The sequence below is a fragment of the Lelliottia wanjuensis genome, assembly GCF_030238365.1.
GTDB lineage: Bacteria > Pseudomonadota > Gammaproteobacteria > Enterobacterales > Enterobacteriaceae > Enterobacter > Enterobacter wanjuensis.
On record NZ_JASSOT010000001.1, the window covers coordinates 1 to 56,336 of the forward strand.

The window sequence follows — 56,336 nt, forward strand, 5'->3', positions numbered from 1 at the left end:
GGCCATCATCTTTAATGGAATAACGCTTGCGTACTACGACCGAAAAACCGAGAGTGTGGTCCGGATAGACTAGAAAGTGTTACCTATGTTCCCGGTCTGATCTGTCACCTATGTATCCGGTCATACAGCAGCGCCACCCGGCAAAACAAACCAGGGGTCAGGCAAATATCGTCATCAGATACGCGATAAATAACGCCAGATGCGCCGAGCCATTCAGCACGTTGGTGCGTCCGGTTGAGAACGAAATCTGACACAGCAGCAGCGACGCGACCATCACAATCATCTCTGGCGCACCCAGCGCAAAGTGCAGGTCATTCCCGGTCATAAAGGCGATCAGCGTCACGACCGGAACGGTCAATGATATCGTCGCCAGAACCGAACCGAAGAACAGGTTCATCGCGCGCTGCACCTGGTTATTCAGCACCGCTTTCAGCGCCCCTAAGCCTTCCGGAGAGAGGATCAGCAACGCTACCAGGAAGCCGGTGAAGGCCACAGGTGCGTTCAGCTCTGTCAGCAAGGTCTCCAGCGGATTGGCGTTCATCTTGGTGACGGCGATAACCGCAATCAGATGCACGATCAGCCAAACCGTGTGCCACATGCTGCTGTGCGCCGACGGCTTGCCGTGGTGCGGGTCATCGTCATCGCCGTCGTCTTCATGCTCGTACACGAACAGGCTCTGGTGCGTTTTGGTCTGAATCAGCAGGAACACGCCATACATCGCGGCGGAAATCAGGGCAACCAGCAGCGCCTGACCGGTGGTGAAGTTGGCGCCCGGCAGTGCCATAGGGAAGACAAGCACAATAATTGCCAGCGGAAAGAGGGCGATCAGATACTGTTTAATACCAAACAGGTTCATATATTGGGTGGCGAATTTGCCCCCGCCCAATAACAGCGAGAAGCCCACCAGACCGCCGGTGACAATCATGATGATCGAGTACAGCGTATCGCGCATCAGCGTCGGTGCCGCGTCGCCGGTCGCCATCAGTGCGGAAATCAGGCTGACTTCGAGAATAACAACGGAAAGACTTAAAATCAGAGAGCCATAGGGTTCACCCAGGCGGTGAGCCAGAACATCGGCGTGGCGTACGACGCTAAATGCGCTGGATAAAATACCAATAAGAGCAAGAATGTTAATTCCAACGACCACTGGCAGTGACTGACTACTTCCCCAGAAGAGCAGCACAGCCAGTGCCACAAGCGGGAAAATAAGCGACGTCTCCTTGTGGCGGGTCTTAACCGCCTCATGCGTTGTTGTCATGTGATACTCCGTCAATGCAGGTGTTTGTAATTATAGAATGAAAATGCAGGCCATTAAACTAACAGAAAACAGATAATTTCCAGTGATGTTTTACTTAATTTTACGTCACGGTGGCGATTTTTCTCAAAGTGCCTGTAAAAGCGTTTTTAATCTAAATACATACTAAATAACAGTAGATTAAGTTAATTCATTTCACACAATTGTCATTTTGACTGGCGGTGATAACTCTCGTCGACCACACTTACCTTTTTGGCTAAAAAGAGGTGAGTGATGCCCTACAAATCAAAAAGCGACCTGCCTGACAGCGTCCAGCACGTTCTGCCATCACATGCGCAGGAGATCTACAAAGAAGCGTTTAACAGCGCCTGGGAACAATATAAGGATAAAGAGGATCGTCGCGATGACGCCAGCCGCGAAGAGACGGCCCATCGCGTCGCCTGGGCGGCGGTAAAACATGATTATGAAAAAGGAGAGGACGATAAATGGCATAAAAAGAAATAGTCGCCTTATGATTAGCCGCCTCTGTTTTGACTTTTCCGGCTGTTGAACTTTCGTTGTATTGCAACTGGCCTGTGAATTGCTTATCGTTTGTTGACTGCTGTCAAAATGAGCAGAAAACGAAAATGCCGGGAAGGCGAACAAGATGTCGCAAGGAAGCATGCAGTGGCGGAGGTGGAAAGTGTTAACGCGTGATTTCTTAATGAAGGCAGATTGTAAGACGGCATTTGGTACTATTGAGGAATCGCTTCTCTGGTCGGCTGAACAACGTGCAGCGTCGCTCGCCGCGACAATTGCCTGTCGTCCGGATGAAGGCCCGGTATGGATATTTGGTTATGGTTCGCTGATGTGGAATCCCGCGCTGGAGTATGTGGAATCCGCAACGGGTACGCTCCCTGGCTGGCATCGCGCATTCTGTTTGCGCCTGACCGCCGGACGCGGCAGCGCCTGTCAGCCTGGCCGAATGCTTGCACTGAAAGAGGGCGGGCGCACCACTGGTGTTGCTTATCGTCTACCGGACGAGACCCTCGAAGAAGAGCTCTCGCTGCTGTGGAAGCGCGAGATGATTACCGGCTGCTATATGCCGAGCTGGTGCAAGCTGGAACTCGACGACGGTCGCACCGTTAATGCGCTGGTGTTTATCATGGACCCGCGCCATCCCCTGTATGAATCTGACACCCGAACGCAGGTCATCGCTCCGCTGATTGCCGCGGCCAGCGGGCCGCTGGGGACTAACGCTCAGTATCTGTTCTCCCTCGATCAGGAGCTGTCGCGTTTAGGAATGCAGGATGATTGCCTGAATGAGCTGGTGGCCCGAGTGAAAGCATTAATTGAAGGGGATTCCCGCGAAGCGTCTTTACGTCCGGGTTTTGCCTGATAAAAAAAGCCGGGTGGCGGCTGCGCCTTACCCGGCCTACAAAAGCGGATTTCAGGCCGCAACGTAGCTGACCGAATGCTCCAGCGACTGGCTGTGGCTATCGATCAACACATCCCAGGTGCCGGTGTAAGGCACGGTTAACCACGCATTGTCTTTATTCTGCACGCTGAGAATATCCGCCTGCGACGACTTCTGCGCTTTCGCGCTCATCAGATGAATATGGCAGCGCTCAGAGCAGCGCACGACGACCGTATCCCCGCCAAACAGTTTCAAACTTGTTTTTACCAGTGCCATTTTTTACCCCGTTGTCCCGAAAAACGCGCTCCCTGCGGTTAATCCTGAGCGTGATGTTGTTCACAATTCACTCATGGCATAACACCAAAGGGGAAGGGTGGGGATGCTGATTTTGATCAAAAAATGGCATAACGTTTAAACAAAAATGACAAAATGCCTGAAAGGGTTCAGCTGGCGCGTATTTGACCAGGCCAATACGCGCCACACTAAAATTATATGCGGAAATGACCTGCGGTTTCAGCAAGGTCGCCCGCCTGGCTCTGCAGGGCGCTCGCCGCGGCGGCGGATTCCACCACCAGTTCGGCGTTCTGCTGCACCATCCGGTCGAGATGGGTCACGGCGTGGTTTATCTCGTGGATGCCTTTCATCTGCTCGCTGGTGGCGATGGTGATTTCACGCATAATTCCCGACACGCTGCCGATGGTCGAGCGGATCTCGTCCATGCTTTCCCCGGCCAGATGCACGTAGCGCGAACCGGTCGCCACGCTGTGGGCGGTCGAGTCGATCAGCGTTTTGATCTCTTTCGCCGCCTGCGCGCTGCGGCTCGCCAGACTACGCACTTCCCCGGCCACCACCGCAAATCCGCGACCCTGTTCGCCCGCACGGGCCGCTTCCACCGCCGCGTTCAGCGCCAGGATGTTGGTCTGGAAGGCAATCCCGTCGATCACGCTGGTGATATCACCGATTTTGGCCGAGGCCACTTCGATAGACTGCATGGTGGTGATGGCCTGAGAGACCACTTCGCCGCCGCGCGAGGCCGCCGCTGAGGCTTTGCTCGCCTGGTCGTTGGCTTCCGCCGCCGATTCGGTGGACTGGGTGACGGATGCGGTTATCTGCTCCACCGCGCTGGCGGTTTCGCGCAGGCTGGAGGCCGCCTGCTCGGTACGGCCCGACAGATCCTGGTTGCCTGCGGCAATTTCGCGTGCCGCATTTTTCACCGAAGAGCTCGCGTCGCGCAGCTGCACCATTACCGTGGAGAGTTTGTCGCTGAAGGCGTTAAAGGCCTGGGCGATTTCCGCCACTTCGTCCTGGCCGTTGTCCGGCAGACGCTGGGAAAGGTCGTTGGTGCCGTTGGCAATCGCGTGCATCGCGTCGCGGATATTTGACAGGCGTTTCAGCAGACGGGCGATCACGAAGTGGACAATCGCGCCGCTGAGCAGAACCAGGATCACCAGCGACAGGGCGGAGGCTTTCAGCAGGGCGCGCATCCCGGAGGTGGCATCGTTACTGTCGAGGGCCACAACCAACAGCCAGTGCGTTCCCGCCACCGGTGTGGCGATGAAGGTTTTTTCCAGACCGCCCAGCGTGCCGTCGATTTCCTGGCCCTGTTTCAGAGCATTGATATCGACGCCGCCGATCGCCTCATTGAAGGGTTTCAGGGTCAGGGCCGGATCGTTGGCGGCGATTACCGTCCCGTCGCTGTCGATCAGCAAACCGCTGCTGGCAGGCGTCGGATGAATGCCGCGCACGTTTGCCACCACGCTGTCCATCGCCACATCCCCGGCCACGACCGCTTTCAGCGTGCCGTTCTCTTTTACCGGCACGGCGAAGGTCACCACCAGTTTACCGGTGCCTGCATCGACATAGGGCGCGGTAACGACCGGCGCATCGGCGCTGACCACCTGCTGATACCACGGACGTACGGTCGGATCGTAATCCGCCGGAACGCCTGCCGGATCGGAGAATTTCGCCGTTTTGCTGGCATACCCGACGTAGACGTTAGTGAAACCACCCGCCTGCGCCAGCTGTTTAAACACCGGAACCGGGTCGTCATTCAGCGCCACGGACTGCGCGGAGCTGATCACGGTCAGCTTGCTGTTGACCCAGTCGGCGATGGCGAGGTTATGGCTGGCGCTGGTGCTGGCAAGAATATCGCGCTGCGACTGCTGGTTATCCTTGCGTGTGACCTGGAAATTAATGACGGTATTAAGAAGAAGAGCGACGACCAGACAGCCTGTCGTCGCGGCGATGATACGGGCACGAATTGACTTTAACATTCACTGTGTACCTGCTGAGTTGACTTAAGTAGCCTATCGGCAACCCGGCGAGGAACTTGATGGTGCAACCGCGTCCATAAGTAAAAAATATGTAAGCGAGTTTATTATTAAAAAGTTAATACTTTATCGGCGGACAGGGTCCACTGCGCCAGTTCCACCAGAGTACCGATCTCCACGCCCTCAATCAGCGGCAGGGCGGTGATACCGCGCCCGTCGGTGCAGGTTTTACACAGTTTCACCGGGACGTTCTGAGCGGTGAGGATCTCCAGCATCTGCTGAATGTTATAGCCCTCGGCGGGTTTTTGCCCTTTCAGCCCGGCAGTGACGGCATCCGACATCAAAAAGAGACGCAGATCCAGCTCGCCCTCCTGATCGCGCAGGGCAATGGCCAGGCGCAGGCTGTTAAACAGGGATTCACTTCCGTAGGCCGCACCGTTCGCGACAATCACAATTTTTTGCATGTTCACTCCTGTAAATAGCAAGGCACGGATAATGCCGGTGGCCTATGCTACCGCGCTCCCGGGGGAAAAGACAAAGCGGCTTCGGGTTATTCCTGAAATTGCCCTTAAGGCTGCAAAAACTTCCAGAACGCGTTAAGGTTAGCACTGTAATTACCTGCGATCTGGATCACAGTTACGACATTCATGATGGCTTCACCACACATTCGCTCGCTGCTTTTCCTCCTCCTTATCCCGGCCGGAGCCGTTTTGGCTGCCTCGGGTGCTTTTGAACAGCAGGCTAAAAACCCTTTTGATAACAATGGCGATGGTCTGCCGGATCTCGGCTTAGCCAAACCGACAGGCGAAAGCGAAAAGCATCTGGCGGAGATGGCGAAAGCCTTCGGTGAAGCGAGCATGACCGATAATGGCCTGACGACCGGGGAGCAGGCGCGTCAGTTTGCCTTTGGCAAGGTGCGCGATGCCGTCAGTGGGGAAGTGAATCAGCAGATCGAGTCCTGGCTGTCGCCCTGGGGTAACGCCAGCGTCGATCTGCTGGTGGACGACAACGGTAAATTTAACGGCAGCAGCGGGCGGTGGTTTATCCCCTGGCAGGACAACAACCGCTATCTGAGCTGGAGCCAGGTGGGTCTGACGCAGCAAAGCGACGGACTGGTGAGTAACGCAGGCGTCGGTCAACGCTGGGTCGCCGGGAAATGGCTGCTGGGCTACAACACCTTCTACGACAACCTGCTGGATGAGAATCTACAGCGGGCCGGGCTGGGCGCCGAAGCCTGGGGCGAGAACCTGCGCCTGTCGGCTAACTACTATCAGCCGTTCGCCAACTGGCGCGAGAGCTCCGACGTGCAGGAGCAGCGGATGGCGCGCGGGTACGATGTCACCGCCAAAGCCTGGCTGCCGTACTTCCATCATCTCAATACCAGCGTCAGCTTTGAGCAGTATTTCGGTGAGAACGTCGATCTGTTCCATAGCGGCACGGGGTATCGTAACCCGATGGCGGTCAATCTTGGGCTGGACTATACGCCGGTGCCGCTCCTGACCTTCTCGGCGGCGCATAAGCAGGGCGAGAGCGGCGTCAGCCAGAATAACCTCGGCATGAAACTCAACTACCGCTTCGGCGTCCCGCTGAAAAAACAGCTCTCGGCGGATGAAGTCGCGGCCACCCGTTCCCTGCGCGGGAGTCGCTATGACTCGCCGGACCGCACCAGTCTGCCGGTGATGGAGTTTCGCCAGCGTAAGACGCTGTCAGTTTATCTCGCTACGCCGCCGTGGGATTTGCATCCGGGTGACACGGTCAATCTGAAACTGCAGATCCGCAGTACTCACGGAATACGCGCGCTGCACTGGCAGGGCGATACGCAGGCGTTAAGTCTGACGTCGCCGCCGCGGGCGAACAGCAGTGATGGCTGGAGTGTGATCCTCCCGGCCTGGGATGCAAACGAAGGGGCGACGAACCGCTGGCGTCTGTCGGTGGTGGTCGAAGATGAAGACGGGCAGCGTGTCTCTTCCAATGAGATCACGCTCTCTCTGTCGCCACCGCTGATGGCAGTGCCGGATGACGATCCAAGATGGAAACTGCTGCCGGACGAGTGAAACTAGAAAATGCGCTCCTGATGGACCCACACAGCCGCTTCGACGCGGGATTTGAGCTTCATTTTCTTGAGCATATGTTTGACGTGAACTTTGACCGTGCTTTCGGTGATATCCAGACGGCGGGCGATCATTTTGTTCGGCAGACCCTGGGCAATCAGCTTCAGGATGTCGCGCTCGCGCGGAGTCAACTGAGTCACATCGCGATCTGACGTGGCGCGGTTGGCGCGCAGACTGGCGGCGAGTACCGGCGTTAAGGCTTCGCTCAGGACCATTTCACCGGCGGCGGCCTGTTGCAGGGCTTTCAGCAGATCTTCCGGTTCCATATCTTTGAGCAAATACCCGTCTGCGCCGCGTTTCAGGGCGGTCACCACGTCTTCTTCATGGTTAGACACGCTAAACACCACGATGCGCCCGGAGAGGGATTTCTCGCGCAGCTTATCCAGAGTTTCCAGGCCGTTCATGCCCGGCATATTGAGATCGAGCAGGATCAAATCAGGATCGAGTGACTCGGCAAGTTCAATACCCTGTTCGCCGTTGCTGGCCTCGCCGACAACGGTAATGTCTGCCGCCATGCTGACAAGTTGTCTTACGCCGGTGCGCAGCATCGGATGATCGTCGATTAACAGGATGGTTGCCGGTTCCTGATTAGTCATGGTTTTCTCCTTGAGAAGTGATGAGAGGCTTTTCGGGGATAAAGGTCACTACGACTTCAGTGCCGCCAGACTCTCCCCGGCGAACCTGGCAATCCCCACGCAGACTTTGCGCGCGGTCTCGCATAATAATTAAACCATAGTGGTTGGTACGTTCAGCGTTTTCCGGCACGCCGCAGCCGTTATCCTGGACCGTGAGACGCACCTGATTATCGTGATGCGTCACGCCCACCGTGACTGCCGTTGCGTCGGCGTGCTTGAGCGCATTGCTCAGGGCTTCGCGGGCAATTTGCAGCAGGTGAATCGCCTGATGGGAGGGGACAAAACGCGGCGGGAGCTGGTAGTCCAGCTTCACCGGGAACCCCAGTCGGGCGCTAAATTCGTGGCAGCTTGATTCTAATGCCGGGCGTAAACCCGGCTCGGTGAGCTGCAGGCGGAAGGTGGTCAGCAGTTCGCGCAGCTGCACCCAGGAGGTGTTGAGCTCGTTGCGGATCTGACTCAACAGCTGTTTGCTGGTGGCGGGCAGGGCGTCGTCCTGCATCTGCAGACAGCTAACCTGCATTTTGATACAGGAGAGCGACTGGGCGATCGAGTCATGCAGTTCGCGGGCGATGGTGGCGCGCTCTTCCATAACGATCAGCTGCTGCTGTTTTTCCTGATGGCGGTCCAGCGCCAGGGTCGCGGTGAGCTGCTCCACCAGGGTGTCGACCAACTGCTGCTGATCGTGGCTCAGGTGGCGACCGGTCGGCAGGGTTGCCAGCAAAATCCCGTACTGGGTGTGGCTGTCCGTGAGACGCCATTTCAGGGTTGTACCGCTGCTGGCGAGTGTGGGCAGCCCGCGCGGACACAGGTGACAGCCTTTATCGTCGCAGGTCATGTCGGACTGGCAGGTGAACTCCTGATGGTTCTCTTCGTCTTCGACGTCGTAGACGCGCAGTTCAATATCGTGCAGCAGGGTCAGATTTTGCAGGCCGTTCAGCACCGGCGACAGGCGTTCGCAGAGCGGAACCTGAGAGTGCAGACGGCGGTTGGCCTGCCATAAGAAGGAGAGAATTTCGTTCTTTTGCTCAAGACCGGCGGTTTTTTCCTGTACCCGTTTTTCCAGTACCGCGTAGCTTTCGGCCAGCTCGCCGGACATATCATTCAGAGCCTGGCCGAGCATTGCCATTTCGTTGCGGCCGCTGATGTGCGCCCGCTGGGTAAAATCACGCTGAGTGACGGCGCGGGCCACGGCCAGCAGCTGCTTCCAGGGATGCAGCAGGCGCGCGCGCAGCCAGACGATGGTGAACACCAGCAGCAGGGCCATAAACACTGCCATTGCGCCGTGGACCATCACCACGCGCTCAATGCGCATTTCGGTGGAGGAGTCGAAAGAGGAGACCAGGGTATCAATGCGGGCGACAAAACTGGCGACATCACCGGCAACGGTGTCGGGGCTGTGCGCCTGCTGCAGGCCCGGTTTAAGCTGACTGTGCCAGTAGCCCTGCAGGGCGTTAAGCTGTTGGGTTTGTCCATCGCGCTGGGCAGCAATTTCCAGTTCGGGGCTGAATGCGGTACGCTCCATCTCATCCAGCAAGGCCTGGTCTTTCGACGTCAACGGAACGGCAGCCAGCAGGCGATAACTCTGCATACGCAGGGAACCTGCCTCGTTAATGGCATGAGCGCTACCCTGTACGCCCTGCACCAGCCAGCCAGAGATCGCCATACCGGTCACACCAATGGCGGTGGACAGCAACACGATGAGGGCCAACTGATTAACCAGCGTCAGCGGAGAGAAGAGTCGTTTTAACATGGGCTTGCCGGGCTCCTGATTTTGCCTGCCTCCAGGAATGGCGCTATTTTCCTGCATACCCTGGAGTATACCCATACCAACAAAGGATTACTCCTAAATTGCCGCGGGAGTAATGGGCAGGGGGAGGCGAGAAGTGCAAAACGTCAGCCCCGTTAAAAAACCACACCTTTTTTGCCGAATTTTACCTAAAGCATCTACTCACTTAGGGTCATGGCGTTTTTTTGAGCGTCAAACCGTCAACTTTTCCTTTGATTTATATCAACTTACCGCTCGCTTAAAACCCTAATGTTTGCAGCATCAATATTGATAATCAGAGGTGTCTATGAGTCACTCATCCGCCCCGGAAAGGGCAACCGGTGCTGTTATAACAGAATGGCATCCGGAAGATCCTGAGTTCTGGAAACAGCGTGGCCAGCGTGTTGCAAGTCGTAATCTGTGGATTTCTGTTCCGTGTTTGTTGTTAGCATTCTGCGTGTGGATGCTGTTTAGTGCTGTGGCGGTTAACCTGCCGAAAGTCGGCTTTACCTTTACTACCGATCAGCTGTTTATGCTGACTGCGCTTCCGGCACTTTCCGGCGCGCTGCTGCGTGTTCCTTACGCCTTTATGGTTCCGCTGTTTGGCGGTCGTCGCTGGACGGCATTCAGCACCGGCATCATGATCATCCCATGCGTCTGGCTGGGCTTTGCGGTGCAGGACACCTCAACGCCGTTCAGCGTGTTCGTGATTATTGCACTGCTGTGCGGCTTTGCCGGGGCAAACTTTGCTTCCAGCATGGCGAACATCAGCTTCTTCTTCCCGAAAGCCAAACAGGGCGGCGCGCTGGGTATCAACGGCGGCTTGGGCAATATGGGCGTGAGCGTGATGCAGTTGATCGCGCCGCTGGCGATCTCCATGTCTATCTTCGCCGTCTTCGGCGGAACGGGCGTGGAACAGGCGGACGGTTCTAAACTGTTCCTCGAAAACGCCTCCTGGATCTGGGTACCGTTCCTGGTGGTATTCACCCTGGCAGCCTGGTTCTTCATGAACGATCTGTCGGCGTCTAAAGCCTCCCTGAGCGAGCAGCTGCCGGTTCTGAAACGCGCGCACCTGTGGATCATGGCCCTGCTGTATCTGGCAACTTTCGGCTCGTTTATCGGCTTCTCCGCCGGTTTCGCGATGCTGTCGAAAACCCAGTTCCCGGACGTGCAGATCCTGCATTTTGCTTTCTTCGGTCCGTTTATCGGCGCCCTGGCACGCTCTACCGGCGGGATGATTTCCGACCGTCTGGGCGGAACCCGCGTGACGCTGGTGAACTTTGTGCTGATGGCGTTCTTCTGCGCACTGCTGTTCCTGACCCTGCCGACCAACGGTGTGGGCGGTAACTTCACCGCGTTCTTCGCCGTGTTCATGGGCCTGTTCCTGACGGCCGGTCTGGGTAGTGCTTCTACCTTCCAGATGATCTCGGTGATCTTCCGTAAGCTGACCACCGATCGTGTGAAAGCGCAGGGCGGCAGCGAAGAGCAGGCGATGCGTGAAGCGGCGACAGATACCGCGGCAGCGCTGGGCTTTATCTCTGCCATCGGTGCTATCGGCGGCTTCTTTATTCCGAAATCTTTTGGTATCTCCCTCGAGCTGACCGGCTCTCCGGCGGGTGCCATGAAAGTATTCCTCGTCTTCTATATCGCCTGCGTGTTTATCACCTGGCTGGTATACGGCCGTAATACTAAGAAAAACAAGTAAGTTTGATTATCCGTTCGCGCGGCCACTGTGCCGCGCATTTTTTTATCTCGCAATTAGTTACAACATACTTATTACTGGCTCAGGATGTGCCCGCGGGTAACGCTGTGATCGCCATCGCTTTGCAGCAGCTTCTACCCCTTAATACCTAAGATGTTAAAAACAGCCGCCCCCTATCTGGGATAACTATAAAATACATATAAAAAACAGATAGTTAAAAAATAATTTTTTCTACCGCTTTGGTGGTATTTGCTCTAATACCCCACGCAACAGAGCCCGCCCGCCTTGATCGTTATCAATTCCGACCATCTTTCATAGCGTTACCTTCGCTGCAAATCAGCAATGTCGATTTAGAGAGCCACAGGCTCCACACAGGAGATACCCGATGAGCAAATTTTTGGACCGGTTTCGCTACTTCAAGCAGAAGGGCGAAACCTTTGCCGATGGGCACGGTCAGGTTCTGGAAACCAACCGGGACTGGGAAGATGGATACCGTCAGCGTTGGCAGCACGATAAAGTCGTTCGTTCTACACACGGTGTAAACTGCACCGGTTCCTGCAGCTGGAAGATCTTCGTCAAGAATGGTCTGGTCACCTGGGAAATGCAGCAGACCGACTATCCGCGTACTCGCCCGGATATGCCGAACCACGAACCGCGCGGCTGTCCGCGTGGCGCGAGCTACTCCTGGTATCTGTACAGCGCCAACCGCCTGAAATACCCGCTGATGCGCAAACGCCTGATGAAAATGTGGCGCGAAGCGAAGGTGCAGCACAGCGATCCGGTTGATGCCTGGGCCTCCATTATTGAAGACGCAGATAAAGCGAAAAGCTTCAAGCAGGCGCGTGGACGCGGCGGGTTTGTCCGTTCATCCTGGCAGGAAGTGAATGAGCTGATTGCGGCGTCTAACGTCTATACCGTCAAAACCTACGGCCCGGATCGCGTGGCAGGCTTCTCGCCGATCCCGGCGATGTCGATGGTCTCCTACGCATCCGGCGCGCGCTACCTGTCCCTCATCGGCGGCACCTGTCTGAGCTTCTACGACTGGTACTGTGACTTACCGCCAGCGTCTCCGCAGACCTGGGGCGAGCAGACCGACGTGCCTGAATCCGCTGACTGGTACAACTCCAGCTATATCATCGCCTGGGGCTCTAACGTACCGCAGACCCGTACCCCGGACGCTCACTTCTTCACCGAAGTGCGTTATAAAGGCACCAAAACCGTTGCCGTGACCCCGGACTACGCCGAAATCGCCAAGCTGTGCGATCTGTGGCTGGCGCCGAAGCAGGGTACCGATGCCGCGATGGCGCTGGCGATGGGCCACGTCATGCTGCGCGAATTCCACCTGGATAAACCAAGCCAGTACTTCACCGACTACGTGCGTCGCTACACCGACATGCCAATGCTGGTGATGCTCGAAGAGCGCGACGGCTACTACGCTGCCGGTCGTATGCTGCGTGCGGCGGATCTGGTGGATGCGCTGGGCCAGGAAAACAACCCGGAATGGAAAACCGTCGCCTGCACTAACGACGGCGATATGGTCGCGCCGAACGGCTCCATCGGTTTCCGCTGGGGCGAAAAAGGCAAGTGGAACCTCGAGCAACGCGACGGCACCACTGGCGAAGAGGCCGAGCTGCGTCTCAGCATGCTGGGCAGCCAGGATGAGATCGCAGAAGTTGGTTTCCCGTACTTCGGCGGCGAAGGTTCTGAACACTTCAAGAAAGTGGAGCTGGAAAATATCCTGCTGCACAAACTGCCGGTAAAACGTCTGCAACTGGCCGACGGCTCGACCGCGCTGGTGACCACCGTTTACGATCTGACGATGGCCAACTACGGTCTGGAACGTGGTCTGAACGACGAAAACTGCGCGACCAGCTACGACGACATCAAAGCGTACACCCCGGCGTGGGCAGAGCAGGTGACCGGCGTGCCACGTGCGCAAATCACCCGTATCGCCCGTGAATTTGCCGAGAACGCTGACAAAACCCACGGTCGTTCGATGATCATCGTCGGCGCGGGTCTGAACCACTGGTATCACCTCGATATGAACTATCGTGGTCTTATCAACATGCTGGTGTTCTGCGGCTGTATCGGCCAGAGCGGCGGCGGTTGGGCGCACTATGTGGGCCAGGAAAAACTGCGTCCGCAGACCGGCTGGCAGCCGCTGGCGTTTGGCCTCGACTGGCAGCGTCCGGCGCGTCACATGAACAGCACCTCCTATTTCTACAACCACTCCAGCCAGTGGCGCTATGAAACCGTCACCGCGCAGGAACTGCTCTCGCCAATGGCGGATAAATCCCGCTACACCGGACATCTGATCGACTTCAACGTGCGTGCAGAGCGCATGGGCTGGCTGCCGTCCGCGCCACAGCTGGGTACCAACCCGCTGCGCATCGCGGAAGCGGCGAAACAAGCGGGTATGTCACCGGTCGATTACACCGTGAAATCCCTGAAGGATGGCTCGATTCGCTTTGCGGCGGAAAATCCTGAAAACGGCAAAAACCACCCGCGTAACCTGTTCATCTGGCGTTCGAACCTGCTCGGCTCGTCCGGTAAAGGCCACGAATACATGCTTAAGTACCTGCTGGGTACTGACCACGGTATTCAGGGCAAAGACCTGGGCAAACAGGGCGGCGTGAAGCCAGAAGAAGTCGAGTGGAAAGATAACGGTCTCGACGGGAAACTGGATCTGGTCGTCACCCTGGACTTCCGTCTCTCCAGCACCTGTCTGTACTCCGACATCGTGCTGCCGACGGCGACCTGGTACGAAAAAGACGACATGAATACTTCGGATATGCATCCGTTTATTCACCCGCTGTCTGCCGCCGTTGACCCGGCGTGGGATTCCAAAAGCGACTGGGAAATCTACAAAGGCATCGCCAAGAAATTCTCCGAAGTGTGCGTGGGCCATCTCGGCGTAGAAACCGACGTTGTGACCCTGCCAATCCAGCACGACTCCGCTGCTGAACTGGCGCAGCCGCTGGACGTGAAAGACTGGAAAAAAGGCGAATGCGACCTGATTCCTGGCGTCACTGCGCCACACATCATTCCGGTGGAACGCGATTACCCGGCGACTTACGAGCGCTTTACCTCTATCGGCCCATTGATGGAGAAAATCGGTAACGGCGGGAAAGGTATTGCCTGGAACACCCAGAGCGAAATGGATCTGCTGCGTAAGCTCAATTACACCAAAGCAGACGGCCCGGCCAAAGGCCAGCCGATGCTGAACACGGCGATTGATGCGGCAGAGATGATCCTCACCCTGGCGCCAGAAACCAACGGTCAGGTGGCCGTCAAAGCTTGGGCGGCGCTCAGCGAATTCACCGGTCGTGACCACACGCATCTGGCGCTGAACAAAGAAGACGAGAAAATTCGCTTCCGCGATATTCAGGCTCAGCCGCGCAAAATTATCTCCAGCCCGACCTGGTCTGGTCTGGAAGATGAACATGTGTCTTACAACGCGGGTTATACCAACGTTCACGAGCTGATCCCATGGCGCACCCTGACCGGTCGTCAGTCCCTGTATCAGGATCACCAGTGGATGCGTGATTTCGGGGAAAGCCTTCTGGTCTATCGTCCGCCAATCGACACCCGTTCGGTGAAAGAGGTGATGGGCGAGAAGTCTAACGGTAACCCGGAAAAAGCACTGAACTTCCTGACGCCGCACCAGAAGTGGGGGATTCACTCCACCTACAGCGACAACCTGCTGATGCTGACCTTAGGTCGCGGTGGGCCAATCGTCTGGATGAGCGAAGTGGACGCCAAAGATCTGGGGATCGTGGATAACGACTGGATCGAAGTGTTCAACAGCAACGGTGCTCTGACGGCCCGTGCGGTTGTCAGCCAGCGTGTGCCAGCCGGGATGACCATGATGTACCACGCCCAGGAGCGTATCGTGAACCTGCCAGGTTCCGAAGTCACTCAGCAGCGCGGCGGTATCCATAACTCGGTCACGCGTATTACGCCGAAACCGACTCATATGATCGGCGGCTATGCGCAACTGGCATACAGCTTTAACTACTACGGTACGGTCGGCTCTAACCGCGATGAGTTCGTGGTGGTGCGTAAGATGAAGAATATTAACTGGTTAGATGGTGAAGGTAATGACCAGGTACAGGAGAGCGTAAAATGAAAATTCGTTCACAAGTCGGCATGGTGCTGAATCTGGATAAGTGCATCGGCTGTCATACCTGCTCAGTCACCTGTAAAAATGTCTGGACCAGCCGCGAAGGCACGGAATACGCGTGGTTCAACAACGTCGAAACTAAACCAGGCACCGGCTTCCCGACCGACTGGGAAAACCAGGAAAAATGGAAGGGCGGCTGGATCCGCAAAATCAACGGCAAACTGGTGCCGCGCATGGGTAACAAAGCGCTGCTGCTGGGTAAAATCTTTGCTAACCCGCATCTGCCGGGCATCGACGATTACTACGAGCCGTTTGATTTTGACTACCAGAACCTGCACAACGCGCCGGAAGGGAAACATCAGCCGATTGCGCGTCCGCGCTCGCTGATCACTGGCCAGCGTATGGACAAAATCAGCAAAGGCCCGAACTGGGAAGACGATCTCGGCGGTGAGTTCGAAAAACTGTCGAAAGATCAGAACTTCGAAAACATGCAGAAGGCGATGTACGGCCAGTTCGAAAACACCTTCATGATGTACCTGCCGCGTCTGTGCGAACACTGCCTGAACCCGGCGTGTGTCGCGACCTGTCCGAGCGGAGCCATCTACAAGCGTGAAGAAGACGGCATCGTGCTGATCGACCAGGACAAGTGCCGCGGCTGGCGCATGTGCATCACCGGCTGCCCGTACAAAAAGATCTACTTCAACTGGAAGAGCGGCAAGTCCGAGAAGTGCATCTTCTGTTATCCGCGTATCGAAGCGGGGATGCCGACCGTCTGTTCCGAGAGCTGCGTAGGCCGTATTCGTTACCTCGGCGTGCTGCTGTATGACGCGGATGCGATTGAAACTGCGGCGAGCACTGAGAACGAGAAAGATCTCTATCAGCGTCAGCTGGACGTGTTCCTCGATCCGAACGATCCGAAAGTGATTGAGCAGGCGCTGAAAGACGGCATTCCGCAGAGCGTAATCGACTCCGCGCAGCAGTCGCCGGTCTACAAAATGGCGATGGACTGGAAGCTGGCTCTGCCACTGCACCCGGAATATCGCACGCTGCCGATGGTCTGGTATGTGCCACCGCTGTCTCCAATTCAGTCCGCCGCCGATGCGGGTGAGCTGAGCAGCAACGGGATCCTGCCGGACGTGGAAAGCCTGCGTATCCCGGTTCAGTACCTGGCAAACCTGCTGACCGCAGGGGATACCCAGCCGGTGCTGCTGGCCCTGAAACGTATGCTGGCGATGCGTCACTTCAAACGTGCAGAAACCGTAGACGGCGTAATCGACACCAGCGCGCTGGAAGAGGTCGGTCTGAGCGAAGCGCAGGCCCAGGAGATGTACCGTTACCTGGCGATTGCGAACTACGAAGATCGTTTCGTGGTACCAAGCAGCCACCGCGAACAGGCGCGTGACGCCTTCCCGGAGAAAAGCGGTTGTGGCTTTACCTTCGGCGACGGTTGCCACGGTTCAGACAGCAAATTCAACCTGTTCAACAGCCGTCGCATTGATGCGATGGATGTGACCAGCAAAACGGAGCCGCACCAATGATTGAACTCGTCATTGTTTCGCGTCTGCTCGAGTACCCTGATGCTGCTCTGTGGCAGCATCAGCAGGAGCTCTTTGATGCACTCGCGTCATCGGAAAATCTGGATAAAGAAGACGCGCAGGCGTTAGGCGTTTTCCTGCGTGATTTACTCACTCAGGATCAGCTGGATGCGCAGTCTGACTACAGCCAGCTGTTTGACCGCGGCCGTGCCACCTCGCTGCTGCTGTTCGAACACGTTCACGGTGAATCCCGCGATCGCGGTCAGGCGATGGTTGACCTGATGGCGCAGTACGAAGCGCACGGCTTGCAGCTCGACAGCCGCGAGCTGCCGGACCATCTGCCGCTGTATCTGGAATATCTGGCGCAGCTGCCGCGCGAAGAGGCGCTGGGCGGTCTGCAGGATATCGCCCCGATTCTGGCGTTGCTGAGTGCGCGTCTGAAACAGCGTGAAAGCCGCTATGCGGTGCTGTTCGAACTGCTGGTGAAACTGGCGAACGCGGCGGTAGATAGCGACAAAGTAGCGGAAAAAATCGCCGACGAAGCGCGCGATGATACCCCGCAGGCGCTGGATGCGGTCTGGGAAGAAGAGCAGGTGAAGTTCTTTGCTGACCAGAATTGCGGCGAGTCGGAAATCTCGGCTCACCAGCGTCGTTTTGCCGGAGCTGTCGCCCCGCAATATTTGAATATCTCTAACGGAGGACAGCAATAATGCACTTCCTGAATATGTTCTTCTTTGATATCTATCCGTACATTGCGGGTACCGTGTTCCTGGTAGGCAGTTGGCTGCGTTATGACTACGGGCAGTACACCTGGCGTGCGGGCTCCAGCCAGATGCTGGATCGCAAAGGGATGAACCTGGCGTCGAACCTGTTCCACATCGGGATTCTGGGTGTGATCGCCGGTCACGCCTTCGGGATGCTGACGCCGCACTGGATGTATGAAGCCTGGCTGCCGCTGGAAGTGAAGCAGAAGATGGCGATGTTTGGCGGCGGTGCCGCGGGCGTGATGTGCCTGGTGGGTGGTTTGCTGCTGCTCAAACGCCGTCTGTTCAGCCCGCGTATTCGTGCGACGACAACGGCGGCGGATATTCTGGTGATGGCGGTGCTGGTTATCCAGTGCGCGCTGGGTCTGGCGACGATTCCTTTCTCTGCCCAACATATGGACGGCAGCGAGATGATGAAACTGGTCGGCTGGGCGCAGTCCGTGGTGACGTTCCACGGCGGGGCGTCTGAGCATCTGGACGGCGTAGCCTTTATCTTCCGAATGCATCTGGTGCTGGGTATGACGCTGTTCGTGCTGTTCCCGTTCTCGCGCCTGGTGCATATCTGGAGCGTGCCGGTTGAGTATCTGACGCGTAAGTACCAGATTGTGCGCGCACGTCGCTGATCGATGGATGTGAATAAACAAGACCCTGCTTCGGCAGGGTTTTTTTTCGCCTTTTTGCCGGGTGGCGGCTTCGCCTTACCCGGCCTACGGGTTCGCGGATCGGTTTTGTAGCCCCGGTAAGCGCAGCGCCACCGGGGAAAAATAGGTGTGCGAAAGCCGATAAAAAAAAGGTTTTTTTGGGATTTAATTCAAGAAATGGTGGCGGGGGAAGGATTCGAACCTTCGAAGTCGATGACGGCAGATTTACAGTCTGCTCCCTTTGGCCGCTCGGGAACCCCGCCAGGGGTATGATGCTTGAGCGTTGAGATGGTGGTGGGGGAAGGATTCGAACCTTCGAAGTCGATGACGGCAGATTTACAGTCTGCTCCCTTTGGCCGCTCGGGAACCCCACCACGGGGTAATACTTTTACTGGCCTGCTTCCTGCTGGAAGCGGGGCGCATCATATCAAATGACGCGCCCCTGTAAAGCATTCCTTTGAGGAAAACGAATCGTTTGTCTGCTTTTTGCCCGTAAAGGTGCAAAGCTAATCAATTCATTTCACAAAGGATTAAAGAATAATCGTTCTGTTGCCGTAGACAAACACGCGCTGGGCCAGCACCTGATACAGCGCGCGGCTCAGTACGTTCTTCTCCACGTCACGACCGGCACGCATCATATCTTCTGCGGTATAGGTGTGATCGACGTGAATCACGTCCTGCATGATGATTGGGCCTTCATCCAGGTTATCGTTCACGTAGTGGGCGGTCGCACCGACAATCTTCACGCCGCGCTCGTACGCCTGATGGTACGGACGCGCGCCAATGAAGGCGGGCAGGAACGAGTGGTGAATGTTGATGATCTTATTCGGGAAGCGGGAGACAAACGACGGTGTCAGCACGCGCATGTACTTCGCTAGCACCACGTAGTCAGGATTGTGCGCTTCAATGGCCTGCGCCATCAGATCGTCGTGCTCTTCGCGGGTATGCCCCTCGTGGCTCACCAGTTCGAACGGAATATCAAAACGCTCGACCAGCGTACGCAGGGTATCGTGGTTGCCGATGACCGCGGCAATTTCAACGTCCAGGCCGCCGTAATTGGCTTTCATCAACAGATCGCCCAGACAGTGCGCTTCTTTAGTCACCAGAATCACCACGCGGCGGCGACCGGCAGGAGTCAGCTCGCGAATGGAGTTTTCGGGCAATGCGCCGTCGAGGTCAGCCAGCAGGGTGTTGTCGTTGAAAATGCCTTCCAGCTCGGTGCGCATAAAGAAACGGCCCGTGCGATGATCCACGAACTCGTTGTTCTGCACGATGTTCAGTTCATGCTTGTAGCAAATGTTGGTGATACGGGCGATCAGACCCTTCTGGTCAGGGCAAATGGTACGCAGTATTTTGCGTTGGAGTGATTGCATCGCGAGGAAATCCTGTTGAGTGTTTGCTTGTTATTTGTGGTCAGGCGTTATTGCCCGCAACACTTTTTAAATTTTTTACCTGAACCGCAGGGGCAGGGGTCATTACGACCAAACTGCGGACGAGTACCATCAATATAGTACCACTGTCCGCCCTCCAGTAAGAACCGGGAGCGTTCGATGATGGCACCCGGTTTGTTCTGCTCGGTAAAACGGGCGACAAAACTGACAAAACCTTCATTGGGGGTACTGCCGGGCGCAACCTCGTACTGCGTCAGGCCGAGCCACTGCGTATTGGCAAATCCGGCTTCAATCTCCTGACGAAAGTCAGCGGCATGGCAGGACGGATGCCAGGTTTTAATCAGGTAGTCTGCGTCTTTGATCACAAAAGCAGAATACCGGGATCGCATAAGGTGTGACGGATCTGGTGCAACCTGGTTGCCGGAAAGATATCGCTGGCAACATAGGCTATACTCCAGAGCGCTACCACAGGGACAGAGTTGAGACACCATTCTCTTCCTGAAATAAAAAAGTCATAGCGTATAAACGCCGGGTAGCACTATGTTAACTGAGCGGTAGCGATGACGCTACGTTGGTAATCCAGGGGAAGTTAAACAGGACTAATGAGAAAGGTAAAAATTGGTCTGGCGCTGGGATCAGGTGCAGCCCGGGGCTGGTCACACATTGGCGTGATTAACGCGTTAAAACGACTGGGTGTCGAAGTTGATCTTGTTGCAGGATGTTCTATTGGTTCGCTGGTAGGGGCCGCCTACGCGTGCGGTAAAATGCCGGAGCTCGAAACCTGGGTACGATCCTTTAGCTACTGGGACGTCCTGCGCCTGATGGATCTCTCCTGGCAACGCGGTGGGCTGCTGCGCGGTGAACGCGTGTTTAATCAGTTCCGCCAAATCATGCCCTCCGATGATTTCAATCTTTGCCAGATGCCGTTCGGCGCCGTGGCAACCAATCTCAGTACCGGCAGGGAAATCTGGTTCACCGAAGGTGATATCCACCTTGCCGTGCGCGCGTCCTGTAGTATGCCGGGTCTGATGGCACCGGTTCCCCACAATGGCTACTGGCTGGTGGATGGCGGCGTGGTCAATCCTGTCCCGATTTCGCTAACCCGCGCGATGGGGGCTGATATCGTGATTGCGGTGGATTTGCAGCATGACGCCCATCTGATGCAACAAGATTTAATGCCGGTGAATCTCCATAACGATGAGCCAGAAAGCGAAAAACTCGCCTGGCATGAACGCCTGCGCGAACGGTTAGGGCGTGCGGCGACGCGACGTTCGGTCACCGCGCCGACGGCGATGGAGATCATGACCACCTCTATTCAGGTGCTGGAGAATCGCCTGAAGCGAAATCGAATGGCGGGCGATCCTCCGGATATTCTTATACAGCCATTCTGTCCGCAAATATCAACGCTCGACTTCCATCGCGCTGAAGCGGCTATTGCCGCCGGCGCACTGGCGGTTGAGAAAAAAATGGACGAACTGTTACCTTTGGTGCGCGCGTCAGTGTGAGCACCCTTTTTGACGACTTCAGCAAAATCTGACAGGCGGTAGGTCCAATAGCATGCCACTATTGATTTATCGTCTGCCAGAGGAGAGACCATGACACAGCCATTGGCCGGAAAACAGATTCTGATAGTTGAAGACGAGCCCGTTTTCCGTTCGCTACTGGATTCGTGGTTAAGTTCGCTGGGAGCAACGACCCTGCTCGCCGTTGACGGTGTAGATGCCCTGGAACAGATGACGGCCATCACACCCGATCTGATGATCTGTGATATCGCAATGCCGCGTATGAACGGCCTAAAACTCATCGAGCATTTGCGTAACGAGGGGGACCAGACGCCGATTCTGGTGATCTCCGCGACGGAGAACATGGCCGATATCGCCAAAGCCCTGCGTCTAGGCGTTCAGGACGTCCTGTTAAAGCCGGTAAAAGATCTTAATCGCCTGCGTGAAACGGTGTTTGCCTGCCTTTACCCGAATATGTTTAATTCCCGCGTCGAGGAAGAGGAGCGCCTTTTCCAGGACTGGGATGCGCTGGTCAGTAATCCACACGCCGCCGCCAAGCTTTTACAGGAGCTTCAGCCGCCGGTTCAGCAAAATATATCCCATTGCAGAATTAACTACCGTCAACTGGTTGCCGCAGACCAGCCCGGCCTGGTGCTCGATATTGCGCCATTATCAGATGTTGATTTAGCGTTTTATTGTCTGGATGTGACGCGAGCAGGTGATAACGGCGTATTAGCAGCATTATTATTGCGGGCATTATTTAACGGTTTGTTACAGGAACAGCTTTCTCATCAGGGGCAGCGGCTTCCTGAATTGGGGGCACTGCTTAAACAAGTTAACCAGCTTTTCCGCCAGGCCAATTTACCGGGACAGTTTCCGCTGTTAGTGGGTTATTACCATAGTGAATTAAAAAACCTCATCCTGGTCTCTGCGGGTCTAAACGCCACGCTGAATACCGGGGAGCATCATATTCAGGTCAGTAACGGCGTTCCACTGGGGACGTTAGGTACGACTTATCTTAACCAAATAAGCCACCGCTGCACGTCATGGCAGTGTCAAATTTGGGGAGCCGGTGGGCGTTTGCGCTTAATGTTGTCCACGGAATAGGCAATTGAGTTTTATTCGTCAGATAGCTTTACCTTCGTTTTACCGGCAGTGCTACTATCACTGCCAGTTTGATACGTATTTATCCTAATTGATCGGTAACGCGCCCTTTTCAGACCCGGTTTGCAGAGTGAGGCTGATATACTCGACGCGTTATTCATTGCAAAAAAGTTCAAAACTTGAACAGTTCAGGAGATTTCAATGGCTGCCCTAAATTCGAAAGTCACAAAGGCCGTTATCCCGGTAGCGGGATTAGGAACCAGGATGCTACCGGCTACAAAGGCAATTCCGAAAGAAATGCTGCCTTTGGTTGATAAGCCATTAATCCAGTATGTCGTCAATGAATGTATTGCCGCGGGCATTACTGAAATTGTGCTGGTGACTCATTCGTCCAAAAACTCGATCGAAAACCATTTCGATACCAGTTTTGAACTTGAAGCCATGCTGGAAAAACGCGTTAAACGCCAGCTGCTGGAAGAGGTTCAGTCTATCTGCCCACCGCATGTCACCATCATGCAGGTGCGTCAGGGGCTGGCTAAGGGCCTCGGACACGCAGTGCTGTGCGCACATCCGGTCGTGGGCGACGAGCCTGTGGCGGTTATCCTGCCGGACGTGATTCTGGATGAGTTCGAATCAGACCTCTCTCAGGACAACCTCGCTGACATGATTCGTCGCTTCGACGAAACCGGCAGCAGCCAGATCATGGTTGAGCCTGTTGAAGACGTCACCGCGTACGGCGTGGTCGACTGCAAAGGCGTGGAGCTGAAACCAGGCGAAAGCGTGCCGATGGTTGGCGTGGTTGAGAAGCCGAAAGCTGACGTCGCCCCGTCTAACCTCGCGGTAGTGGGTCGTTATGTGCTGAGCGCAGAGATTTGGCCACTGCTGGCGAAAACCCCTCCAGGTGCGGGTGACGAAATCCAGCTGACCGATGGCATTGATATGCTGATCGAGAAAGAGACCGTTGAAGCCTACCACATGAAAGGCAAGAGCCATGACTGCGGTAATAAGCTCGGTTATATGCAGGCTTTCGTTGAATATGGTATTCGCCATAACTCACTGGGCGAAGAATTTAAAGCCTGGCTGAAAGAGACCATGGGTATTAAAAACTAATCTACCCATTCTGTGCGATGAACCGGTGTGAGTTATGCTCCACCGGTTTTTTTATGCCTGATGAACGGCAAAGTAAGGGATGTAAAGAAGTATACATTCGTGCATGTGGCTATATGACGGGGTGTAAGAAGATGTCTCGGGGCAAATTACAGGCATAAAAAAATCCCGTATAAACGGGATTTTTCTGAAGGCGAGGGGATTAATCCTTGATCAGGAAATCATCCAGCTGTTTGCCTTGCTCGTCCATGGCTTTCTTGATTACCGCTGGGGTGCGGCCCTGGCCAGTCCAGGTTTTAGTTTCGCCGTTCTCGTCTACGTAGCTATATTTAGCCGGGCGAGCAGCGCGTTTTGCTTTAGTACCGGTTTTAGCGGCAGCCATGCTGTTCAGTAATTCGTTTGGATCGATACCATCAGCAATCAGCATTTCACGATATTGCTGCAGTTTACGCGTGCGTTCTTCGATTTCAGCAGCAGCGGCGCTTTCTTCTTCACGACGTTCGTTTACAACAACTTCTAATTTTTCCAGCATTTCTTCCAGAGTTTCGAGGGTGCATTCTCTTGCTTGTGCACGAAGAGTACGGATGTTGTTCAGAATTTTAAGTGCTTCGCTCATTGTAGTAATCTCAAACTTATATTGGGGGTGGTTTGTTGTCCTAATAATAGAGTGATAATTTGAGATGTGCAATAGGTGAGAATGTAAGGAATTCAAAAAATACTTAATATCCAGCGCTATTATTAATGACGCTAACTTAAATTTGATTACCTGTCAGGCCGATTTGATATCCTCGCTAATCACATAAACTGAGTGCCCGCGTGTTTACTTTTGTGACAAATCTCTAACCGCTTATAGTTACCTCGGATAAATATCAACCTTTTGTATTACTCGTCGCCAGAGGCCAGGGCGCACGGATAGTTAATAAATACTGAATTTTAACGGTATTGATTCCACTATAAAAAATCAGGATTTGCTTAAGCTAAAGTCACCAGGATTTATAGCAGGGCAGTGAGTTTACTCTCTGTTTTAACGCGTTATTTTAGCGTGATGTCTGAAATCTGACTTTACCTCTTGCACCGACTCTGTGCGTGGTGTCGCTGAGTCCGGAGCAAAATATGGTACAATCAATCATCGGGAATATTACACATTGATTAGGGTTTAACGACCAATGGCACAACTTTATTTCTACTATTCCGCAATGAATGCAGGGAAGTCCACCGCGCTACTGCAGTCTGCTTATAATTACCAGGAAAGGGGCATGCGCTCCATGGTCTACACCGCCGAGATCGACGATCGCTTTGGTGCCGGAAAGGTCAGCTCACGTATCGGCCTGTCATCGCCTGCGACGCTGTTTAATACCCAGACAGACCCGTACGAAGAGATCCGCGCTGAACACGCTCAAAAGCCGGTACACTGCGTTCTGGTGGACGAAAGCCAGTTCCTCACGCGTGAGCAGGTGCATGCGCTGTCTGAAGTGGTCGATCAGCTGGATATTCCCGTGCTGTGCTATGGCCTGCGTACTGATTTCCGCGGCGAGCTGTTTATTGGCAGTCAGTATTTACTGGCATGGTCCGATAAGCTGGTGGAGCTGAAAACCATCTGTTTCTGCGGACGTAAAGCGAGCATGGTGCTGCGTCTTGATCAGGAGGGGAAACCCTACGCTGAGGGCGAGCAGGTGGTGATTGGCGGCAACGAGCGTTATATCTCCGTGTGCCGTAAACATTATAAAGAAGCGCTGGTGGTCGGGTCGTTGACGGCGTTACAGGAACAGTCCCGGCGCTAATTATCCTCAGATCATCAGACATAAAAAAACCCGCTACAAGAGCGGGTCTTTTATTTGGCTAGCAATTAAGCGTTTTTCTTCACTTTCTTGTCAGCTTTAACAACCGGTGTTTCAGCTTTCACTGCAACAGAGTTGTCTTCGTGGAACTCACGGCCGTAGTAAGTATCCAGCAGAATCTGTTTCAGCTCGGAGATCAGTGGGTAGCGCGGGTTCGCACCAGTACACTGGTCATCGAAGGCATCTTCAGACAGCTTGTCAACGTGTGCCAGGAAGTCAGCTTCCTGAACGCCCGCTTCACGGATTGACTTAGGAATGCCCAGTTCAGCTTTGATGCTGTCCAGCCATGCCAGCAGTTTCTCGATCTTCGCAGCGGTACGGTCACCGGCAGCGCTCAGACCCAGGTGGTCTGCGATTTCAGCGTAGCGACGACGAGCCATTGGGCGGTCGTACTGGCTGAATGCAGTCTGCTTGGTTGGGTTGTCATTCGCGTTATAGCGGATAACGTTGGAGATCAGCAGGGCGTTCGCCAGACCGTGAGGAATGTGGAACTGAGAGCCCAGCTTGTGCGCCATGGAGTGACACACACCGAGGAAGGCGTTAGCAAACGCGATACCTGCGATGGTGGCAGCATTGTGCACACGCTCACGAGCAACCGGGTTTTTAGAGCCTTCGTTGTAAGACGCTGGCAGGTTTTCTTTCAGCAGTTTCAGAGCCTGCAGAGCCTGACCGTCAGAGAACTCAGAAGCCAGTACGGAAACGTAAGCTTCCAGGGCGTGAGTCACTGCATCCAGACCACCGAACGCACAGAGTGATTTCGGCATATCCATCACCAGGTTGGCATCAACGATAGCCATATCTGGAGTCAGCGCGTAGTCAGCCAGTGGGTATTTCTGGCCAGTCGCGTCGTCGGTCACAACCGCAAACGGAGTCACTTCCGAACCGGTACCGGAAGTGGTGGTGACGGCGATCATTTTCGCTTTCACGCCCATTTTCGGGAACTTGTAGATACGTTTACGGATGTCCATAAAGCGCAGCGCCAGTTCTTCGAAGTGAGTTTCTGGATGTTCGTACATGACCCACATGATTTTCGCGGCATCCATTGGGGAACCGCCGCCCAGCGCGATGATCACGTCTGGTTTGAAGGAGTTCGCCAGCTCAGCACCTTTACGAACAACGCTCAGGGTTGGGTCAGCTTCAACTTCGAAGAACACTTCAGTTTCAACGCCAGCTGCTTTCAGAACAGAGGTGATCTGGTCTGCATAGCCGTTGTTGAACAGGAAACGGTCGGTCACGATGAGCGCACGTTTGTGGCCATCAGTAATCACTTCATCCAGCGCGATTGGCAGAGAGCCACGGCGGAAGTAGATAGATTTCGGAAGTTTATGCCACAACATGTTTTCAGCTCGCTTAGCAACGGTTTTCTTGTTGATCAGGTGCTTAGGACCAACGTTTTCAGAGATGGAGTTACCACCCCATGAACCACAACCCAGAGTCAGGGAAGGCGCGAGTTTGAAGTTGTACAGGTCACCGATACCACCCTGAGAAGCCGGGGTGTTGATCAGAATACGTGCGGTCTTCATTTTGTCGCCGAAGAATTTCACGCGTTCTGGCTGGTTGTCCTGATCGGTGTACAGGCAAGAGGTATGACCGATACCGCCCATTTCCACCAGTTTTTCTGCTTTGCTGACGGCGTCATCAAAGTCTTTCGCACGGTACATCGCCAGAGTAGGGGACAGTTTTTCGTGTGCGAATGGCTCGCTTTCGTCAACGACTTTCACTTCACCAATCAGGATCTTAGTGGTAGCCGGAACAGTGAAGCCTGCCAGTTCAGCAATTTTGTATGCTGGCTGACCAACGATGGCTGCGTTCAGTGCGCCATTTTTCAGGATGATGTCCTGAACGGCTTTCAGCTCTTTTCCCTGCAGCATGTAGCCGCCGTGGCTGGCGAAACGTTCGCGAACTGCGTCATACGCTGAGTCAACCACAACAACAGACTGCTCAGAAGCACAGATTACGCCGTTATCGAAGGTTTTAGACATCAGAACAGAAGCAACAGCACGCTTGATATCCGCGGTTTCGTCGATAACAACAGGGGTGTTACCTGCGCCAACGCCGATTGCTGGTTTACCAGAGCTGTATGCAGCTTTAACCATGCCTGGGCCACCGGTTGCCAGAATCATGTTGATATCCGGGTGGTGCATCAGTGCGTTAGACAGTTCAACAGACGGTTGGTCAATCCAGCCGATCAGATCTTTTGGTGCACCCGCGGCGATGGCTGCCTGCAGTACGATATCAGCGGCTTTGTTCGTCGCATCTTTAGCGCGTGGGTGTGGGGAGAAGATGATTGCGTTACGCGTCTTCAGGCTAATCAGAGATTTGAAGATAGCGGTTGAAGTTGGGTTCGTGGTTGGAACGATACCGCAAATGATGCCGATAGGTTCTGCGATGGTGATGGTACCGAAGGTGTGGTCTTCGTCCAGCACGCCACAGGTTTTCTCATCTTTATAGGCGTTGTAGATATACTCAGAAGCAAAGTGGTTTTTGATCACTTTATCTTCAACGATACCCATACCGGATTCGGCAACCGCCATTTTAGCGAGAGGGATTCGAGCATCTGCAGCAGCCAGAGCGGCGGCGCGGAAGATTTTATCAACCTGTTCTTGGGTGAAATTGGCATATTCACGCTGGGCTTTTTTCACGCGCTCGACGAGTGCGTTCAGTTCAGCGATATTAGTAACAGCCATAATGCTCTCCTGATAATGTTTAAACTCTTTTAGTAAACCAGCGCTCGATACGACAACATTATAGACGAGGTGCCAGTACTTGCTTAACACACAGTAAAACAAAGGTTTAGTGTTGTTTACTGTTAACGCTTTGCACTAACTTACTAAAAGAGCCTGACTTTAGCATCATCCCTTTTTGATTCTTTCACTCCCTCTTGGTGTCACCCAGATTACTCACTTCTGAGTACGAAAAACATGATCTACATCAATTTACACCGAAGCTGATACCTTTCAGCACGGGTATTTCGCACGTTTATGGCAAGTGTTAAATAATTACAAAAGTAATGGAACCGAAAGTCGCATTGATTATACATATACTTAACACATGAAAATCATAGCGTTTTGGCGCAGATTTCTGGTGAACTATGCTGATAAAAAGCGTATCTTCAGCGCGGTTTTTATCCATTTATTCTGTCGTCTGGGCCATGCTGATTTGCGGAGCTAACTGTGACCCCATTGCTCTTTGATTTTTCTACTTATTTTAAGTTTTTTATCGGTTTGTTCGCGCTGGTTAACCCGGTCGGGATCATTCCGGTCTTCATTAGTATGACCAGTTACCAGACGGCGGTTGCCAGAAACAAGACCAACCTGACGGCAAATATGTCAGTGGCCATCATTCTGCTGACCTCTCTTTTCCTCGGTGATTCGATTCTGCAGATCTTTGGCATCTCCATCGACTCCTTCCGTATCGCGGGCGGTATCCTGGTGGTGACTATTGCGATGTCGATGATCAGCGGGAAGCTCGGCGAGGATAAACAGAACAAGCAGGAGAAATCGGAAACCGCGGTGCGAGAGAGCATCGGCGTGGTTCCGCTGGCGTTGCCGTTGATGGCGGGGCCGGGGGCTATCAGTTCGACCATCGTCTGGGGCACGCGCTACCACAACTGGGTCCATCTGGTCGGTTTCTCGGTGGCGATCGCGCTGTTTGCCCTCTGCTGTTGGGGCGTGTTCCGCATTGCGCCGTGGCTGGTACGTTTGCTGGGTCAGACCGGGATTAACGTCATCACCCGTATTATGGGTCTGCTGCTGATGGCGCTCGGCATCGAATTTATTGTGACCGGGCTGAAAAGTATTTTCCCAGGGTTACTAAATTAATCATTTCATTTGAAAGAGCGGAGCCAGTGGCTCCGTTTTTTTTGCGTGAATATCAGCAAATCATATAAATAAAGTTGAAAACTTCACAAGACATAATAAATTCTGCTAATAAAACAGTTTTCTTACATTTCAGTAACTTAGTTTTTCACTGTCTGTTGACCTGCACACAAACCGCGCAAACACTCTGTTATTTTACTCACACGATACTCTGGGGCTTGCTGTGGGATAACTGAAATGATATTAGTAATTTCAACATTCCCTTAGACGAATGTGCTAAATAATAATCAATTGTTAAATTTTTGTGTAAAACTCAGTCGATGCAGGCATTGCTCACCAACTGACGAGAGAAAACTCTCTATCACATTGAATACTAGGTAGTTTCTCTACCTTTGATGTGTGGCAGGACGCCCCCCAGAAAAACGGGACTCCCCGTAAAAGAGAATTGCTTAACAAATTTGCAAAATGTATTGGCGCGAAATTAAGCCATTTGGTACTTTCCGGCCTTATATTTTGCCAACGAACTCTTCCAGATGAGAATGATTTTCAAAAAATAACGCTCATCTTAAAAAAACACCTCACGTCTCAGAACAGGGGAGGCGTGTTAAGAATCGACGCAAGGTGGCCAGACGAGCCACCAGTAATAAGTACAGTCGGTGATAGCAAGAAGTAAACGACCTGACAGCAGCTCAACTCCTGCGTTGTTCAGGACCCCTTAGGGGAAATAAACAGGCTGGCATTAAAACCAGTAATTATAATGAGTGGAGTATCAACACAATGTCCATCATCACAAAAAAAAGTCTGATCGCCGCAGGAATTTTCACTGCGCTGATCGCAGGTAATATGGCAATGGCTGCTGATGTACCTGCAGGTGTCACACTGTCAGAAAAGCAAACCATGATCCGCAACAACGGCGCTGAGCCGCAGTCTCTGGATCCGAACAAAATCGAAGGCGTTCCGGAAGCCAACATCAGCCGCGACCTGTTCGAAGGCCTGCTGATTACCTCCACAAAAGACGGTCACCCAATTCCTGGCGTGGCTGAATCCTGGGATAACAAAGACTTTAAAGTCTGGACATTCCACCTGCGTAAAGACGCAAAATGGTCCAACGGTGAACCTGTCACCGCACAAGATTTCGTATATAGCTGGCAGCGTCTGGTCGATCCAAACACCGCATCCCCGTACGCCAGCTATCCGCAGTACGGTCACATCCTGAACGTTGATGAAATCATCGACGGCAAAAAGAAACCTTCTGAGCTGGGCGTGAAAGCCGTTGACGACCACACCCTGGAAGTGACGCTGAGCGAACCTGTTCCGTATTTTTACAAACTGCTGGTAAACCCGGCCATGTCCCCGGTGAACAAAGCCGCTATCGAAAAATTCGGTGAGAAGTGGACTCAGCCTGCGAACATCGTGACTAACGGTGCCTATAAGCTGAAAGACTGGGTGGTTAACGAACGTATCGTGATGGAGCGTAATACCAACTACTGGGATAACGCCAAAACCGTCGTCGATCAGATTACCTACCTGCCGATCTCGTCTGAAGTGACCGACGTGAACCGCTACCGCAGCGGTGAGATCGACATGACCTATAACAACCTGCCGATCGAGCTGTTCCAGAAACTGAAAAAAGAGATCCCGACCGAAGTTCACGTCGACCCGTACCTGTGTACTTACTACTACGAAATCAACAACCAGAAAGCGCCATTCAATGACGCTCGCGTCCGTACCGCGCTGAAACTGGGTCTGGATCGCGACATCATCGTCAACAAAGTGAAAGCGCAGGGCGATCTGCCGGCGTTTGGCTACACCCCGCCATACACTGACGGTGCAAAACTGACCAAACCAGAGTGGTTCTCCTGGACTCAGGAAAAACGTAACGAAGAGGCGAAAAAACTGCTGGCTGAAGCTGGCTACACCGCGGATAAACCACTGACGTTTAACCTGCTGTACAACACCTCCGATCTGCACAAAAAACTGGCTATCGCCGCCTCCTCCATCTGGAAGAAAAACCTGGGTGTGGACGTGAAGCTGGTGAACCAGGAGTGGAAAACCTTCCTGGATACCCGTCATCAGGGCAACTATGACGTGGCACGTGCGGGCTGGTGTGCGGACTACAACGAACCGACTTCCTTCCTGAACACCATGCTGTCTGACAGCTCCATGAACACCGCGCACTATAAGAGCCCGGCCTTTGACGCGATCATGAAAGATACGCTGAAAGTGACCGACGAAGCGCAGCGCACCGCCCTGTACGACAAAGCGGAACAGCAGCTGGGTCAGGACTCTGCGATTGTACCGGTTTACTACTATGTGAACGCGCGTCTGGTGAAACCATGGGTTGGCGGTTATACCGGCAAAGACCCGATGGATAACATCTACACCAAAGATCTGTACATCATTAAGCATTAATGGCAAACCGTGGGGCAAAGCAATTTGCCCCACCGTGTCTTAATTCATCGCACAATATACACGGCATCGTTTGGGATTGACTGAACGAGCAAGTGTAAAAAGGCACACGCCAGAAGGTACGGGCAATGTTGAAATTTATCCTACGTCGCTGTCTTGAAGCGATACCGACGCTCTTTATTCTTATTACCATTTCATTCTTCATGATGCGACTCGCGCCGGGTAGTCCGTTTACCAGCGAGCGCGCACTGCCGCCAGAAGTCATGGCGAACATCGAAGCCAAATACCATTTAAACGATCCTATCTCCACGCAGTACTTCAATTATCTGAAGCAGCTGGCGCAGGGGGATTTTGGTCCATCGTTTAAATATAAAGACTATTCCGTCAACGACCTGGTGGCCTCAAGCTTCCCTGTTTCGGCGAAATTGGGCGCGGCGGCATTTATTCTTGCCGTTGTTCTCGGAGTCACCGCAGGCGTCATCGCCGCGCTGAAACAAAATACCCGATGGGACTACACGGTGATGGGGATCGCCATGACGGGGGTGGTTATCCCGAGCTTTGTCGTGGCGCCATTGCTGGTGATGATATTTGCCATCACGCTGAAGTGGCTGCCCGGAGGCGGCTGGAACGGCGGGGCGCTGAAATTCATGATTCTGCCGATGGTCGCGCTCTCCCTGGCCTATATCGCCAGCATCGCGCGTATCACCCGTGGCTCGATGATTGAAGTGCTTCACTCCAACTTCATCCGCACCGCGCGGGCGAAAGGTCTGCCGATGCATCGCATCGTGCTCCGTCATGCGTTAAAACCTGCGCTGCTGCCAGTGCTCTCCTATATGGGCCCGGCGTTCGTTGGGATCATCACGGGTTCCATGGTTATCGAAACCATTTACGGCCTGCCGGGTATCGGCCAGCTGTTCGTGAATGGTGCGCTGAACCGTGACTACTCGCTGGTGCTCAGCCTGACGATCCTGGTCGGTGCACTGACGATCCTCTTTAACGCCGTTGTCGATGTGCTGTATGCCGTTATCGACCCGAAAATTCGCTACTAGCGCCGGAGCACGCCATGATGTTGAGTAAGAAAAACAGCGAGGCGCTGGAAAACTTCAGTGAGAAACTCGAAGTCGAAGGGCGCAGCCTGTGGCAAGACGCCCGCCGTCGCTTTATGCATAACCGCGCGGCGGTCGCCAGCCTGGTGGTGTTGATCTTCATCGCCTTGTTCGTAACCCTGGCGCCGATGCTGTCTCAGTTTACCTATTTCGATACGGACTGGGGCATGATGTCCAGTGCGCCTGATATGGTGTCCGGCCACTACTTCGGCACCGACTCCTCGGGCCGCGACCTGCTGGTGCGTGTGGCTATCGGTGGCCGTATCTCCCTGATGGTCGGTATCGCTGCCGCGCTGGTGGCGGTGATCGTCGGCACGCTTTATGGCTCCCTTTCCGGCTATCTCGGCGGCAAAGTGGATTCCGTGATGATGCGTCTGCTGGAAATCCTGAACTCCTTCCCGTTCATGTTCTTCGTGATCCTGCTGGTGACCTTCTTTGGGCAAAACATCCTGCTGATCTTCGTGGCTATCGGGATGGTTTCCTGGCTGGATATGGCGCGTATCGTGCGCGGCCAGACCCTGAGCCTGAAGCGCAAAGAATTTATCGAAGCGGCACAGGTAGGCGGCGTTTCCGTCAGCGGGATTGTGGTGCGCCACATCGTTCCGAACGTGCTGGGTGTGGTGGTGGTGTACGCCTCACTGCTGGTGCCAAGCATGATCCTGTTTGAATCCTTCCTGAGCTTCCTCGGTCTGGGTACCCAGGAGCCGCTGAGCAGCTGGGGCGCATTGTTAAGCGACGGCGCAAACTCCATGGAAGTCTCTCCATGGCTGCTGCTGTTCCCGGCTGGTTTCCTGGTGGTAACCCTGTTCTGTTTCAACTTTATCGGCGATGGCCTGCGTGATGCCCTCGACCCGAAAGACCGCTAAGGAGTGCCGCGATGACTATTATTGAAACGGCAACTGCGCCACAGGCGCAACAGCAGCAAAACGTGCTGCTGGATGTCAAAGACTTGCGCGTCACCTTCAAAACGCCTGACGGTGACGTCACGGCGGTGAACGACCTGAACTTCGATCTGCGCGCGGGCGAAACCCTCGGTATCGTGGGCGAATCCGGTTCCGGTAAATCGCAAACCGCGTTTGCGCTGATGGGCCTGCTGGCGCCAAACGGGCGCATCGGCGGTACCGCAGCCTTCAACGGGAAAAACATCCTTAACCTGCCTGAGCACGAGCTGAACAAGCTGCGCGCCGAGCAGATTTCGATGATTTTCCAGGACCCGATGACCTCGCTGAACCCGTACATGCGTGTGGGCGAGCAGCTGATGGAAGTCCTGATGCTGCACAAGGGCATGAACAAAGCCGAAGCCTTTGAAGAGTCAGTCAGAATGCTGGACGCGGTGAAAATGCCTGAAGCGCGTAAGCGCATGCGCATGTTCCCGCACGAGTTCTCCGGCGGGATGCGTCAGCGCGTGATGATCGCCATGGCGCTGCTGTGCCGGCCAAAACTGCTGATCGCCGATGAGCCAACCACCGCGCTGGACGTGACCGTTCAGGCACAGATCATGACCCTGCTGAACGAGCTGAAGCGTGAGTTCAACACCGCCATCATCATGATTACCCACGACCTCGGCGTCGTCGCCGGGATCTGCGATAAAGTGCTGGTGATGTATGCCGGGCGTACCATGGAGTACGGCAGGGCGCGCGATGTGTTCTACCATCCGGCGCACCCGTACTCTATTGGTCTGCTGAATGCGGTTCCGCGTCTGGATGCCGAAGGCGAATCGCTGCTGACCATTCCGGGTAACCCGCCGAATCTGCTGCGTCTGCCGAAAGGCTGCCCGTTCCAGCCTCGCTGCCAGTACGCCATGGAGATCTGCAACAGCGCTCCGCCGCTGGAAGAGTTTGCACCAGGCCGCCTGCGCGCCTGCTTTAAGCCGCATGAGGAGCTGGTATGAACGCCATCGACGAAAAAAGAAATGTCCTGCTCGAGATCGCTGACTTAAAAGTGCATTTCGATATTAAAGACGGCAAACAGTGGTTCTGGCAGCCGTCGAAAACCCTGAAAGCGGTTGATGGCGTCACGCTGCGTCTGTACGAAGGGGAAACCCTCGGCGTGGTGGGCGAGTCTGGCTGCGGTAAGTCGACCTTTGCGCGCGCCATTATCGGCCTCGTCAAAGCGACGGACGGGAAGGTGGCCTGGCTGGGCAAAGATCTGCTGGGGATGAAACAGGACGAGTGGCGCGCCGTGCGCAGCGACATCCAGATGATTTTCCAGGATCCGCTCGCGTCCCTGAACCCGCGTATGAACATCGGGGATATCATTGCCGAGCCGCTGCGCACCTATCATCCAAAAATGCCGCGTCAGGAAGTGCGTGACCGCGTCAAAGCGATGATGATGAAAGTGGGCCTGCTGCCGAACCTCATCAACCGTTATCCGCACGAGTTCTCTGGCGGTCAGTGTCAGCGTATCGGGATTGCCCGCGCGTTGATTCTGGAACCGAAGCTGATTATTTGTGACGAACCGGTCTCTGCGCTGGACGTGTCGATCCAGGCGCAGGTGGTGAACCTGCTGCAAAAACTGCAGCGTGAGATGGGCTTGTCGCTGATCTTCATCGCCCACGACCTGGCGGTGGTGAAACACATCTCCGACCGCGTGCTGGTGATGTATCTTGGTCATGCCGTGGAGCTGGGCACCTACGATGAGGTGTACCACAACCCGCTGCACCCGTACACGAAAGCCCTGATGTCTGCGGTGCCGGTCCCTGACCCGGATCTGGAAAAAAATAAAGTCATCCAGCTTCTGGAAGGGGAACTGCCGTCGCCGATCAATCCGCCGTCAGGCTGCGTGTTCCGCACGCGTTGCCCAATGGCGGGGCCGGAATGTGCGCAAACCCGGCCCGTTCTGGAAGGAAGTTTCCGCCATGCGGTTTCCTGCCTGAAAGTAGACCCGTTATAATCGCAAGGGCTGACATGATGTCAGCCCTTCTTCTTTTGCGAGGTCAACGTGTCGATTTCTGTTTCTTCCGTACGCCGTAAGACTTATCGCCTGCTATTCGATCCCAACACCCGCTCCGGGCGTCGCTTCGAAGGATTGTGCGGCCTGTTTGCGCTTCTCAGCGTACTTATTATCTTTGTGGAATCCGGTCTGGGGACGCAATATCACCTGACGTTTGACGAATGGCACCTGTTCGTCTGGCTGGAACTCTTTGTCACCGTCGTCTTTACACTGGAATATTTCCTGCGCCTGTTCAGCTGGGCGAATCCGGCGAAATATGTTTTTAGCTTCTGGGGGCTGATTGATTTAGCGACCATTCTGCCGCTGTACGTGATGTGGCTGTGGCCGGAGATCAGTATCAATTACGTGTTTGCGTGGCGAGCGATGCGTGCCATCCGTGTGCTTCGCGTCCTGAAACTCCTGCGTTTTATGCCGTCGTTGCGCGTCTTCTGGAAAGCCATTTACAGCGCCCGCCATCAGCTGATTTTGTTTTATTCCTTTATCGCCATCGTAATGGTGGTCTTTGGTTCGCTGATGTACTTAATCGAAGGGCCGACCTACGGCTTCACCACGCTGAATGCGTCGGTCTACTGGGCGATTGTGACGGTGACCACCGTGGGCTATGGGGATATTACGCCGCACACGCCGCTCGGCAGGATTGTGGCGTCGGTGCTGATCTTGATTGGCTACTCGGTGATTGCGATCCCGACTGGGTTAATCACCACCCATATGAGCGCGGCGTTTCAGAATCGTCAGCAGCAGCGGAAATGCCCGAGCTGCCAGCAGGCGAGCCATGAGCACAGTGCACGGTTTTGTAATCGTTGCGGGAGTGAACTTCCGGACTAAATAAAAAAGGCTGCGATTGCCTAATGCCAGTCAGTTAAGCAAATAATGAATTTAAATTCATTATTTTGCTCGCCCCAGGACCTTTATGGCATCAGTGGAATTGTTCCGTTCACTTTCGTTCCTCTGCTTCCGGTCCATCTCTCTGCTGTGAACGTGCCAGGGTGGCTCAATCGCCACCACCCTGGCAACCCCGGCTCCCGGCAAAGAAAATCGCCGCTTCGCGGTGCCTTCGTCTTATTCCTTCCGGCTGACGGGGACGGGCGCAGGTAACATCCCTGTAAGTCGCGCCCTCGACGCACATCCCTGTGCGTCGCCCCTACCTCCAGTCAACGCCTCAGCGATTTTCAGCCGGACTCACGTTCCCTCAACCTTCACAGCCGTCTGGATGTGGCACCGGTGTGGGTCCCCGCAGAAATTGGCGAACCGGAGGCCGGATGACAAGGGCTGGACGCCAGGGATGGCGGCCAGAGGCGAAACGAGACAGGACAAAATTGCCGGGAGCAATTTTGAACAGCGCTTGCGCTGGCCCCGTAGGGGCGAGTCCCATGGATGGGACGAGTAATCACGAGTCGAGCCGACCGCAGGCAGATGGCCGGGAGGTGAGCGCAGTGCGAAGCACCGATTTCATGGCGGGGCGCGGGGATTGACAAGGGGGCCGCGTAGCCCCCTTGTCACGTTCACAGGTGATACAGGTTTTATATTCTGCTGAACATAAGGTGAACGGAACAACCTCAGATGCTTAACTGACCAGCATTCGGCGATTGCAGCCTTTTTGTTATTCGCGCCAGAGAATGTGGCACAGCTTGTGGTCTTTTTCCCGGCACAGCAGCACGCGGGCGAAAATATCGTTAATCTCGCCGCCGTCGGTATCGGCCAGACCAATCACCACTTCAGCGAAGAAGTCCGGGTTGAGGTCGAAATCGACATGCTCGGCCCAGTCCTCGGACGGGTCAAACAGCTCGGCGCCGCCGCGCTCTTCAAACTGCAGATTGAAGAGGATCACGTCTGCGGGATCGAGATTGTCCATCGCCAGTTCGAGAAAAATATCGTAGGCCTGCTCAAGGGTTTCGTCTTCAGTCAGGCGATTGTTCAGATCCATTTCCATGATGATTACCTGTTAAAACATCGTTGGGCACGTTTTACAGCAACGGACTAAAGAAGTAAAACAGTCGTTCGGTGATCCTTTGCCACAGCGGGCGTTTCATCCACAAGTGCGCATCCAGCAGGCGCGAGCGGGAGATATAATCGTCCTGCACCGCCGCCAGATCGCCACCAAAACCGGCGTCATCAATCACCAGCGTAATTTCAAAGTTCAGCCACAGGCTGCGCATATCCAGATTCACGGTGCCGACCAGGCTCAGTTCGCCGTCGACCAGCACGCTCTTGGTATGCAGCAGACCGCCCTCAAACTGATAAATTTTGACGCCCGCCGCCAGCAGTTCACTGAAGAAGGCGCGACTCGCCCAGCCCACCAGCACCGAATCGTTTTTACGCGGCATGATAATGCTGACGTCCACGCCGCGCTGGGCGGCGGTGCAGATCGCGTGCAGCAGATCGTCGCTCGGGACAAAGTAGGGCGTGGTCATGATCAAATATTCACGCGCGGAATAGGCCGCCGTCAGCAGCGCCTGGTGAATCAGATCCTCCGGGAAGCCGGGACCGGAGGCGATGGTGTGAATGGTATGACCGCTCTCCTGTTCAAACGGCATGATATTGGCGTCCGGCGGTGGCGGCAGAATGCGTTTCCCGGTTTCGATTTCCCAGTCGCAGGAGTAGACAATGCCCATCGCCGTGGCGACCGGGCCTTCCATACGCGCCATTAAATCGACCCACTGACCGACGCCGGAATCCTGTTTGAAGAAGCGCGGATCGACCATGTTCATGCTGCCGGTATAGGCGATGTAGTTGTCGATCATGATCATCTTGCGGTGCTGGCGTAAATCCATACGGCGCAGGAACACACGCAGCAGATTGACCTTCAGGGCTTCGACGACTTCAATGCCCGCATTGCGCATCATGGTCGCCCAGGGGCTGCGGAAGAAGGCCACGCTCCCGGCAGAGTCGAGCATCAGTCGGCAGTGAATGCCCCGGCGCGACGCCGCCATCAGGGATTCAGCCACCTGATCGGCCATGCCGCCGGGTTGCCAGATATAGAAAACCATCTCGATATTGTGACGGGCGAGCTGGATGTCGCGGATCAGTGCCTGCATGACGTCATCGGAGGTGGTCAGGAGCTGCAACTGATTGCCTTTGACGCCGCCAATCCCCTGACGACGCTCGCAAAGCTTGAACAGCGATGTCGCGACGCTGCTGTTCTCCTGGGCAAAAATATGTTTGCAGGATTTCAGGTCGTTCAGCCATTTCGCCGTCGACGGCCACATAGCGCGCGCACGTTCGGCGCGGCGTTTCCCCAGATGCAATTCGCCAAACGAGAGATAGGCGATAATCCCCACCAGCGGCAGGATGTAGATGATCAAAAGCCAGGCCATGGCAGAGGGGACGGCCCGGCGCTTCATCAGGATGCGAAGCGTCACACCTGCGATCAGCAGCCAGTATCCCAGAATGACCAGCCAACTCACCACGGTGTAGAAGGTTGTCATAGTATAAAAATCCTTTTGAAAGCGTATTGTTATGAGTGTACGCATCAGAATTGATCTGGCAAATAAAAAGGACAGCTAAAAGCGCTGGTTTACCGCAGTCAGGGGTTTATAATGGCGCCTCTGTTAAGGAAAGAGTTGTAGACATGAAGCGCAGCAGAACAGAAGTAGGGCGCTGGCGTATGTTGCGACAGATGAGTCGTCGTAAAGCCCGCTGGCTTGAGGCGCAATCCCGCCGCAATATGCGTATCCACGCCATCAGAAAATGTGGACTCAGTCACCACCGTAACGCGCTGGTCTTTGCCGTTCGCGATCTCTGAGCACCCTGCAGGCACCGATACCGGTGCCTGATGTTTTCCTCATAACTATCAGATTTCGCAGTATCCTTCGCCCCCGGTTCTTCAGATATAATCCGCACAAACAATATGTTGAATAAATACTATGAATCCATTCCTGTGGGTATTGGTTGTGCTTTTTGCGCTGGATGCGCTCAGGGAAAGTTTAGGGCTGTCGTCATTTTCGGCGCTGGTGGAATATGCCTCTGCGTGGATGATGCAGTGAAAACGGCAAAAGGAAATAAAAGGGATGAACGGAAAAGTTATTGCGGCCCTGGTGGGTATCGCGTTACTCAGCGGATGTGTCAGTAGCAAAACAGCCCCTGAAAGGCATGCTTATTACTTTGTGTCGCACAGTTCTAATTTTGTCGGCGGCAATTTTACCAGCAACACACAGCAAAACTATCGCCTGAATGTGCCGCAGTTCCGCGAACTCTACGAGCAGGGCAAAACCGATCGTAAAGCGGGACGTACCTCCGGTGAAGCCAGTCAGTATGCGCAGAGTATCCGCGACCAGCTGAAAAAAAGCGTCAAAACCGATCACAGCTTTAACGGTAACGCGAACGATAAATGGTCATCCGATATGGAGATGAAAGACGCGATATTGTTCGGCAATGAACTCGCCGCGTCTTATCTTGACGGATATAACGGCGTACAATAGCCAACATGTAAACCCTGAGAATGCCGCTTTACTGCGGCATTCTTATTTTTTAAAAAGGAGCGGGTGGTGTTTGCGGAGTTTGGTGTACTTAATTTCTGGACCTATGTTGTGGGCGCTTTCTTTATTGTGCTGGTCCCCGGTCCTAATACGTTATTCGTCTTAAAAACCGGCATCGGTCACGGGGTAAAAAAGGGCTATCTCGCTGCTTCGGGCGTGTTTATCGGTGATGCGGTATTGATGTTCCTCGCGTGGGCCGGTGTCGCTGCGCTGATCCAGACTACGCCGGTGCTGTTCAACATCGTGCGTTACCTCGGCGCGCTGTACCTGCTGTGGCTGGGCGGAAAAATGCTCTGGTCAGTGATGACGCATAAAGCGGGTGCGCAAGCGGGTGGTACTGAACCTGCCAGCATGATCATGAAGCGCTCGCTGGTGCTGAGCCTGACCAATCCCAAAGCGATTCTGTTCTACGTCTCTTTCTTCGTGCAGTTCATCGACGTCAGCGCCAAAAATACCGGCACCTCATTCCTGATCCTCGCGACCACCCTTGAGTTGATTAGCTTCATGTACATGAGCTTCCTGATCTTCTCCGGCGCGTTTGTCACCCGCTACCTGAAAACCAAAAAGAAACTGGCGAAGCTGGGGAATGGTTTGATTGGGCTGTTGTTTGTGGGGTTTGCGGCAAGACTGGCTTCTTTGCATTGAAAACAATTCGCCCACCAAACGCGAGAGCATTCGCTTTTGGTGGGAGAGAGGGAGTGAAAAATGAAAAGGATCTTAACGCTGGCCGTTCTGGTAGGCCTGATCAGCGGCTGCGCACCCTTACATCCGTCCGGATGCCATAAAACCACGGCAACGGGGAATTGCAGTTCCGGCCGCTGGGATGACAAGGATGAATGGGGCGCCCAGGCGCGCGCGATCAGAGATGCTATCAATGCCGAGCTTGCCGATCCGCAAAGCTGGAAAGGAAAGACATGCAGATTGCACATCCAGTTTGCGCAGGACGGCACGGCATCAAATATCACGACAAGCGAGGGTAATAAAGCCTATTGCGAAGCGTTAAAATCCGCAGCCCAGAAAGCCAAATTCCCGGCCTTTACCAATCCCGAGGTGTATCGGGATTTTCAGAGGGCTGGGTTTGGGATGAGGGGGTAATCGAACGTGTTCAAGCATTTAAAAAGGCTCCTGCGGGAGCCATTTTTATGTCTGGCGAAACTGGAAAGCCGCGCCAGACAAGGCTTCACGTTTTACTACAAGCAGTCAAAAGCCATAAAAAGCACCTAGGGTGTGGACGTTATGTGGACACTCTGTCCACCGCTTTCACCCTTCAACGGGTTGAGTAAAATCGCATCCTGCAGGTACTGCGGAGCGAAGTGCGCATAGACCATTGTCTGTGCAATTTTCGTATGACCCAGAATCCGCTGCAGTGTGATGATGTTGCCCCCGTTAATCATAAAATGCGTAGCAAAAGAGTGTCGTAGCGCGTGCGTCGCTTGCCCAGCTGGTAAATCAGGTTTTACCGCTTTGAGGATGCTCCTGAATTCCGCATAGCTGGCATCAGGGAACAGAAAGCCTCGGCTAACCGCATGGGCTTCTACGTGGCGCATCCCGCAATTCAAATCTATTGGCCTGCAGACAATGGGCGCATACCGCGAGCTGCGCAAACTGCCTCATGGGGTGAGCATTGCTGATGAATTCGATGAGCGGGTCGAGGCGACAAGAGCTGCAGCTGATGAAGGTGAATTTGACCTGTATATCGCAGCGCAGGGTGGGGCGAATGTTCCACGTGATAGCCAAACCGTCCGTGTGGCTCGTAACGTGACTGACGAGGTCAACGCCTATGAAGAGGATATAGAAAGAGTTGTGGGCATCTACGCCCCGCACTTGGGCTCTGAGCTGGTACGTGTTACCCGTACAGCCGACTGGTGCATCGTTCCAAAGCTCTTGGCCGTTGAGCCTTTGACTTTAAAAAAGCGGCATTGCTGCGCCTCGGAGTCCTGTCAATAACTGTGGAAAGCTCACCGGCTGTGGCGATCCAGTCATGACACCCACACCGTCTGAGCAAGCCGCCGCGGTGTTAAATCTGATTGATAAAGGGGTCATCGGCTGGGATGAGCCCGAAGTGATGAGGGTGCTCAAGGCCGCGTCGAAAGAGGGGGCGCCCCGAAAAAATCTTCAGCAAAGAAACGCTTCACCGCTCAAGCTTGCTGAGCAATCGCCATCTGGGTGGATGAGTAAAGCAGAACGCGACCGCATACCGAAAATTCGTTTCGATTTAGCTCAGGAAGGGATAACCCCGAAAGGTGGGAGCTCGACGCGCTGGCGCGTGGAGCGACGGTGATATACGGCAATAAAAAATGTAATTATGCGGCTGCTGATGAGTGGCCGAGATTTTCATCATAAGGAGTCGGCATTAAAATGTATTTACCGCCAGCGTTAGATCTAAGAATCCTCCATCGCATCGACCATAACAAAAAACGCCAGCGCTGAAACTTGCTTTCAGTTTTGGCGGTTTGAACAACGAGCTTCGCGAGGCGTTAGTTGTTATCTCAGGCGGTCATTCGCTCATTCCAGCTATCTTTGAACTGAACGTTACCGTCAACGTACTTCCACGTTATTGTTTCATAACGCATCTCGATGTTTTCCATATGTGTACTCGTCGTCCCCGCAGGCATAAGGGAAGGGGTGATACTGGTGATTTTCACGTTTTCGAGCAGGATATTGAAATATTCAGTTTCGATTCCCGCATCCGTGATTCGATACATTTTTATTGTGGCCGATTTTAACGTTCTACCCTGACATAACGCGCGAAAAAGCAGTGGTGTCGTCTGGTCGAACTCTTTCTGAAAAACTATCGGCGCGTGGACACGTGTACCAGTCAGTCTTCCGAGGTGTGCATCGACCGGGATGTTGACGTTATGCATTAAAGTACGCATTTCTATCGAACCGAGGCGAGTCGGCATTAGGCATCCGCCGACAATCGGTGAGCCGTTTTCATCGTTCAGCCACAAATGCGCTGGAGTTGACATAATCAATATCCTTATAAAATTAACGAGGTCGGTTAAACCAGATAACGAAAGCGAACGTCAGCAGTATTACAATGCCTGTTGCCTGTAGTGCATAGGGGCGGAAGTACGTTACAGCGATCATGCCAAATATTAAGACGAACAGCCACGGGACATAGCCCCAAAAAAAATAGGATGCCTGAGCCCTAAGCCATTGTTGAAGAAATTTGAGCATGTTAGTTCACCATTTTTATTATGGTGCTCACGACATCGCTTTCGAATGCGCGAGCTTTTATAAAAATAGGCTCGACAAGGAAATACATCATTTCAAGTTTTTGCAGGTACAGCGAATTGTAATACATAGGAGCCATTAGCCTGAGGCGTTCCGCGCTTTCTGCAGCATGCTGCACCGTGCCATACAGGCCCAGTCCGGTTACGGCCAGAGTGCTGGCTTTGCTAGTCCATTTGATAATTGACGCATTAAAGCTAATGCCGAGGCAAATCGTTGTTGTAATACCAATGACGAATGCCTGATTATTTAACGCGCTTGCGGAAATGACGACACCTGCTTTTAATAAGCTGGCTTTAATTGCTTCGAGCTGGTTTTGTGTCTTAAATCTGAAAATTTCTTCAAAATAGGTGTGAATCATTCTGTATATGATGTCGCGTTTTTTGACGAGCTGCGCGACGCCATCGAGAAAGCGAATGTCCTCTTCTTTCAGTTTTGCACATACATCCTGATAATTGTCCGTGAAACAGGATGTGTAAAACATTAAGCGAGTTGCACCGTCGCCAATCTTACTGGCCTGCTCAAGTGCCTGGTCTTTCACGCCAGAAAGCGCCTTTTCGAGCTGGAGAGCCATCAACTTATCGGCTTGAATGCCGTCTATTATCAAATCACTCTGATACATGCTATTCCCTTGCGGTTAAAAATTCTCCTTAAGCGAAATTACCATGAACATATGGAAACTGTAAGGTCGTTTTGTAGAGTGTAATTAAAACCCTGCAAGACACTAATGTTTCTGTCGTTCTTTACCATTTTTACCGTTTTGTAGTCGCGCATGCATCTGGTGCGTGAGATTGCATGCGCTAATCTTGATCGTTCTGGCTGTATACCGCCAGAGCTGGCGCGGTTCCCGAGTTGTCATGCACCTGCATAAAAACCGCTCGATCAGGCGGGCAGTCGTGGCGGGGAAAGCATTGCGCGCTAAGTCGGTAAATGGATTAAATCATCCGAACGTCTGAGCGCGTTTGTGCCCATCTCAAACTATTAAATCAATGGTTGCTTACGGTCATTTCTCACTACGTTGTCAGGAAGGGCTACGACAGCATTTCATGCATAAAGAATAGGGGGCACTATGGCATTTAAAGAGGGTAATGTAGTTACGTTGAATTCTGGAGGTCCACCGATGACGGTTTTAGGTATCGCCAAAGATATGGGCGCTGCGTGGAATCATGTGCCGGGAGACTATGTAATTGCGAGATGGATGACTGAATACGGGGATATCAAAACTGACGCATTTGATCCTGATACTCTCAGTTTTGCAGATCCCGACATCGATTAGGCTTACATTTGGCAATAGCCGTGATAAGCGGCTATTGCCTATGCATCATTCGTCCTTATCAAGCTCGTAAGGCTTAAAGCGGATCACCTCCACTCCGACTCAGTCGTTAATCTCTTTAAATCGCTCCTGCAGCGGCGTCAGCTCGTTACGGACAAATACCCGAGCTACCTTCTCCACATCCCCCATTGAGCCGATGTTCTCAGGTTTGCCTCCCATCAACTGGAACGGCACGCGGTGCGCATCGAGCAGCTCAGCGGCGCTCACCTTTTTGATATTGAAAAAATCATCTTTCTTGGCGACTTCACTCAGCGGCACGATCATGATGCCGTCCGATTTCCCGTTGGGCGCGTAGAAAAAAAGATTCTTAAAATTCCCCAGCCCCTTCGAATTTCGCATCGCATCACGCAGCGACTCCACGTCGGTGCTGCTTTGCGCGGCGTCGGTCACGTACATGATGTAACCCGCGTGCGCGCCGTTCTGGTAATACTTGCGACGAAACAGCGTGGCCGACTCATTCAGCCAGGCGGAATTGAGCGCGCTCAGGTATTCCGGCATCCCGTAAAGCTCCTGATTAATATCAGGCTCAAGCATATGAAACACCGAGCCAGGCGCAAATTCGTGTGGGTGCGTGAAGCTCGACACGTTTCAGTAAACGCCATCCTCGACGCCACGTCGGGTGTATTTGGCCGGGGAGGTTTCCGGTTTTAAAAGCTGGCCGGTCACGCTCATGCGCTTCTCAAGGTGGCCGTTGGCAAAGACCAGATAATCGAGCACAAGGCGGCTGAAATCCTGACGCGACAACAGCTGGTGAGGGATGTAGGTGCTCGCCAGAATATTACGCTTCATGTAAATCGGTGAGCTGTGATGGACGGCGGCGCGCAGACTTTTCGCCAGCCCGGAGAAATTGACCGGCAGCTCGTACTATTTCCCGTTATGGATACATTCGACGTACACGAGAATGCGACCATCGAGCGCGGCGACCGGCATCAATTCGCTATTGCTGACCGCGGTGCGTGTACCGGCGTCACGGCGAAATGGCTGCACACCAGAGACCCGAAACCGCAAAAGCAAAAGGTTAAGCTCAAAGGTAAACCGAAAGAGAAACACCTGCGTGCGCTGCAGCATCCTGAAGCCGTCAAAGCACCGGCAAAGAGCCAGGCGAAAAAGGAGCAGTAAGCGCGCGAGGGCGAGTATATGGACGGTGAGTCTGATAACGTTCTTGAGCTAACGACCATCTTTGCGACAAAGGCGCAGGCCATGCGCGCAGCTCAGGCAAAGTGGGACAAGATACAGCGCGGGGTGGCGGAGTTTTCGATTACGCTCGCCACTGGCCGGGCAGATTTATTTCCTGAAACGCCGGTGACGGTGAAAGGCTTTAAGCGCGTCATAGACGAGCAGACGTGGATAATCAGCCGGGTGGTGCATAACCTCAATGGGAACGGCTACACGACGGGCTTAGAGCTCGAGGTTAAGGTTTCGGATGTGGAGTGCGAAAGCGAAGAATTAACGCAATGATATTTACTTAACTATTTGTTATGTATGTATAAGTTCAGTAAAATTAATGCATCGGAAATTAAATGAGGTGCTCGCCATGTTTCACTGTCCAAAATGCCATTTCGCCGCTCATGCCCGCACAAGTCGCTATTTTACTGACACGACCAAAGAACGGTATCACCAGTGCACAAACATCAACTGCAGCGCGACGTTTGTGACAACTGAGACGGTCGAGCGTTTTATCGTATCGCCGGGGATAGTAGTACCAGCGGCACCGCACCCGACATCATCCGGTCAGCAACAGATGCATTGGATGTGATTGAAGATTTACCGGATCATTTACATGACGCCAGTAAAGAACTGGGCGGATCTTACAAAAGTGAGTTCGAATTAACTATGCCACACCGCTGTCGTGTCAGCCTCAAGCATTGAGGCTGATTAGTTATTTGTTGTAATCTGTCGAAAACGTAGTGTGATTAGGGTGCAGTATTAGTGAGAAACTCATCGTCTGTCATCAGGCTTATGGGTAAACACATTCATGAACAATAGGATAGTTAATGGCCGGAAGAGAAGATAGTTTAAAGGCGATTTTCGATACGCAATTTATTAGCGCATGCAGGCACTACGAGCGTATTGAAATCAGAGCACCATTAAATGGTTTGGATCAATTTTTTAATGCCGATACTTTATTTTCAACATTCGATAAATTCTTTATAATTGAATTCAAATCATACAAATCAAGCCTACGTGCAGAAAATAGAAAACCTACAGCATGCCAAATCTGCTGTGGCTTACAAGTAAGCTCCGCAATCATTCCACTACATGATGCATGTCACTTTGCTATGTGGGGAAATATAGGGGATCAATTGCTATATGGAATGTATGATATATATAGGAATTGCGTGTGTAATACATCTATATTACCCCAATGTCCGGGTGCCGCACATTTTATGCTTTCACCAACTCCAAAAAATTTTAACGTTCTCGCTCGATTAGCAGGCCAAAACCGTGCAGGATTAAACTCACTGGAATTCCAGACTTATCTGGAGTGGCTTCTAGGTTCTAGAGGTGGTAGTGGGGGAGGGAGCGGTGATTTTAATGCAGCGATCTATGCAACTTCATCAACACATGCAGTCAATGGAATTCCTTTCAAAAGCCGAGAAGCATTACATCTCTGGTCGCAGGGTAATCCTCCAGACAGACGAGTTGATGACTGGGATGCGCCAGGCTTCTGAAGAAGCAGCTCAGGGGCAACATTTTTTTACGGCGAAAAGCATAGTGGTTGCTTACTAGATGTGTTGTTACATCAGAGCTTAAAAAGTAGCCCCGTAATTGCGGGGCTTTTGTATCGATGTGGTCAATATGTGGACGCAGACAGAAATAAATCCTTTTATTTCAATTTGTTAGGCTATTTCAAAAAGCTCCCGCAGGAGCCTTTCCCATCAACTCAAAACACCTTCTTAAACGGCCTCACCGTCACCTTCTCATAAACCCCCGCCGCCACATACGGGTCAGCTTCGGCCCAGGACTGCGCGGCTTCCAGCGATTCAAACTCTGCAATCACCGTCGAACCGCTAAAACCTGCAGCACCCGGATCGTTGCTGTCGACGGCGGGCATTGGGCCTGCGGTCAGTAATTTTCCTTCGTCATGTAAGAGTTGTAGACGCGCGAGATGGGCAGGGCGCACGGAAAGTCGTTTTTCCAGAGAATCGGCAACATCTTCAGCGTAGATCACGTAAAGCACGGCGGAGCTCCTTAGCCATAAAAAGTGTCAATAACGTTATGTGAAAGCATCGATGACTGCAATGTAAAGATAACGACCTTGTTAAAACCTTAACAAAGATGCGCCTTTTTTGGCCTCGCGAGCAGTTAAATCGCGAGAAGATGGAGTGTCTTATTGAATATGATTGCTATTTGCATTTAAAATCAGGGCCTGGTTTTTTAACTGAAACGATTATGACTTCGATGACCCTGGATTTACCTCGCCGCTTTCCCTGGCCAACGCTGCTGTCCGTTGTGATTCACGGTGCTGTCGTGGCGGGGCTGCTCTACACTTCGGTACATCAGGTTATCCAAATGCCAGCGCCTGCGCAGCCGATTTCCGTAACCATGGTCTCACCAGCAGACCTGGAGCCGCAGGTGGTTCCGCCTCCGCCAGAGCCGGTTGTCGAGCCGGAGCCAGAGCCCGAACCTGAGGTTGTACCGGAGCCGCCAAAAGAAGCGCCCGTGGTGATCCACAAGCCAGAGCCAAAACCCAAGCCGAAGCCAAAACCGAAGCCGGTGAAAAAAGTCGAAGAGCGTCCGAAGCGTGAAGAGCGCCCGGTCGAACCGCGCGCGGTGCAGTCGACGCAAAATACCGCCCCGGCAAAACCGGTGATGAACAGTTCACCGACCACGACGAAGCCGGTGGTGACTGCTCCGTCAGGCCCGCGTGCCGTGAGCCGCAATCAGCCGCAATATCCTGCGCGTGCGCAGGCGCTGCGTATAGAAGGTCGTGTGCGTGTGAAATTTGACGTGACGGCGGATGGGCGCGTGGATAATGTCGAGGTGCTTTCGGCGCAACCAGCGAACATGTTCGAACGCGATGTGAAAGCCGCGATGCGCAAATGGCGCTACGAACCGGGCAAACCGGGCAATGGGCTCATCGTAAACATTGTTTTCCGCCTGAACGGCGGGACGCAGATAGAATAAATGACGAAGCCTCCGAATGGAGGCTTTTTTTATACCTGCGGCAGCGGGCGAGGTTTACCCTGATTGTCCACCGCGACGTAGATAAACAGCGCCTCGGTTGCCTTGTAACGCTGTCCAATCGGCTCGGAAGAGACCTTCTTCACCCAGACTTCAATATTGATCGAAATCGACGTGTTGCCGCGCTTCACGCAGCGCGCGTAGCAGCAAACCACATCTCCCACCGCGACCGGACGCAAAAACGTCATCCCGTCGACTCTGACCGTCACCACGCGGCCATGGGCAATCTCTTTGGCGAGGATCGCGCCGCCCATATCCATCTGTGCCATTAACCAGCCGCCAAAAATATCACCGTTCGCATTGGTGTCGGCGGGCATTGCAAGTGTGCGTAAAACCAGTTCGCCCTGAGGGGCATCAATCTTTGTTGTCATTGTTTCTTAAGCTCGTTACGGAAGACGACAGGCGGGATGCTACTATGATTTCTTTACGGTGGGAATGTGCGGTGGGAAAAGAAGGGAAAGGCCAGACAGGAACTGCCTGGCCTGAAATCTTAGTGCTTGTCGTCTTGCGGCATATGGCGATAGATATACACGCCGCTCAGCAGCGTGAAAATCAGGGTTAATGCCGTCAGGCCGAAGACCTTGAAGTTGACCCAGATGTTCTGCGGCAGCCAGAACGCAATATAGATATTCGCCAGCCCACACAGAATAAAGAACAGCGCCCAGGCGATGTTGAGGCGCGACCACACCTGCTGCGGAAGAGTAATCTCTTTTCCGAGCATGCGCTGGATCAGCGGCTTATTCATCACCCACTGGCTCACCAGCAGCGCACCGGCGAACAGGGCGTAGATCACCGTCACCTTCCACTTGATAAACTCATCGTTATGGAAGAACAGGGTTAATCCGCCAAACACCGCCACCAGGACAAAGGTGATCAGCGCCATTTTTTCGACTTTACGGTAGCGGAACCAGCTGTAGATCAGCACGACGGCCGTCGCGACGATCAGCGCCGCGGTCCCGGCATAAATGTCGTAGAGCTTATAAAACGCGAAAAACACGACCAACGGTAAAAAATCAAGAAACTGCTTCATTCTTCGATTCCATCATCTGCTTTCAGGGAAACTACTGGCGAATCAACATATACAGGCGGAACAAATAGACCAACAATACGGCTGAAATCAGGTTGCTCAGCGTATTCGCGACCACCGCGCCGACGTTTGGCGTCAATACCGCAAAGTTCGGTGCAAACAGCAGCAGCAGCGTTTTGGCCAGCAGCCAGCTGATCACCGCCGGTGCGACCAGACGCATATTCGCCCAGGCCAGTTTTGCACTGCTGCGCATCGCTGTAAATATCCCCATTTTGTCCTGCACCAGCATCACCGGGGCGAACGAAAGGATAATCGCCAGCAGCACGCCCGGCACGACCACCAGCATCACGCCGATCTGCACCAGCATGGTGGTCAAAAAGATCAGGATAAACAGCTTCGGTAATACCGGCGCGCTGGCACCGATGGCGCGCAGGGCGCTAACGCGATGACCGGCAGACACCAGCTGAACCATCAGCAATACACCACCTGCCAGAATCGCATTGCCGATCAACCCGGAGAAGGTCGATGCCGCAGAGGCGCGCAGCAAGATCTGCTGCTGTTCTGGCGTCATGTTCTGAACCAGATCAAACAACCCACCGCTGCCGGCGAGATGATCGCCCTGGCTGAGGGTCGCAATTTGATCATCACTCGGCGAAAACGCATGGCCAAGCACCACCGTGATAAACGCGCATAGCAAGGCGATCAGTAAAAAGGTAATGAACTGATTGCGGAAAAAATTCCCCGTGTCACGGTAGACGGACTTCGCCGTGATAGACATGCACTCTCCTTGAGTATTGCAGGTATTAATAAGCGGGCAATTGTACCCTGGATAACTCTGCCGTGGCAGCACCATGACTTGTATGGAAAAGCATATCTTTGTAAAGCAATGGTCATTTCGCAAAATTGACCTGCGCCGAGGATATGCGTTCGTCTCTGCACGGCAAAAATTAATCTGGATCAATGAATGTTAAATTACCAGCCCAAGTGTGATCTGAGTTAGATCACTTGTTACTCATTTATGAGTATATTCACCGCGCCAATAAAACCACAACGATGGAGCGGATATGAAAAAGTTAGCAGTGGCAGCCCTGATCTTAAGCAGTATCTCTGGCGGCGCGTATGCGCATGAAGCGGGTGAGTTCTTTATGCGTGCCGGTTCGGCAACGGTGCGTCCGACGGAAGGGTCTGACAATGTGCTGGGGAGCCTGGGCGGCTTTAACGTCAGCAACAATACCCAACTGGGCCTGACGTTTACTTATATGGCAACGGACAATATCGGGGTTGAACTCCTGGCGGCAACGCCGTTCCGTCACAAGGTCGGCACCGGGCCGACGGGGAATATCGCCACCGTTCACCAGCTCCCGCCAACCCTGATGGCGCAGTGGTATTTTGGTGATGCCACCAGCAAAGTGCGTCCGTATATCGGCGCGGGTGTGAACTACACCACTTTCTTCGATGAGAAATTTAACGATACGGGCAAAGAGGCGGGTCTTACGGATCTCAGTCTGAAAGATTCCTGGGGCGCTGCGGGGCAGGTCGGGCTGGATTATCTGATCAACCGCGACTGGCTGCTGAACATGTCCGTCTGGTATATGGATATCGACACCGACGTGCGCTTCAAGGCGGGTGGAGAGCAGCAGAGCGTTCATACACGCCTGGACCCGTGGGTGTTTATGTTCTCGGCGGGCTATCGCTTCTAATTGGCGGCAGAAAACTGGCCGCCGCTTGCGGCCAGTTTTCTGATAACGATGCTATGCCACCAGCTCCGGCATATTCTCCAGCACAAATTCCAGCACTTTCTCACCGTCCAGTGACGCAAACGGATAGCTTTCGATAACCGTTATCGGCTTACCTTCGCCTATCTCAGCCCTTAATTCTTCAAGCTTATATTGAATATGCGGCGCGACTAAAAAGGCGTCAAAGGCGGGTGCGACGCTGGCGAAATTATCCAGCCCGACGGCGCTAATCAGCAGCCTCATTCCGCGCGCATCGGCTGCATGCTGCATTTTTTTGGCAAGCGACTGGGCGGTATTGCCGAACAGACAACAGATCAGTAACTTTTTCATCAGATTATCCTCATAGAAACTGGGGATACAGTATTCTCAGGCGGCAAAATAAAATGAGAGCTAACGCACCGTGTTGGCTGTTTTTTCGTCAGAAAGGAGAGGGAGACAACGCTCCCGCCAGGGAACGTTGTCAGAGGGACGTTACTTCTGAATCAGATAGCGAATGGTCGGGCCATCCTGCTGAATATCCAGCACGGTGTAACCGTGGTTTTTGGCATCCAGCGGAATGTTATTGATCGACTGCGGGCAATCGCTGACCACTTCGAGAATTTCCCCTTTTTTCAGCAGAGGCAAGGCTTCGAGCGTCGCAACAGCCGGGTAAGGGCAAGGTTCGCCCACCATATCGAGGCGGTAATCCGGGACGATTTGCGTCATGCCACATTCTCCTGTGTTTCAGTTTTACGCGCGGTGCGGCGGAAGAAGCGCTTTTCCTGGGCGATAACCAGCAAAAAGGCGATCAGCAGCAGGCCGTAGGTGACTAACAGCCCGCCCAGCGGACCGAAGGTGTTTAACAGATTAACCTTATCCCAGCTGGTGGCGAGCGCCGGGGAGAGATCGTCCCAGTAGTAGGCCAGAATAGTGGAACCCATCACGTTGCCGAGCCCCACCCACCAGTAATGCACCTGGCCTTCCACCGCGCGGTACATCCAGCCGGTTTCACACCCGCCCGCCAGCACGATACCAAAGCCAAAGAGCAAACCGCCGATCACGGCGTTCGGGCCAGCCCACATGGTCTTCGGCTCCACGCCCAGCTGCACATAGCTGAAAATACCGATGGCGCTCACCGCCATCCCGGCAATAATCGCTTTTGCCATCATGGTGCGACCGGTGATCCACATATCGCGGAACGCCGAGGTAAAGCAGATTTGCGCGCGTTCAATCAACAGCCCAAATCCGACGCCAAACAGCATCGCCAGCCCCAGCTTCGGCTGATTCATGGCGGTACAGAGTGCCCAGGCGATCATCGCGAAAAAGACCAACATGCCAAGGCGGAAGCGGCGCTTCGCCTGATCCGGCTTTTGCGTCAGCGGAGAGGCGGCGCTGACTTTGGTCATTTTGACCGGAATACGGAAGACAGGCAGGAGCGTGAAACGTGCGCCAAAGTACGAGCCAATCGCCGTCGCCACGGCAAAGAACCACGCATGCAGGGAGAACTGAGGGATCCCCGTGAAGAAAGCCGCCAGATTGCACCCCATTGCCAGACGTGCGCCAAACCCGGCGATGATCCCACCGACAACCGCCTGCGCAATACGGATGCGGCTGCGCGGCATACGCAGTTTGACGTTATTGGCCCACAGAGCGGCAGCGAAACAGCCCCCGAACATGCCAATGATCATCATCCCGTCGATACGGGTGAGCGGGGTGCCGTCCAGATGAATCAGTTTGAAATAGCCCCATTCCTCGGCATGTACGCCCGCCAGCTGTAAAAGCTGACCGCCCCAGCGGGTAAATTCACCCGTGACCGCCCAGAAGGTGCCGGTAATGCCGAAGTAATAGGTAGAGAGGACGCCGGCTGCGATGACGGCCGGAACAGGGGACCAGAACTTAATCAGATAAGCCTGTTTGAAGTGTTGCCATGACATTTGTAAGCCTCTGAACTCAGAAGGATTTGAAGCGGCAGAGAAGCCGAAAAAGAGTGGGGATCATACACTCAGGGTCGCATTTGAAAAGCGCTGCAAACCCAAAAGCTCGACCCGATCAATTTTGTCCTCACCCTAAAGACGTAGGCGCTCTGCCGCACATCCCTCAGTCCATCACAAACACGGTTCTTTTTTTGCTGTCGTCCTGCGACCAGATCTCGGCGACATCGTGCAGTCGCGCCGGGGTGGTGGCGATGGTGAATCCGCCCGGAACGGCGGCGTGTAGCATTTCACCCGTTGCCTGGATCAGCTGCGTCAGCGACAGGCTGCCGATCCCGCTGCCCATTAAGACAATCGGGGATGAGCGCAGCACGGCGCTGGGCAAGGCGATGTCCGCACCGGAAAGAGAGCCCACCTGAACATATCGAACGGGCGTCTGCCCTGGTGTGTGTTTTGCCAGCGCCGTCAGGATGGCCAGCGCGCTCTCGCCCCAAAGATAGTCGATCACCACATCTATCTGCTGAGCGGCCAGATCAGCCAGCTGTTGAGCGATGAGAGTGGCATCGTCGCTGAGCAGGACGCGCACGTCAGCATCCAGCTGAGTCAGCACCTGCGGGTTACGTCCGGTCACGATAATCTTCCCTGCGCCGCGATAGCGGGCAATTTGCACGGCCAGTTGCCCGGCGCTGCCGGTGGCCCCGTTGATCAGCACGGTCTCGCCCGGCTGAAACTGCGCGCGGGTGACAAGCGAAGCCCATGCGGACATCCCAGGGTTTGCCATTGCGGCGGCCGTCGCGTCATCGAGTCCGTCGGGGAGGGGAAGACAAAGATTCGCGTCGACAGGGGCGAATTCCGCCATGCTGCCCCACGGCGTCGGCGGAAACGCAAAGTAAACGCGCTGACCCTCTTCGGTCACGCCCGTCCCGTCGATTCCGGCGATAAACGGCAAGGTGCCGTCAAAACTGTAATGTTTACCGGAAGCCCGGCTTTTCACCACGTGACTGATCGCCGAGGCGGTGACGCGCACGAGGTGCTGGCCTGGCCCGGCCTGAGGCGTGGCAAAATCGGCGTAAACCGGCCCGGTTGCCGGATCAAAAACCACTGCTGCTTTCATAATCTTTCTCCTGTACGGTAATATGTGTAAAATGCACATATCTGATAAGGGCACTATACTCGCCAGGAAAATATATGCAAGATGCACATAAATACGATGTCACGGATTTTCACGGCGCGCTGCTGGATATCATCGGCGTCATGAATCAGCCGCAGCGCGACGACACTCTGCTCTCAGAGGCGGGCGTTACGCTGGATCAAATTTTGTTTCCGCTGCTGGTGACCATTGACCGCTATGGGCCGCTGGGTGTCGTCGAACTTGCCGACAGGCTGGGGCGCGATTACACCACCGTCAGTCGCCAGGTCAAACGGCTGGAAGCGCAGGGGTTAGTGCAGAAGAAGCCGGGCGCGAAGGATAAGCGCGTGTCAGAAGTCACCCCGTCCGAACAGGGAAAAGCGTTAACGATGAAAATCGCACAGGCGCGTATGACGCTGATGAATCAGATTTTCAACGACTGGCAGGAGGAAGAAGTGGGGGCGCTGTTCCGCCTGGTACGAAAATATGCGGATAGCATTAAAGGGGAATAACCGTCTGGCGGGCGGCCAGACGGTCAGGAACATCAGGCGTTACGCGTTGCCGCTTTCATCGCTGTCACGAATTCGTGCAGCTCCGTCAGCATCTGCTCTGGCTTATCGACGTTGCGCTCGATGATTTTGACAATCGCCGAGCCGGAGATCGCGCCCGCAGCTTTGGCATCAATCGCGGCGGTCACCTGTTCAGGAGAGGAGATCCCGAAGCCCTGCAGCGGCGGTGCCGCGTGGTACTCGGCCAGTTTTTCCACCAGATGATGCAGGGGAAGCGCCGCTTTGTTTTCCGCACCGGTCACGCCTGCACGCGACAGCAGGTAGGTATACCCGCGGCCGTAAGAGGCAATCTGGCGCAGCAGTTCGTCATCGGCGTTTGGCGGGCAGATGAAGATCGGCGCGACGTTATGACGCATCGCCGCCTGGCGGAACGGGGCAGACTCTTCCACCGGCACATCGGCGACCAGCACCGAATCCACGCCTACGCGGGCGCACTCAGCGTAAAAGTTATCGATGCCTTTGCTGAATACCAGGTTGGCATACATCAGCAGGCCAATTGGAATGGTCGGGTGCTTCTGGCGGATCGCCGCCAGCATCTCAAAGCACTGGGTCGGCGTCACGCCTGCGGCAAAGGCGCGCAGGGTAGCGTTCTGAATGGTCGGGCCATCCGCCAGCGGATCGGAGAACGGAATTCCCAGCTCCAGCGCATCAGCGCCTGCGGCAATTAAGGTGTCGATGATTTTCAGCGACTGCTCAGGGCCCGGATCGCCCAGGGTGACGAAGGGAACAAACGCGCCTTCCTTGCGGGCTTTCAGTTCTGCAAATGCGTTATCGTAGCGTTCCATCAGATTTCCCCTCGTGCTTTCAGAATGTCGTGAACGGTGAAGATATCTTTATCACCGCGACCGGAAAGGTTCACCACCAGCAGCTGCTCTTTTTCCGGGTTTTCTTTAATCATTTTCAGGGCGTGAGCCAGCGCGTGAGAAGACTCCAGCGCCGGGATGATCCCCTCGTTGCGGCACAGGGTCTTGAACGCTTCCAGCGCTTCGTCATCGGTGATCGAGACATAGTCGGCGCGGCCAATGCTGTTCAGGTGTGCGTGCTGTGGCCCGACGGACGGGAAGTCCAGACCGGCAGAGATGGAGTAAGACTCCTCAATCTGCCCTTCGTCGGTCTGCATCATCGGCGATTTCATGCCGAAGTAGATCCCGACGCGGCCGTGTTTCAGCGGCGCGCCGTGCTCGCCGGTTTCAATGCCGTGACCCGCAGGTTCAACGCCGATCAGGCCGACGCTTTCGTCGTCGATAAAATCAGCAAACATGCCGATAGCATTTGAGCCGCCGCCGACGCAGGCGATCACCGCATCCGGCAGAC

At 54.1% G+C, this 56,336-nt stretch carries 54 protein-coding genes, 2 tRNA genes and 5 pseudogenes (1 of these 61 running past the window's edge); 32 read left to right on the forward strand and 29 right to left on the reverse strand.

The annotated features are described in order from the left end of the window. Positions 1-157 precede the first annotated feature (157 nt). The gene (gene chaA / locus QQF33_RS00005) at positions 158-1,258 is read right to left on the reverse strand and encodes a sodium-potassium/proton antiporter ChaA (protein WP_282494519.1); all 1,101 of its coding nucleotides are present in this window, start codon (positions 1,256-1,258) and stop codon (positions 158-160) included. A 270-nt stretch (positions 1,259-1,528) separates the two neighbouring features. On the opposite strand from chaA, the gene chaB reads away from it, so the two are divergent. Further along, complete coding sequence (gene chaB / locus QQF33_RS00010; RefSeq protein ID WP_285148949.1) at positions 1,529-1,759, forward strand: putative cation transport regulator ChaB; 231 nt, start codon at positions 1,529-1,531, stop codon at positions 1,757-1,759. Positions 1,760-1,937: 178 nt separating this feature from the next. Beyond that, complete coding sequence (locus tag QQF33_RS00015) at positions 1,938-2,633, forward strand: gamma-glutamylcyclotransferase (protein WP_285149024.1); 696 nt, start codon at positions 1,938-1,940, stop codon at positions 2,631-2,633. Between the two features lie 51 nt (positions 2,634-2,684). Here the strand turns inward: QQF33_RS00015 and QQF33_RS00020 are convergent, their stop codons facing one another. From QQF33_RS00020 to QQF33_RS00030, 3 genes are all read right to left on the reverse strand, one after another. Continuing rightward, positions 2,685-2,927 (reverse strand): DUF1883 domain-containing protein, encoded by a 243-nt coding sequence (locus QQF33_RS00020; protein ID WP_100779919.1) that lies wholly within the window; start codon positions 2,925-2,927, stop codon positions 2,685-2,687. Between the two features lie 212 nt (positions 2,928-3,139). Beyond that, positions 3,140-4,924, reverse strand: a complete 1,785-nt coding sequence (locus tag QQF33_RS00025) for a methyl-accepting chemotaxis protein (protein ID WP_285148948.1) — start codon at positions 4,922-4,924, stop codon at positions 3,140-3,142. A 107-nt stretch (positions 4,925-5,031) separates the two neighbouring features. Next, complete coding sequence (locus QQF33_RS00030) at positions 5,032-5,385, reverse strand: DsrE/DsrF/TusD sulfur relay family protein (protein ID WP_282494516.1); 354 nt, start codon at positions 5,383-5,385, stop codon at positions 5,032-5,034. A 183-nt stretch (positions 5,386-5,568) separates the two neighbouring features. On the opposite strand from QQF33_RS00030, the gene QQF33_RS00035 reads away from it, so the two are divergent. Beyond that, positions 5,569-6,975, forward strand: a complete 1,407-nt coding sequence (locus tag QQF33_RS00035; protein ID WP_285157167.1) for a YchO/YchP family invasin — start codon at positions 5,569-5,571, stop codon at positions 6,973-6,975. 2 nt (positions 6,976-6,977) lie between these two features. On the opposite strand, the gene narL is transcribed toward QQF33_RS00035, so the two are convergent. Further along, positions 6,978-7,628 (reverse strand): two-component system response regulator NarL, encoded by a 651-nt coding sequence (gene narL, locus QQF33_RS00040; protein ID WP_282494514.1) that lies wholly within the window; start codon positions 7,626-7,628, stop codon positions 6,978-6,980. Further along, entirely contained in the window at positions 7,621-9,417 is a 1,797-nt protein-coding gene (gene narX, locus QQF33_RS00045) for a nitrate/nitrite two-component system sensor histidine kinase NarX (RefSeq protein WP_285148946.1), read from the reverse strand. The genes narL and narX overlap by 8 nt, the downstream gene beginning before the upstream one ends. Positions 9,418-9,739: 322 nt before the next feature. Between narX and QQF33_RS00050 the strand changes: the two genes are divergently transcribed. The 5 genes from QQF33_RS00050 (at position 9,740) to narI (ending at position 18,179) form a co-directional block, all read left to right on the forward strand. Further along, positions 9,740-11,137, forward strand: a complete 1,398-nt coding sequence (locus QQF33_RS00050; protein ID WP_285146331.1) for a NarK family nitrate/nitrite MFS transporter — start codon at positions 9,740-9,742, stop codon at positions 11,135-11,137. Between the two features lie 382 nt (positions 11,138-11,519). Next, complete coding sequence (locus QQF33_RS00055; RefSeq protein WP_285148945.1) at positions 11,520-15,263, forward strand: nitrate reductase subunit alpha; 3,744 nt, start codon at positions 11,520-11,522, stop codon at positions 15,261-15,263. Continuing rightward, positions 15,260-16,795, forward strand: a complete 1,536-nt coding sequence (gene narH / locus QQF33_RS00060) for a nitrate reductase subunit beta (RefSeq protein ID WP_285148944.1) — start codon at positions 15,260-15,262, stop codon at positions 16,793-16,795. Before QQF33_RS00055 ends, narH begins: the two co-directional genes overlap by 4 nt. Beyond that, on the forward strand, positions 16,792-17,502 hold the full coding sequence (narJ, locus tag QQF33_RS00065; RefSeq protein ID WP_282494509.1) for a nitrate reductase molybdenum cofactor assembly chaperone: 711 nt from the start codon (positions 16,792-16,794) through the stop codon (positions 17,500-17,502). Before narH ends, narJ begins: the two co-directional genes overlap by 4 nt. Beyond that, positions 17,502-18,179, forward strand: a complete 678-nt coding sequence (narI, locus tag QQF33_RS00070) for a respiratory nitrate reductase subunit gamma (protein ID WP_282494508.1) — start codon at positions 17,502-17,504, stop codon at positions 18,177-18,179. Before narJ ends, narI begins: the two co-directional genes overlap by 1 nt. A 196-nt stretch (positions 18,180-18,375) precedes the next feature. On the opposite strand, the gene QQF33_RS00075 is transcribed toward narI, so the two are convergent. The 4 genes from QQF33_RS00075 to QQF33_RS00090 form a co-directional block, all read right to left on the reverse strand. Beyond that, positions 18,376-18,460 (reverse strand) — tRNA-Tyr (locus QQF33_RS00075). A 26-nt stretch (positions 18,461-18,486) separates the two neighbouring features. Continuing rightward, a tRNA-Tyr gene (locus tag QQF33_RS00080) sits at positions 18,487-18,571 on the reverse strand. 156 nt (positions 18,572-18,727) lie between these two features. Further along, a complete protein-coding gene (gene purU, locus QQF33_RS00085) occupies positions 18,728-19,570 on the reverse strand; it encodes a formyltetrahydrofolate deformylase (RefSeq protein ID WP_282495368.1) in 843 nt (280 codons plus the stop codon). 47 nt (positions 19,571-19,617) lie between these two features. After that, the gene (locus tag QQF33_RS00090) at positions 19,618-20,076 is read right to left on the reverse strand and encodes a YchJ family protein (protein WP_282495370.1); all 459 of its coding nucleotides are present in this window, start codon (positions 20,074-20,076) and stop codon (positions 19,618-19,620) included. Positions 20,077-20,190: 114 nt separating this feature from the next. Between QQF33_RS00090 and rssA the strand changes: the two genes are divergently transcribed. The 3 genes from rssA to galU all read left to right on the forward strand — a co-directional run bounded on the left by rssA (position 20,191) and on the right by galU (position 23,304). Continuing rightward, entirely contained in the window at positions 20,191-21,093 is a 903-nt protein-coding gene (gene rssA, locus QQF33_RS00095; RefSeq protein WP_282495367.1) for a patatin-like phospholipase RssA, read from the forward strand. A gap of 90 nt (positions 21,094-21,183) precedes the next feature. Next, positions 21,184-22,197 carry a two-component system response regulator RssB gene (gene rssB / locus QQF33_RS00100; RefSeq protein ID WP_282495366.1) on the forward strand — a complete coding sequence of 338 codons (1,014 nt, stop codon included), beginning with the start codon at positions 21,184-21,186 and terminating at the stop codon, positions 22,195-22,197. Between the two features lie 198 nt (positions 22,198-22,395). Then, entirely contained in the window at positions 22,396-23,304 is a 909-nt protein-coding gene (gene galU / locus QQF33_RS00105; RefSeq protein ID WP_285146336.1) for a UTP--glucose-1-phosphate uridylyltransferase GalU, read from the forward strand. 199 nt (positions 23,305-23,503) lie between these two features. Here galU and hns read toward each other — a convergent pair whose 3' ends face one another. Then, positions 23,504-23,917, reverse strand: coding sequence for a histone-like nucleoid-structuring protein H-NS (hns, locus tag QQF33_RS00110; protein ID WP_008502781.1), 414 nt, complete (start codon positions 23,915-23,917; stop codon positions 23,504-23,506). Positions 23,918-24,467: 550 nt separating this feature from the next. Between hns and tdk the strand changes: the two genes are divergently transcribed. Continuing rightward, entirely contained in the window at positions 24,468-25,082 is a 615-nt protein-coding gene (gene tdk, locus QQF33_RS00115; RefSeq protein ID WP_285148943.1) for a thymidine kinase, read from the forward strand. A 65-nt stretch (positions 25,083-25,147) separates the two neighbouring features. Here tdk and adhE read toward each other — a convergent pair whose 3' ends face one another. After that, positions 25,148-27,826 carry a bifunctional acetaldehyde-CoA/alcohol dehydrogenase gene (gene adhE / locus QQF33_RS00120; RefSeq protein ID WP_282495363.1) on the reverse strand — a complete coding sequence of 893 codons (2,679 nt, stop codon included), beginning with the start codon at positions 27,824-27,826 and terminating at the stop codon, positions 25,148-25,150. A 486-nt stretch (positions 27,827-28,312) separates the two neighbouring features. Between adhE and QQF33_RS00125 the strand changes: the two genes are divergently transcribed. From QQF33_RS00125 to QQF33_RS00155, 7 genes are all read left to right on the forward strand, one after another. Beyond that, the gene (locus tag QQF33_RS00125; protein ID WP_282495362.1) at positions 28,313-28,960 is read left to right on the forward strand and encodes a YchE family NAAT transporter; all 648 of its coding nucleotides are present in this window, start codon (positions 28,313-28,315) and stop codon (positions 28,958-28,960) included. A gap of 774 nt (positions 28,961-29,734) precedes the next feature. Further along, the gene (gene oppA, locus QQF33_RS00130; protein ID WP_282495361.1) at positions 29,735-31,369 is read left to right on the forward strand and encodes an oligopeptide ABC transporter substrate-binding protein OppA; all 1,635 of its coding nucleotides are present in this window, start codon (positions 29,735-29,737) and stop codon (positions 31,367-31,369) included. A gap of 125 nt (positions 31,370-31,494) precedes the next feature. Next, positions 31,495-32,415, forward strand: coding sequence for an oligopeptide ABC transporter permease OppB (gene oppB / locus QQF33_RS00135; RefSeq protein WP_282495360.1), 921 nt, complete (start codon positions 31,495-31,497; stop codon positions 32,413-32,415). 14 nt (positions 32,416-32,429) lie between these two features. Beyond that, positions 32,430-33,338 carry an oligopeptide ABC transporter permease OppC gene (gene oppC, locus QQF33_RS00140; protein WP_282495359.1) on the forward strand — a complete coding sequence of 303 codons (909 nt, stop codon included), beginning with the start codon at positions 32,430-32,432 and terminating at the stop codon, positions 33,336-33,338. Between the two features lie 11 nt (positions 33,339-33,349). Beyond that, the gene (oppD, locus tag QQF33_RS00145; RefSeq protein ID WP_285146340.1) at positions 33,350-34,363 is read left to right on the forward strand and encodes an ABC transporter ATP-binding protein; all 1,014 of its coding nucleotides are present in this window, start codon (positions 33,350-33,352) and stop codon (positions 34,361-34,363) included. Beyond that, positions 34,360-35,364, forward strand: a complete 1,005-nt coding sequence (oppF, locus tag QQF33_RS00150) for a murein tripeptide/oligopeptide ABC transporter ATP binding protein OppF (protein WP_282495357.1) — start codon at positions 34,360-34,362, stop codon at positions 35,362-35,364. Before oppD ends, oppF begins: the two co-directional genes overlap by 4 nt. A gap of 48 nt (positions 35,365-35,412) precedes the next feature. Next, the gene (locus tag QQF33_RS00155) at positions 35,413-36,249 is read left to right on the forward strand and encodes an ion transporter (RefSeq protein WP_285148942.1); all 837 of its coding nucleotides are present in this window, start codon (positions 35,413-35,415) and stop codon (positions 36,247-36,249) included. A 775-nt stretch (positions 36,250-37,024) separates the two neighbouring features. On the opposite strand, the gene QQF33_RS00160 is transcribed toward QQF33_RS00155, so the two are convergent. Both QQF33_RS00160 and cls read right to left on the reverse strand, forming a co-directional pair. Beyond that, complete coding sequence (locus QQF33_RS00160; protein ID WP_100779945.1) at positions 37,025-37,354, reverse strand: HI1450 family dsDNA-mimic protein; 330 nt, start codon at positions 37,352-37,354, stop codon at positions 37,025-37,027. Between the two features lie 34 nt (positions 37,355-37,388). Continuing rightward, positions 37,389-38,849 (reverse strand): cardiolipin synthase, encoded by a 1,461-nt coding sequence (gene cls, locus QQF33_RS00165; protein ID WP_282495355.1) that lies wholly within the window; start codon positions 38,847-38,849, stop codon positions 37,389-37,391. A 143-nt stretch (positions 38,850-38,992) separates the two neighbouring features. On the opposite strand from cls, the gene QQF33_RS00170 reads away from it, so the two are divergent. The 5 genes from QQF33_RS00170 (at position 38,993) to QQF33_RS00190 (ending at position 40,994) form a co-directional block, all read left to right on the forward strand. Beyond that, positions 38,993-39,166, forward strand: a complete 174-nt coding sequence (locus QQF33_RS00170) for a YciY family protein (protein ID WP_087892605.1) — start codon at positions 38,993-38,995, stop codon at positions 39,164-39,166. Between the two features lie 121 nt (positions 39,167-39,287). After that, positions 39,288-39,407 carry a KPN_01571 family protein gene (locus QQF33_RS25905; RefSeq protein WP_285148941.1) on the forward strand — a complete coding sequence of 40 codons (120 nt, stop codon included), beginning with the start codon at positions 39,288-39,290 and terminating at the stop codon, positions 39,405-39,407. A gap of 24 nt (positions 39,408-39,431) precedes the next feature. Then, positions 39,432-39,842: an Exc2 family lipoprotein gene (locus QQF33_RS00180; RefSeq protein ID WP_285148940.1), complete on the forward strand. Its 411-nt coding sequence runs from the start codon at positions 39,432-39,434 to the stop codon at positions 39,840-39,842. Positions 39,843-39,908: 66 nt separating this feature from the next. Next, positions 39,909-40,544: a leucine efflux protein LeuE gene (leuE, locus tag QQF33_RS00185; protein ID WP_285146343.1), complete on the forward strand. Its 636-nt coding sequence runs from the start codon at positions 39,909-39,911 to the stop codon at positions 40,542-40,544. Between the two features lie 60 nt (positions 40,545-40,604). After that, the gene (locus QQF33_RS00190; protein ID WP_282495351.1) at positions 40,605-40,994 is read left to right on the forward strand and encodes a cell envelope integrity TolA C-terminal domain-containing protein; all 390 of its coding nucleotides are present in this window, start codon (positions 40,605-40,607) and stop codon (positions 40,992-40,994) included. A 125-nt stretch (positions 40,995-41,119) separates the two neighbouring features. Here QQF33_RS00190 and QQF33_RS00195 read toward each other — a convergent pair. Further along, a pseudogene (locus QQF33_RS00195) lies at positions 41,120-41,416 on the reverse strand (tyrosine-type recombinase/integrase); the annotation flags it as partial. A gap of 1 nt (position 41,417) precedes the next feature. Between QQF33_RS00195 and QQF33_RS00200 the strand changes: the two are divergent. After that, positions 41,418-42,242, forward strand: a pseudogene (locus tag QQF33_RS00200) (replication endonuclease); the annotation flags it as partial. A gap of 146 nt (positions 42,243-42,388) precedes the next feature. On the opposite strand, the gene QQF33_RS00205 reads toward QQF33_RS00200, so the two are convergent. Together QQF33_RS00205 and QQF33_RS00210 are read right to left on the reverse strand one after the other, a co-directional pair. Next, positions 42,389-42,868 carry an Hcp family type VI secretion system effector gene (locus tag QQF33_RS00205; RefSeq protein WP_285146345.1) on the reverse strand — a complete coding sequence of 160 codons (480 nt, stop codon included), beginning with the start codon at positions 42,866-42,868 and terminating at the stop codon, positions 42,389-42,391. 212 nt (positions 42,869-43,080) lie between these two features. Beyond that, on the reverse strand, positions 43,081-43,755 hold the full coding sequence (locus QQF33_RS00210; protein WP_285148939.1) for a hypothetical protein: 675 nt from the start codon (positions 43,753-43,755) through the stop codon (positions 43,081-43,083). Positions 43,756-44,202: 447 nt separating this feature from the next. Between QQF33_RS00210 and QQF33_RS00215 the strand changes: the two genes are divergently transcribed. Further along, the gene (locus tag QQF33_RS00215; RefSeq protein WP_285146347.1) at positions 44,203-44,409 is read left to right on the forward strand and encodes a DUF2158 domain-containing protein; all 207 of its coding nucleotides are present in this window, start codon (positions 44,203-44,205) and stop codon (positions 44,407-44,409) included. A 99-nt stretch (positions 44,410-44,508) separates the two neighbouring features. On the opposite strand, the pseudogene QQF33_RS00220 reads toward QQF33_RS00215, so the two are convergent. Then, a pseudogene (locus QQF33_RS00220) lies at positions 44,509-45,396 on the reverse strand (phage portal protein). Between QQF33_RS00220 and QQF33_RS00225 the strand changes: the two are divergent. The 3 genes and pseudogenes from QQF33_RS00225 to QQF33_RS00235 all read left to right on the forward strand — a co-directional run. Next, positions 45,373-45,924 (forward strand): annotated as a pseudogene (locus QQF33_RS00225) (phage late control D family protein); the annotation flags it as partial. The pseudogenes QQF33_RS00220 and QQF33_RS00225 sit on opposite strands and share 24 nt — an antisense overlap. Positions 45,925-46,000: 76 nt before the next feature. Next, positions 46,001-46,222: a DNA-binding transcriptional regulator gene (locus QQF33_RS00230; RefSeq protein ID WP_211994868.1), complete on the forward strand. Its 222-nt coding sequence runs from the start codon at positions 46,001-46,003 to the stop codon at positions 46,220-46,222. A gap of 238 nt (positions 46,223-46,460) precedes the next feature. Then, entirely contained in the window at positions 46,461-47,138 is a 678-nt protein-coding gene (locus QQF33_RS00235) for a hypothetical protein (RefSeq protein WP_285146349.1), read from the forward strand. A 212-nt stretch (positions 47,139-47,350) separates the two neighbouring features. Here the strand turns inward: QQF33_RS00235 and QQF33_RS00240 are convergent, their stop codons facing one another. After that, a complete protein-coding gene (locus tag QQF33_RS00240; protein ID WP_100779949.1) occupies positions 47,351-47,647 on the reverse strand; it encodes a YciI family protein in 297 nt (98 codons plus the stop codon). Positions 47,648-47,868: 221 nt separating this feature from the next. Here QQF33_RS00240 and tonB point away from each other — a divergent pair, with 221 nt between their 5' ends. Then, on the forward strand, positions 47,869-48,594 hold the full coding sequence (tonB, locus tag QQF33_RS00245; protein ID WP_282495369.1) for a TonB system transport protein TonB: 726 nt from the start codon (positions 47,869-47,871) through the stop codon (positions 48,592-48,594). A 29-nt stretch (positions 48,595-48,623) separates the two neighbouring features. On the opposite strand, the gene yciA is transcribed toward tonB, so the two are convergent. From yciA to QQF33_RS00265, 4 genes and pseudogenes are all read right to left on the reverse strand, one after another. Continuing rightward, complete coding sequence (gene yciA, locus QQF33_RS00250) at positions 48,624-49,022, reverse strand: acyl-CoA thioester hydrolase YciA (RefSeq protein ID WP_282495339.1); 399 nt, start codon at positions 49,020-49,022, stop codon at positions 48,624-48,626. Between the two features lie 119 nt (positions 49,023-49,141). After that, a complete protein-coding gene (locus QQF33_RS00255; RefSeq protein ID WP_282495338.1) occupies positions 49,142-49,681 on the reverse strand; it encodes a septation protein A in 540 nt (179 codons plus the stop codon). Between the two features lie 31 nt (positions 49,682-49,712). After that, a complete protein-coding gene (locus QQF33_RS00260; RefSeq protein WP_285146351.1) occupies positions 49,713-50,456 on the reverse strand; it encodes a YciC family protein in 744 nt (247 codons plus the stop codon). A gap of 25 nt (positions 50,457-50,481) precedes the next feature. Then, a pseudogene (locus tag QQF33_RS00265) lies at positions 50,482-50,568 on the reverse strand (YkgJ family cysteine cluster protein); the annotation flags it as partial. A 174-nt stretch (positions 50,569-50,742) separates the two neighbouring features. Between QQF33_RS00265 and ompW the strand changes: the two are divergent. Further along, on the forward strand, positions 50,743-51,378 hold the full coding sequence (ompW, locus tag QQF33_RS00270) for an outer membrane protein OmpW (RefSeq protein ID WP_285146352.1): 636 nt from the start codon (positions 50,743-50,745) through the stop codon (positions 51,376-51,378). A 51-nt stretch (positions 51,379-51,429) separates the two neighbouring features. Here the strand turns inward: ompW and QQF33_RS00275 are convergent, their stop codons facing one another. The 4 genes from QQF33_RS00275 to QQF33_RS00290 all read right to left on the reverse strand — a co-directional run bounded on the left by QQF33_RS00275 (position 51,430) and on the right by QQF33_RS00290 (position 54,438). Next, entirely contained in the window at positions 51,430-51,744 is a 315-nt protein-coding gene (locus QQF33_RS00275) for a PTS sugar transporter subunit IIB (RefSeq protein ID WP_285146353.1), read from the reverse strand. 141 nt (positions 51,745-51,885) lie between these two features. Beyond that, a complete protein-coding gene (yedF, locus tag QQF33_RS00280) occupies positions 51,886-52,119 on the reverse strand; it encodes a sulfurtransferase-like selenium metabolism protein YedF (RefSeq protein WP_095282233.1) in 234 nt (77 codons plus the stop codon). Next, positions 52,116-53,327, reverse strand: coding sequence for a selenium metabolism membrane protein YedE/FdhT (yedE, locus tag QQF33_RS00285; protein WP_285148938.1), 1,212 nt, complete (start codon positions 53,325-53,327; stop codon positions 52,116-52,118). The genes yedF and yedE overlap by 4 nt, the downstream gene beginning before the upstream one ends. A 163-nt stretch (positions 53,328-53,490) precedes the next feature. Then, entirely contained in the window at positions 53,491-54,438 is a 948-nt protein-coding gene (locus QQF33_RS00290; RefSeq protein ID WP_285148937.1) for a quinone oxidoreductase family protein, read from the reverse strand. Between the two features lie 74 nt (positions 54,439-54,512). Here QQF33_RS00290 and QQF33_RS00295 point away from each other — a divergent pair, with 74 nt between their 5' ends. After that, complete coding sequence (locus tag QQF33_RS00295) at positions 54,513-54,965, forward strand: MarR family winged helix-turn-helix transcriptional regulator (RefSeq protein ID WP_285146356.1); 453 nt, start codon at positions 54,513-54,515, stop codon at positions 54,963-54,965. Positions 54,966-54,997: 32 nt separating this feature from the next. On the opposite strand, the gene trpA is transcribed toward QQF33_RS00295, so the two are convergent. Beyond that, positions 54,998-55,807, reverse strand: coding sequence for a tryptophan synthase subunit alpha (gene trpA, locus QQF33_RS00300; RefSeq protein WP_285148936.1), 810 nt, complete (start codon positions 55,805-55,807; stop codon positions 54,998-55,000). Next, on the reverse strand, positions 55,807-56,336 hold the final stretch of the coding sequence (gene trpB, locus QQF33_RS00305) for a tryptophan synthase subunit beta (RefSeq protein WP_102103873.1). The gene runs 664 nt beyond the window's last position; the window shows 530 of its 1,194 coding nt (coding positions 665-1,194); the start codon falls outside the window, past its right edge; the stop codon is at positions 55,807-55,809. Before trpB ends, trpA begins: the two co-directional genes overlap by 1 nt.

What these genes read in the sequence shown, in the direction of transcription:
- yedE (WP_285148938.1), bottom strand. Translation starts at nt 53,327, where the DNA reads ATGTCATGGCAACACTTCAAACAGGCTTATCTGATTAAGTTCTGGTCC.
- QQF33_RS00025 (WP_285148948.1), bottom strand. Translation starts at nt 4,924, where the DNA reads ATGTTAAAGTCAATTCGTGCCCGTATCATCGCCGCGACGACAGGCTGT.
- QQF33_RS25905 (WP_285148941.1), top strand. Translation starts at nt 39,288, where the DNA reads ATGAATCCATTCCTGTGGGTATTGGTTGTGCTTTTTGCGCTGGATGCG.
- QQF33_RS00230 (WP_211994868.1), top strand. Translation starts at nt 46,001, where the DNA reads ATGTTTCACTGTCCAAAATGCCATTTCGCCGCTCATGCCCGCACAAGT.
- oppD (WP_285146340.1), top strand. Translation starts at nt 33,350, where the DNA reads ATGACTATTATTGAAACGGCAACTGCGCCACAGGCGCAACAGCAGCAA.
- tonB (WP_282495369.1), top strand. Translation starts at nt 47,869, where the DNA reads ATGACCCTGGATTTACCTCGCCGCTTTCCCTGGCCAACGCTGCTGTCC.
- QQF33_RS00210 (WP_285148939.1), bottom strand. Translation starts at nt 43,755, where the DNA reads ATGTATCAGAGTGATTTGATAATAGACGGCATTCAAGCCGATAAGTTG.
- QQF33_RS00295 (WP_285146356.1), top strand. Translation starts at nt 54,513, where the DNA reads ATGCAAGATGCACATAAATACGATGTCACGGATTTTCACGGCGCGCTG.
- rssB (WP_282495366.1), top strand. Translation starts at nt 21,184, where the DNA reads ATGACACAGCCATTGGCCGGAAAACAGATTCTGATAGTTGAAGACGAG.
- QQF33_RS00235 (WP_285146349.1), top strand. Translation starts at nt 46,461, where the DNA reads ATGGCCGGAAGAGAAGATAGTTTAAAGGCGATTTTCGATACGCAATTT.
- chaB (WP_285148949.1), top strand. Translation starts at nt 1,529, where the DNA reads ATGCCCTACAAATCAAAAAGCGACCTGCCTGACAGCGTCCAGCACGTT.
- narJ (WP_282494509.1), top strand. Translation starts at nt 16,792, where the DNA reads ATGATTGAACTCGTCATTGTTTCGCGTCTGCTCGAGTACCCTGATGCT.
- QQF33_RS00035 (WP_285157167.1), top strand. Translation starts at nt 5,569, where the DNA reads ATGATGGCTTCACCACACATTCGCTCGCTGCTTTTCCTCCTCCTTATC.
- QQF33_RS00255 (WP_282495338.1), bottom strand. Translation starts at nt 49,681, where the DNA reads ATGAAGCAGTTTCTTGATTTTTTACCGTTGGTCGTGTTTTTCGCGTTT.
- tdk (WP_285148943.1), top strand. Translation starts at nt 24,468, where the DNA reads ATGGCACAACTTTATTTCTACTATTCCGCAATGAATGCAGGGAAGTCC.
- ompW (WP_285146352.1), top strand. Translation starts at nt 50,743, where the DNA reads ATGAAAAAGTTAGCAGTGGCAGCCCTGATCTTAAGCAGTATCTCTGGC.
- galU (WP_285146336.1), top strand. Translation starts at nt 22,396, where the DNA reads ATGGCTGCCCTAAATTCGAAAGTCACAAAGGCCGTTATCCCGGTAGCG.
- QQF33_RS00275 (WP_285146353.1), bottom strand. Translation starts at nt 51,744, where the DNA reads ATGAAAAAGTTACTGATCTGTTGTCTGTTCGGCAATACCGCCCAGTCG.
- QQF33_RS00030 (WP_282494516.1), bottom strand. Translation starts at nt 5,385, where the DNA reads ATGCAAAAAATTGTGATTGTCGCGAACGGTGCGGCCTACGGAAGTGAA.
- QQF33_RS00205 (WP_285146345.1), bottom strand. Translation starts at nt 42,868, where the DNA reads ATGTCAACTCCAGCGCATTTGTGGCTGAACGATGAAAACGGCTCACCG.
- trpA (WP_285148936.1), bottom strand. Translation starts at nt 55,807, where the DNA reads ATGGAACGCTACGATAACGCATTTGCAGAACTGAAAGCCCGCAAGGAA.
- narX (WP_285148946.1), bottom strand. Translation starts at nt 9,417, where the DNA reads ATGTTAAAACGACTCTTCTCTCCGCTGACGCTGGTTAATCAGTTGGCC.
- QQF33_RS00180 (WP_285148940.1), top strand. Translation starts at nt 39,432, where the DNA reads ATGAACGGAAAAGTTATTGCGGCCCTGGTGGGTATCGCGTTACTCAGC.
- adhE (WP_282495363.1), bottom strand. Translation starts at nt 27,826, where the DNA reads ATGGCTGTTACTAATATCGCTGAACTGAACGCACTCGTCGAGCGCGTG.
- yciA (WP_282495339.1), bottom strand. Translation starts at nt 49,022, where the DNA reads ATGACAACAAAGATTGATGCCCCTCAGGGCGAACTGGTTTTACGCACA.
- QQF33_RS00055 (WP_285148945.1), top strand. Translation starts at nt 11,520, where the DNA reads ATGAGCAAATTTTTGGACCGGTTTCGCTACTTCAAGCAGAAGGGCGAA.
- yedF (WP_095282233.1), bottom strand. Translation starts at nt 52,119, where the DNA reads ATGACGCAAATCGTCCCGGATTACCGCCTCGATATGGTGGGCGAACCT.
- narL (WP_282494514.1), bottom strand. Translation starts at nt 7,628, where the DNA reads ATGACTAATCAGGAACCGGCAACCATCCTGTTAATCGACGATCATCCG.
- oppF (WP_282495357.1), top strand. Translation starts at nt 34,360, where the DNA reads ATGAACGCCATCGACGAAAAAAGAAATGTCCTGCTCGAGATCGCTGAC.
- hns (WP_008502781.1), bottom strand. Translation starts at nt 23,917, where the DNA reads ATGAGCGAAGCACTTAAAATTCTGAACAACATCCGTACTCTTCGTGCA.
- oppA (WP_282495361.1), top strand. Translation starts at nt 29,735, where the DNA reads ATGTCCATCATCACAAAAAAAAGTCTGATCGCCGCAGGAATTTTCACT.
- oppC (WP_282495359.1), top strand. Translation starts at nt 32,430, where the DNA reads ATGATGTTGAGTAAGAAAAACAGCGAGGCGCTGGAAAACTTCAGTGAG.
- QQF33_RS00020 (WP_100779919.1), bottom strand. Translation starts at nt 2,927, where the DNA reads ATGGCACTGGTAAAAACAAGTTTGAAACTGTTTGGCGGGGATACGGTC.
- oppB (WP_282495360.1), top strand. Translation starts at nt 31,495, where the DNA reads ATGTTGAAATTTATCCTACGTCGCTGTCTTGAAGCGATACCGACGCTC.
- QQF33_RS00170 (WP_087892605.1), top strand. Translation starts at nt 38,993, where the DNA reads ATGAAGCGCAGCAGAACAGAAGTAGGGCGCTGGCGTATGTTGCGACAG.
- rssA (WP_282495367.1), top strand. Translation starts at nt 20,191, where the DNA reads ATGAGAAAGGTAAAAATTGGTCTGGCGCTGGGATCAGGTGCAGCCCGG.
- QQF33_RS00290 (WP_285148937.1), bottom strand. Translation starts at nt 54,438, where the DNA reads ATGAAAGCAGCAGTGGTTTTTGATCCGGCAACCGGGCCGGTTTACGCC.
- QQF33_RS00260 (WP_285146351.1), bottom strand. Translation starts at nt 50,456, where the DNA reads ATGTCTATCACGGCGAAGTCCGTCTACCGTGACACGGGGAATTTTTTC.
- purU (WP_282495368.1), bottom strand. Translation starts at nt 19,570, where the DNA reads ATGCAATCACTCCAACGCAAAATACTGCGTACCATTTGCCCTGACCAG.
- narI (WP_282494508.1), top strand. Translation starts at nt 17,502, where the DNA reads ATGCACTTCCTGAATATGTTCTTCTTTGATATCTATCCGTACATTGCG.
- QQF33_RS00050 (WP_285146331.1), top strand. Translation starts at nt 9,740, where the DNA reads ATGAGTCACTCATCCGCCCCGGAAAGGGCAACCGGTGCTGTTATAACA.
- QQF33_RS00215 (WP_285146347.1), top strand. Translation starts at nt 44,203, where the DNA reads ATGGCATTTAAAGAGGGTAATGTAGTTACGTTGAATTCTGGAGGTCCA.
- narH (WP_285148944.1), top strand. Translation starts at nt 15,260, where the DNA reads ATGAAAATTCGTTCACAAGTCGGCATGGTGCTGAATCTGGATAAGTGC.
- chaA (WP_282494519.1), bottom strand. Translation starts at nt 1,258, where the DNA reads ATGACAACAACGCATGAGGCGGTTAAGACCCGCCACAAGGAGACGTCG.
- QQF33_RS00160 (WP_100779945.1), bottom strand. Translation starts at nt 37,354, where the DNA reads ATGGAAATGGATCTGAACAATCGCCTGACTGAAGACGAAACCCTTGAG.
- cls (WP_282495355.1), bottom strand. Translation starts at nt 38,849, where the DNA reads ATGACAACCTTCTACACCGTGGTGAGTTGGCTGGTCATTCTGGGATAC.
- QQF33_RS00190 (WP_282495351.1), top strand. Translation starts at nt 40,605, where the DNA reads ATGAAAAGGATCTTAACGCTGGCCGTTCTGGTAGGCCTGATCAGCGGC.